Origin of the sequence: Synechococcus sp. JA-2-3B'a(2-13), assembly GCF_000013225.1 — a bacterium.
Lineage (GTDB): Bacteria > Cyanobacteriota > Cyanobacteriia > Thermostichales > Thermostichaceae > Thermostichus.
In genome coordinates this window covers 680,768-738,438 of sequence record NC_007776.1, presented here as the reverse complement: position 1 = coordinate 738,438, position 57,671 = coordinate 680,768, and the positions used below count along the sequence as shown (strand labels likewise).

Annotated in this window: 47 protein-coding genes and 1 tRNA gene (2 of these 48 running past the window's edge); 27 read left to right on the top strand and 21 right to left on the bottom strand. The window is 60.3% G+C overall.

The annotated features are described in order from the left end of the window. A protein-coding gene (locus CYB_RS03400) for an efflux RND transporter permease subunit (RefSeq protein ID WP_011432360.1) crosses the window boundary here: on the bottom strand, positions 1-2,197 show its 5' portion. Its footprint begins 1,013 nt before the window's first position; only the first 2,197 of its 3,210 coding nucleotides appear in the window; it begins with the start codon at positions 2,195-2,197; its stop codon lies off the left edge, out of view. 61 nt (positions 2,198-2,258) lie between these two features. Continuing rightward, a complete protein-coding gene (locus CYB_RS03395; RefSeq protein WP_011432359.1) occupies positions 2,259-3,557 on the bottom strand; it encodes an efflux RND transporter periplasmic adaptor subunit in 1,299 nt (432 codons plus the stop codon). A gap of 891 nt (positions 3,558-4,448) precedes the next feature. Here CYB_RS03395 and CYB_RS03390 point away from each other — a divergent pair. From CYB_RS03390 to gatB, 7 genes are all read left to right on the top strand, one after another. After that, the gene (locus CYB_RS03390) at positions 4,449-5,891 is read left to right on the top strand and encodes a gamma-aminobutyraldehyde dehydrogenase (RefSeq protein ID WP_011432357.1); all 1,443 of its coding nucleotides are present in this window, start codon (positions 4,449-4,451) and stop codon (positions 5,889-5,891) included. Between the two features lie 279 nt (positions 5,892-6,170). After that, positions 6,171-8,189: a magnesium chelatase ATPase subunit D gene (gene bchD, locus CYB_RS03385; RefSeq protein WP_011432356.1), complete on the top strand. Its 2,019-nt coding sequence runs from the start codon at positions 6,171-6,173 to the stop codon at positions 8,187-8,189. 125 nt (positions 8,190-8,314) lie between these two features. After that, positions 8,315-9,043 carry an LmeA family phospholipid-binding protein gene (locus CYB_RS03380; protein ID WP_011432355.1) on the top strand — a complete coding sequence of 243 codons (729 nt, stop codon included), beginning with the start codon at positions 8,315-8,317 and terminating at the stop codon, positions 9,041-9,043. 566 nt (positions 9,044-9,609) lie between these two features. Beyond that, complete coding sequence (locus CYB_RS03375; protein WP_011432354.1) at positions 9,610-10,671, top strand: sensor histidine kinase; 1,062 nt, start codon at positions 9,610-9,612, stop codon at positions 10,669-10,671. A 939-nt stretch (positions 10,672-11,610) separates the two neighbouring features. After that, the gene (locus CYB_RS03370; RefSeq protein ID WP_041436250.1) at positions 11,611-11,793 is read left to right on the top strand and encodes a hypothetical protein; all 183 of its coding nucleotides are present in this window, start codon (positions 11,611-11,613) and stop codon (positions 11,791-11,793) included. After that, positions 11,790-12,074, top strand: coding sequence for an acylphosphatase (locus CYB_RS03365; RefSeq protein ID WP_011432352.1), 285 nt, complete (start codon positions 11,790-11,792; stop codon positions 12,072-12,074). Before CYB_RS03370 ends, CYB_RS03365 begins: the two co-directional genes overlap by 4 nt. Positions 12,075-12,221: 147 nt before the next feature. Further along, the gene (gene gatB / locus CYB_RS03360; protein WP_011432351.1) at positions 12,222-13,694 is read left to right on the top strand and encodes an Asp-tRNA(Asn)/Glu-tRNA(Gln) amidotransferase subunit GatB; all 1,473 of its coding nucleotides are present in this window, start codon (positions 12,222-12,224) and stop codon (positions 13,692-13,694) included. On the opposite strand, the gene CYB_RS03355 is transcribed toward gatB, so the two are convergent. Further along, positions 13,691-14,284, bottom strand: coding sequence for a Maf family protein (locus tag CYB_RS03355; RefSeq protein WP_011432350.1), 594 nt, complete (start codon positions 14,282-14,284; stop codon positions 13,691-13,693). The genes gatB and CYB_RS03355 overlap by 4 nt on opposite strands. Before the next feature lie 148 nt (positions 14,285-14,432). Here CYB_RS03355 and CYB_RS03350 point away from each other — a divergent pair, with 148 nt between their 5' ends. From CYB_RS03350 to CYB_RS03335, 4 genes are all read left to right on the top strand, one after another. Beyond that, positions 14,433-15,248 carry an ion transporter gene (locus CYB_RS03350; protein ID WP_011432349.1) on the top strand — a complete coding sequence of 272 codons (816 nt, stop codon included), beginning with the start codon at positions 14,433-14,435 and terminating at the stop codon, positions 15,246-15,248. A gap of 62 nt (positions 15,249-15,310) precedes the next feature. Continuing rightward, on the top strand, positions 15,311-15,817 hold the full coding sequence (locus CYB_RS03345) for a hypothetical protein (protein ID WP_011432348.1): 507 nt from the start codon (positions 15,311-15,313) through the stop codon (positions 15,815-15,817). Between the two features lie 75 nt (positions 15,818-15,892). Beyond that, complete coding sequence (locus tag CYB_RS03340; RefSeq protein WP_011432347.1) at positions 15,893-16,306, top strand: PH domain-containing protein; 414 nt, start codon at positions 15,893-15,895, stop codon at positions 16,304-16,306. A gap of 29 nt (positions 16,307-16,335) precedes the next feature. After that, positions 16,336-17,544 carry a glycosyltransferase gene (locus tag CYB_RS03335; RefSeq protein WP_011432346.1) on the top strand — a complete coding sequence of 403 codons (1,209 nt, stop codon included), beginning with the start codon at positions 16,336-16,338 and terminating at the stop codon, positions 17,542-17,544. Here the strand turns inward: CYB_RS03335 and CYB_RS03330 are convergent. Beyond that, on the bottom strand, positions 17,538-19,214 hold the full coding sequence (locus CYB_RS03330) for a hypothetical protein (protein ID WP_238376883.1): 1,677 nt from the start codon (positions 19,212-19,214) through the stop codon (positions 17,538-17,540). The genes CYB_RS03335 and CYB_RS03330 overlap by 7 nt on opposite strands. Positions 19,215-19,301: 87 nt before the next feature. Between CYB_RS03330 and CYB_RS03325 the strand changes: the two genes are divergently transcribed. Further along, positions 19,302-19,730, top strand: coding sequence for a hypothetical protein (locus tag CYB_RS03325; RefSeq protein WP_011432344.1), 429 nt, complete (start codon positions 19,302-19,304; stop codon positions 19,728-19,730). Between the two features lie 440 nt (positions 19,731-20,170). Here CYB_RS03325 and panB read toward each other — a convergent pair whose 3' ends face one another. After that, positions 20,171-20,956, bottom strand: a complete 786-nt coding sequence (gene panB, locus CYB_RS03320; RefSeq protein ID WP_011432343.1) for a 3-methyl-2-oxobutanoate hydroxymethyltransferase — start codon at positions 20,954-20,956, stop codon at positions 20,171-20,173. A gap of 151 nt (positions 20,957-21,107) precedes the next feature. Between panB and CYB_RS14695 the strand changes: the two genes are divergently transcribed. Together CYB_RS14695 and CYB_RS03315 are read left to right on the top strand one after the other, a co-directional pair. Next, positions 21,108-21,194 (top strand) — tRNA-Ser (locus CYB_RS14695). 165 nt (positions 21,195-21,359) lie between these two features. Further along, positions 21,360-22,109: a phycocyanobilin:ferredoxin oxidoreductase gene (locus tag CYB_RS03315; RefSeq protein ID WP_011432342.1), complete on the top strand. Its 750-nt coding sequence runs from the start codon at positions 21,360-21,362 to the stop codon at positions 22,107-22,109. On the opposite strand, the gene CYB_RS03310 is transcribed toward CYB_RS03315, so the two are convergent. Next, positions 22,106-22,966 carry a hypothetical protein gene (locus CYB_RS03310; protein WP_011432341.1) on the bottom strand — a complete coding sequence of 287 codons (861 nt, stop codon included), beginning with the start codon at positions 22,964-22,966 and terminating at the stop codon, positions 22,106-22,108. The genes CYB_RS03315 and CYB_RS03310 overlap by 4 nt on opposite strands. A gap of 532 nt (positions 22,967-23,498) precedes the next feature. Here CYB_RS03310 and prmA point away from each other — a divergent pair. The 4 genes from prmA (at position 23,499) to CYB_RS03290 (ending at position 28,045) form a co-directional block, all read left to right on the top strand. After that, on the top strand, positions 23,499-24,332 hold the full coding sequence (gene prmA / locus CYB_RS03305; RefSeq protein WP_238376966.1) for a 50S ribosomal protein L11 methyltransferase: 834 nt from the start codon (positions 23,499-23,501) through the stop codon (positions 24,330-24,332). Beyond that, complete coding sequence (locus tag CYB_RS03300) at positions 24,302-25,138, top strand: 16S rRNA (uracil(1498)-N(3))-methyltransferase (protein ID WP_071818141.1); 837 nt, start codon at positions 24,302-24,304, stop codon at positions 25,136-25,138. The genes prmA and CYB_RS03300 overlap by 31 nt, the downstream gene beginning before the upstream one ends. Before the next feature lie 94 nt (positions 25,139-25,232). Beyond that, the gene (gene hisS / locus CYB_RS03295) at positions 25,233-26,531 is read left to right on the top strand and encodes a histidine--tRNA ligase (RefSeq protein ID WP_011432337.1); all 1,299 of its coding nucleotides are present in this window, start codon (positions 25,233-25,235) and stop codon (positions 26,529-26,531) included. Beyond that, entirely contained in the window at positions 26,525-28,045 is a 1,521-nt protein-coding gene (locus CYB_RS03290) for a hypothetical protein (RefSeq protein WP_011432336.1), read from the top strand. Before hisS ends, CYB_RS03290 begins: the two co-directional genes overlap by 7 nt. Positions 28,046-28,053: 8 nt before the next feature. On the opposite strand, the gene CYB_RS03285 is transcribed toward CYB_RS03290, so the two are convergent. From CYB_RS03285 to CYB_RS03270, 4 genes are all read right to left on the bottom strand, one after another. Continuing rightward, entirely contained in the window at positions 28,054-28,896 is an 843-nt protein-coding gene (locus tag CYB_RS03285; RefSeq protein WP_011432335.1) for a universal stress protein, read from the bottom strand. Between the two features lie 101 nt (positions 28,897-28,997). Continuing rightward, complete coding sequence (locus CYB_RS03280) at positions 28,998-29,810, bottom strand: hypothetical protein (protein ID WP_187147262.1); 813 nt, start codon at positions 29,808-29,810, stop codon at positions 28,998-29,000. A 139-nt stretch (positions 29,811-29,949) separates the two neighbouring features. Continuing rightward, a complete protein-coding gene (locus CYB_RS03275; protein ID WP_011432333.1) occupies positions 29,950-31,080 on the bottom strand; it encodes a hypothetical protein in 1,131 nt (376 codons plus the stop codon). Continuing rightward, positions 31,077-32,717 (bottom strand): hypothetical protein, encoded by a 1,641-nt coding sequence (locus CYB_RS03270; protein ID WP_083757631.1) that lies wholly within the window; start codon positions 32,715-32,717, stop codon positions 31,077-31,079. Before CYB_RS03270 ends, CYB_RS03275 begins: the two co-directional genes overlap by 4 nt. Before the next feature lie 294 nt (positions 32,718-33,011). Here CYB_RS03270 and CYB_RS03265 point away from each other — a divergent pair, with 294 nt between their 5' ends. The 3 genes from CYB_RS03265 to CYB_RS03255 all read left to right on the top strand — a co-directional run bounded on the left by CYB_RS03265 (position 33,012) and on the right by CYB_RS03255 (position 37,878). Continuing rightward, positions 33,012-33,413, top strand: coding sequence for a cupin domain-containing protein (locus tag CYB_RS03265; RefSeq protein WP_148202691.1), 402 nt, complete (start codon positions 33,012-33,014; stop codon positions 33,411-33,413). Positions 33,414-33,561: 148 nt separating this feature from the next. After that, positions 33,562-35,499 carry a cellulose biosynthesis cyclic di-GMP-binding regulatory protein BcsB gene (locus tag CYB_RS03260; protein ID WP_011432330.1) on the top strand — a complete coding sequence of 646 codons (1,938 nt, stop codon included), beginning with the start codon at positions 33,562-33,564 and terminating at the stop codon, positions 35,497-35,499. 84 nt (positions 35,500-35,583) lie between these two features. Further along, the gene (locus tag CYB_RS03255) at positions 35,584-37,878 is read left to right on the top strand and encodes a glycosyltransferase (protein WP_011432329.1); all 2,295 of its coding nucleotides are present in this window, start codon (positions 35,584-35,586) and stop codon (positions 37,876-37,878) included. 56 nt (positions 37,879-37,934) lie between these two features. Here the strand turns inward: CYB_RS03255 and CYB_RS03250 are convergent, their stop codons facing one another. Both CYB_RS03250 and CYB_RS03245 read right to left on the bottom strand, forming a co-directional pair. Then, positions 37,935-38,294 (bottom strand): hypothetical protein, encoded by a 360-nt coding sequence (locus tag CYB_RS03250; protein ID WP_011432328.1) that lies wholly within the window; start codon positions 38,292-38,294, stop codon positions 37,935-37,937. A 240-nt stretch (positions 38,295-38,534) separates the two neighbouring features. After that, complete coding sequence (locus CYB_RS03245) at positions 38,535-40,262, bottom strand: alkaline phosphatase D family protein (RefSeq protein ID WP_011432327.1); 1,728 nt, start codon at positions 40,260-40,262, stop codon at positions 38,535-38,537. A gap of 284 nt (positions 40,263-40,546) precedes the next feature. Here CYB_RS03245 and clpS point away from each other — a divergent pair, with 284 nt between their 5' ends. Continuing rightward, entirely contained in the window at positions 40,547-40,828 is a 282-nt protein-coding gene (gene clpS / locus CYB_RS03240; RefSeq protein ID WP_011432326.1) for an ATP-dependent Clp protease adapter ClpS, read from the top strand. 15 nt (positions 40,829-40,843) lie between these two features. Further along, complete coding sequence (locus tag CYB_RS03235; RefSeq protein ID WP_011432325.1) at positions 40,844-41,668, top strand: CPBP family intramembrane glutamic endopeptidase; 825 nt, start codon at positions 40,844-40,846, stop codon at positions 41,666-41,668. A 24-nt stretch (positions 41,669-41,692) separates the two neighbouring features. On the opposite strand, the gene CYB_RS03230 is transcribed toward CYB_RS03235, so the two are convergent. Continuing rightward, positions 41,693-43,147, bottom strand: coding sequence for a sodium:solute symporter family protein (locus tag CYB_RS03230; RefSeq protein WP_011432324.1), 1,455 nt, complete (start codon positions 43,145-43,147; stop codon positions 41,693-41,695). Beyond that, a complete protein-coding gene (locus tag CYB_RS03225) occupies positions 43,140-43,331 on the bottom strand; it encodes a hypothetical protein (protein ID WP_238376882.1) in 192 nt (63 codons plus the stop codon). The genes CYB_RS03230 and CYB_RS03225 overlap by 8 nt, the downstream gene beginning before the upstream one ends. Before the next feature lie 243 nt (positions 43,332-43,574). Between CYB_RS03225 and dprA the strand changes: the two genes are divergently transcribed. Then, complete coding sequence (gene dprA, locus CYB_RS03220) at positions 43,575-44,627, top strand: DNA-processing protein DprA (RefSeq protein WP_369791769.1); 1,053 nt, start codon at positions 43,575-43,577, stop codon at positions 44,625-44,627. Here the strand turns inward: dprA and CYB_RS03215 are convergent. The 7 genes from CYB_RS03215 to hisB all read right to left on the bottom strand — a co-directional run bounded on the left by CYB_RS03215 (position 44,566) and on the right by hisB (position 53,576). Next, positions 44,566-45,324: an SOS response-associated peptidase gene (locus CYB_RS03215; protein WP_011432321.1), complete on the bottom strand. Its 759-nt coding sequence runs from the start codon at positions 45,322-45,324 to the stop codon at positions 44,566-44,568. The genes dprA and CYB_RS03215 overlap by 62 nt on opposite strands. 47 nt (positions 45,325-45,371) lie before the next feature. Next, entirely contained in the window at positions 45,372-48,821 is a 3,450-nt protein-coding gene (treS, locus tag CYB_RS03210) for a maltose alpha-D-glucosyltransferase (protein WP_238376881.1), read from the bottom strand. Between the two features lie 110 nt (positions 48,822-48,931). Continuing rightward, the gene (locus tag CYB_RS03205; protein ID WP_011432319.1) at positions 48,932-50,248 is read right to left on the bottom strand and encodes a DNA double-strand break repair nuclease NurA; all 1,317 of its coding nucleotides are present in this window, start codon (positions 50,246-50,248) and stop codon (positions 48,932-48,934) included. A 10-nt stretch (positions 50,249-50,258) separates the two neighbouring features. Next, on the bottom strand, positions 50,259-51,164 hold the full coding sequence (locus tag CYB_RS03200) for a 6-carboxytetrahydropterin synthase (protein WP_011432318.1): 906 nt from the start codon (positions 51,162-51,164) through the stop codon (positions 50,259-50,261). A 177-nt stretch (positions 51,165-51,341) separates the two neighbouring features. After that, positions 51,342-52,442: an NAD(P)/FAD-dependent oxidoreductase gene (locus tag CYB_RS03195; protein ID WP_011432317.1), complete on the bottom strand. Its 1,101-nt coding sequence runs from the start codon at positions 52,440-52,442 to the stop codon at positions 51,342-51,344. A gap of 34 nt (positions 52,443-52,476) precedes the next feature. Continuing rightward, positions 52,477-52,629, bottom strand: coding sequence for a photosystem II protein Y (locus CYB_RS03190; protein WP_011432316.1), 153 nt, complete (start codon positions 52,627-52,629; stop codon positions 52,477-52,479). A gap of 326 nt (positions 52,630-52,955) precedes the next feature. Continuing rightward, a complete protein-coding gene (gene hisB, locus CYB_RS03185; protein ID WP_011432314.1) occupies positions 52,956-53,576 on the bottom strand; it encodes an imidazoleglycerol-phosphate dehydratase HisB in 621 nt (206 codons plus the stop codon). Between the two features lie 374 nt (positions 53,577-53,950). Between hisB and CYB_RS03180 the strand changes: the two genes are divergently transcribed. From CYB_RS03180 to CYB_RS03170, 3 genes are all read left to right on the top strand, one after another. Further along, positions 53,951-55,366 (top strand): RecQ family ATP-dependent DNA helicase, encoded by a 1,416-nt coding sequence (locus CYB_RS03180; RefSeq protein ID WP_011432312.1) that lies wholly within the window; start codon positions 53,951-53,953, stop codon positions 55,364-55,366. A gap of 147 nt (positions 55,367-55,513) precedes the next feature. After that, complete coding sequence (locus CYB_RS03175) at positions 55,514-57,349, top strand: glycoside hydrolase family 3 N-terminal domain-containing protein (protein WP_011432311.1); 1,836 nt, start codon at positions 55,514-55,516, stop codon at positions 57,347-57,349. Positions 57,350-57,648: 299 nt separating this feature from the next. After that, on the top strand, positions 57,649-57,671 hold the start of the coding sequence (locus tag CYB_RS03170; RefSeq protein ID WP_369791762.1) for a c-type cytochrome. It continues 271 nt past the right edge of the window; the window shows 23 of its 294 coding nt (coding positions 1-23); its start codon is at positions 57,649-57,651; its stop codon lies off the right edge, out of view.

Sequence of the window (57,671 nt, the reverse complement as noted above, 5' to 3'; positions counted from 1 at the left end):
GTACTTCTAGCTGCGGCGAATTGGCGTTGAAGGTGGGCGGGTTAATCTGCAAGCCCAAGGGGGGTTGGCCCGGCGGGGGCGGCGAGTTGCCCACAAAAAACAGGGTGTTGGCCGTCTGCTCCAAGAGGTTGAAATCGTTCACCCCCCGATCCTGAAGCTGGAAAGTAAACCCGCCCGCAACCCCCAAATTGGGAATGGCCGGCGGCAGGATCGGGATCACCAATGCGCGGCTGATCCCGCCCAAAAAAGGCCCAAATAGCCGGTTGACAATCGCTTGCGCCGATTGCTCCGGTTGCCGCCGCTCTTCCCAGGGCTTGAGGGTGGCAAAGATCAGCCCATTCCCCGGCGAGGGCCCGGTAAAGCTGAACCCCCCCACGATCACCCGATTTTCGATCTCAGGGATCCCCTCCAAAACGGCTGTGGCTTGCCGAATCACCCCGTCGGTGTAGTGAAGGGAGACCCCCGGCGGCCCCTGAACAATGGTGATGAAAAAGCCCTGATCCTCATCCGGCACAAACCCCGTCGGCACAACCTGGAACAGCCAGTAGGTGAGGCCCAAACAGGCAATAAACCCCGTCACCACCAGCAGCCGCAGCTTCACCACCAGCTCCAGCAGGCGGCAGTAGGCCGCTCGGATCCCTTCCACGGCGCGGTCAAACCAGCGCAGCAGCCAAAACATCTGCTCTGAGCGGGGGCGAATTAGCAGCGCCGACAAAGCCGGAGCCAAGGTAATGGCATTAAACGTGGACAGCGAAACCGACACGGCAATGGTGACGGCAAACTGCTGGTAGATGCGACCGCTGGTGCCAGGAAAGAAAGCAACAGGCACAAATAGCCCCAGCAGCACCAGCGTCGTGGCGATCACCGCCCCCAACACCTCGTTCATCCCCGCCGAGGCCCCCTGCAGAGGCCGCATGCCGCGGTCGCGGATGTAGCGGGAGATATTCTCCACCACCACAATGGTGTCGTCCACCACCAAGCCAGTGGCCAGGGTGAGGCCGAACAGAGTCAAAGTGTTGATGGAAAAGCCAAACAGGCGCACAAAGGCGAAGGTCCCCAGCAGCGCCACCGGAATTGTAACGGTGGGAATGAGGGTGACGCGCCAATCTTGCAAAAAGATGAACAGTACCAACACCACCAGGCCAATCGCCTGCAACAGAGTGAAAATCACCTCCTGCACCGACTCGGTAATGAACAGGGTGGCGTCGAAAGGGATCTCGTAGATCAAGCCGGGCGGAAAACTCTCCGCCAGCTGCGCCAACGTCTGCCGCACCTGCCGCGACACCTCTAGGGCGTTGGCATCCGGTTGTTGGGTGATGGCGATCCCCACCGCCTCCTGCCCCCCGATGCGGAAGAACGTATCGTAGCTTTGGGCCCCCAGCTCTACCCGGCCCACATCGGCAATGCGCACCAAGCTGCCATCGGCGTTGGCCTTGAGAACGATCTGGGCGAACTCCTCCGGCTGCGACAGCCGCCCCGTGGCCTGGACGCTGATCTGAAACTCCTGATCCGGGGGGCTGGGCTGGCCGCCAATTTGGCCGGCGGGCACCTGGATATTCTGCTGGCGCACTGCGTTTACCACATCCAGAGCTGTCAGACCATAGCTGGCCAGCCGCGTCGGATCCAGCCAGATGCGCATGGCATAGGTGCGCTCCCCGAAAATGATGACATCGCTGACGCCGCGGATGCGCCGCAAAGCATCCCGCACAAACAGCTCCGCGTAGTTGCTCAAAAACAGCTCGTCGTATTCCCCCGCCTCTGAGCGCAGCGCCAACACCAGCACAAAGGCGCTGTCGCCGGCCTTTTCCACGCTGATGCCGTTTTGGATCACCTCCGCCGGCAGCCGGCCCTGGGCCCGCGCCACCCGGTTCTGCACATCCACAGCCGCCGTGTCCAGATCCCGATCCGGGCTGAAGGTAACGGTGATCTGGCTGGTGCCGTTGCTGCTGCTCACCGAGGCGATAGACCGTATACCCTCGACGCCGTTGATCTCCTGCTCCAGCACATTGGTTACCGCCGTCTCCACCGTCTCGGCGTTGGCCCCAGGATAAACAGCAGTCACCCTCACCGCTGGCGGCGCCACCTGTGGGTAGTAGTCCACCGGCAGTAGGGGAATGCTCACCGCCCCCACCAGCACGATCAGGATGGAGCAGACGCTGGCAAAAACAGGGCGGCGAATGAAAAAGTCAACAAACATAGTCCAGCGCAGTGAGGAGTGAAAGGGGATAGCTGAGTTGGGAAACCGCCGGAGAGAGGACCTAGGGCGGGGATCCAGGAGGTCTCCCTCCCCCTTGTGGCTGCATCCTCTGCTGAAAAAGCACCTCATCGACAATCGGGGCGCCATCGCGGATTTTCTGCAGGCCGCTCAGCACAATTGGCTCATTGGCCTCCAAACCCTCCAGCACCTCATAGCTGTTTCCGTAGATGGATCCCAGCTGCACCGGCCTTTGCACCGCCACCGCCCCCGGGGGCATGCCCTCTGCTGGCGGCTCCGTTGTCTGCACCGTGTAGACAAAGGTTTGCGCCCCCAAGCGGGCCACCGCCGTCACCGGCACCAGCAAGGCCGGCCGCTCCTCCCAGATGACCCGAGTCCGCACAAACTGGGCCGAGCGCAACTGGCCGGCAGGGTTCTCCAGAAGAGCCTTGGCCAGCACCGATTGCGTGGCGGCGTTGGCTTCGGGAGCAATGAAAGAGATTTGGCTGCTGCCGATCACCTCGCCGCGGCTATCCAGGATCTGCACCGGCGTGCCAATGCGCAGCTGGGGGGCCCGCTGCAACGGGATGTTGAGGTTGAGCTCCAGCGCCTGGGTTTGGGTCAAGGTGGTCAAAACCGTCTGAGGCGTCACGTAGTCCCCTTGCCGCACCAAAACATCCCCCACAATGCCGGCAAAGGGAGCTGTAACCTGGAAAAACTGCAGTTGCACCTGTTGCCGCTCCGCCTCGGCCTGGGCTCGCTGCACCTCCCGCTCTGCCCGCAAGATCGCGGCCTCCTGAGCGCGGATCTGCTCCTGTTGCGCCGCCAAAGCCGCCTCCGCCTGGCGCAGGTCGCGGCTGGATTGATCCGCTTGCGCCTGGCTGATGGCCCCCTCGGCCAAGAGGCGCAGGTTGCGCTCGTGCTGCTCCCGGGCAAACTCCGCCGCTGCCTCCAGCCGCAGCCGATCCGCCCGCAACTGGCTGAGCACGGCCCGGCCGCTCTCCAGGTTGGCTTGGGCTGCGGCAATCCCCGCCGTTTGGCCGGCCACCGCCGCCTGTTGCTGCCGGCTGTCGATCTCAAAGAGAGGGGCTCCGGCAGCCACCTGGGATCCCAGCTGCACGAACACCTGGGTCACCTGTCCACTGACCTGAGGGCGGATACTGGCCACCTGCTGGGATCCGAGGCTGGCCATGAACTCTGAAGTCTCTTCGATTTGCTGTTCCTCTACCCTGCCGACGGCCACTGGTGTGGGTTGGCCTTCTCCGCCCCCTTCACCCCCCATGCTGCGAGGTGGCCCGCCGGGCCGGCAAGCAGCTACCAAGAGAGAAAGGCACAACAGCGGCAGAGCTGTTCGCAGTTGCATCGTGAACCTGCCTCCCTAACGGCTATCCCAACAGAGGGATCCCACCTCTGCATTGACTCAATCAACCAGGGTACTGAGACTGTGCCCTGCTGCGCCTGTGCAAAAGCGCTGGCCATCCTTCCCAATCCAGAGCTAGGGTGGATGCGTGACATCCTCCCGGCGCTCGTCCTGTGGATAGAGCGCGGGCCACCCTTCCCGTCAGCAGGACGGAGTCCTTACCTCGCGGTCGGGCATTCCTGCCCCACGCCACTTGTCTGGGTCTACAACCCCCGACAGACCGACTGAACAGGCAGTTTCCCTTCCCCAGCCTCCCTGGCTACTGCCAGCTTGCAAAACAAGTCTAATCCACAGGGAACGGTGCATCGGCAGGCAGGATGGACTCCTGCACCCAGGAACCCCTGTCCACCGGCCAAGAGCAAGATGCTATCCACTCGTTGATTTCCGGCAAAGTGTAGTTGTATACGTCCTGGCCAATCTCCAGCCACGCCAACAGCAAGGCCTCCGTCCCGCTGACGCGAGCGGCTTGTTGGCAGGCATCTGGATCAATCCGGTGCTTGTAGGTTACACCAGCATAAGTAGGTTTTGCTACAGATTTCGCTCAGAGGTATGGCGGGGATCCCTGTATCCCGGTGCTCACCCTGCGGGTAGAGTGCAGGACTGATTGCCCCTGCACCTCCGTTAGTTAGCAGATGCGGGATCCTCACCAGTGCGCCGTTGGCCACAGTCTACGGCCCGCTTTGCGAATAGCCGTTTGGGCCATCCCAATCCCAAAGGATCCCATCTCTGCACCCCAAAGTTGCCAAAGTTGAATGAAGCTTATGATTCAAGCCGAGCCAAAAAGATTCGGCACAATGGGGAGAGCCATTTCACCAAGCTGTTGAGGACATCGCTATGGCCTACAAACTCTGGATCGACGGCCAATGGGTCGATAGCCAAGGGGGGGGCCTGATGACCATCGAGAACCCGGCCACCGGCGAGAAACTGGCAGAGGCGGTGGATGCCAGCCCTGCCGATGTGGATCGGGCGGTGCAGGCCGCCCAAACAGCCTTCTACGATGGCCGTTGGTCGAAACTCACCCCCGGCGAGCGATCCCTGGCCCTCTGGAAATTGGCAGATCTGATCGAGGCTCGTGCCCCAGAACTGGCTCGTGTGGAATCGGAAAACACCGGCAAGCCCTACGAGTTCCTCAGCTTAGGGGGAGATTTGCCGTTTGCGGTGGATAATCTGCGTTTCTTCGCCGCTGCCGCCCGCGACATCCATGGCTTTAGCGCCGGGGAATATGCCAAGGGCTACACCTCCCTCTTTCGCAAAGAGCCGGTGGGGGTGTGCGCTCAAATTACCCCCTGGAACTATCCGCTGATGATGGCCGTCTGGAAGATCGGCCCCGCCCTGGCCGCCGGCTGTACGGTGGTGCTCAAGCCCGCTCCTGCCACCCCCCTGACCACCCTGATGCTGGGGGAACTGATCGCCGAGGCTGGGATCCCGCCCGGGGTAGTCAATATCGTTACCGGAGGCAATGCTACCGGCCAAGCCCTGGTGGAGCACCCCCAGGTGCGCATGGTCAGCCTTACCGGCTCTACCGCCACCGGCAAGCAGGTGATGCGGACAGCGGCAGATACCCTGAAGCGGGTGCATTTGGAACTGGGGGGCAAAGCGCCGTTTATCGTCTTCGAGGATGCGGACGTAGAGACCGTTGCTGCCAAGGCCACATTTGCTGCCACCGTCAATACCGGCCAAGACTGTACGGCAGCCACCCGCGTCTATGTGCACGAGAGCAAGCTGGCGCAGGCGCAAGAGGCCATTGTAGAAGCCATGCGCAAAGTAACGGTGGGATCCCCTTTCGAGGCGGGAGTGGAGATGGGGCCTTTGGTCTCAGCAGCCCAGCGGGAGCGGGTGATGGGATTTGTGGAGCGGGCCAAAGCAGAGGGAGCCAAGGTGCTGACCGGCGGTCGGATCCCTTCCCAGCTTGCCCAGGGCTACTACTATGAACCCACGGTGATTGCCAATGTCGATCAAAAAGCGGAGATCGTACAGAGTGAGGTTTTTGGGCCGGTTCTCACGCTCGGCTCGTTTCGCGAAGAAGCGGAAGCGCTACGCTTGGGCAATGACGTCCTATACGGGCTGGCGGCTTCTGTGTGGACTCAAGACATCGGACGAGCGATGAGGTTGGCCGCCGATCTGGAGTTCGGCACCGTCTGGATCAACGACCATATTCCCATTGCCTCTGAGGCCCCCCATGGCGGCTTTAAGCAATCGGGATTTGGCAAAGATCTCTCGGCAGAAGCGGTGCGCGACTACCAAATCACCAAACACGTGATGATTGCAACCCGCTGAAGTGATGCCCATTTTGAACAGAAGATGACCACCAAACAGCGGCGGCTCACCAGGGGTATTCCCAGTCGCCGTAGGCCATTGGTGGCCTTGATTCCGACCTACCCCTTCCCCTTGGGAGAGGGCTTGGGGAACTGTCTGGAGCCGGTTTGGAACCTCCCCAGAAAATCTCAGTTGCAAAGGCGGTGCGGAGCACTCAAGCGATAGACTGGGGTGTACAGCTCCCGCTCCGCTGCGAATCTGCTCGATTGAACCGTTGCTCGCCAAGCCTACCCGCCAACCATGGGATCCGCAACTCTATCCGCTCCTTGTACCTTTCCCCTCACCGCTGTAGTGGGGCAACAGGCGGCCAAGCTGGCTCTGCTGCTGGCAGCAGTGGATCCCAGCCTAAGGGGTGTGGTGCTGGTGGGGCCTCGCGGCACCGCCAAGTCGGTTTTGGCCAGAGGGATCCACGCCTTGCTACCGCCCATCGAGGTGATTGCGGGATCCTATTGCAACGACGATCCAGCGCAGCCGGATACCTGGTCCGACTGGGCCAAGGCTCGCTACCCAGCCGGAGAGGTGCCGCCCACCCAAGTGATATCGCCCCCCTTTGTCCAGGTTCCCCTGGGCGTCACCGAAGATCGGCTGCTGGGATCCGTCGATGTGGAGGCCTCCATCAGGCAGGGGGAAACGGTCTTCCAGCCAGGGCTCTTGGCTGCTGCCCACCGGGGCGTGCTCTATATGGATGACATCAACCTCTTGGACGACGCCATCGTCAACTTGTTGCTGACGGTGGTGGGGGATGGGGTCAACCGCCTGGAACGAGAGGGGCTGAGTCTGCAACACCCCTGCCGGCCTCTCTTGGTGGCCACCTACAACCCCGAAGAGGGATCCCTGCGCCCCCACCTGCTGGATCGCCTGGCACTGGTGGTGCCGGTGGGGCAGGAGCTGAGCCTAGAAGAGCGAGGGGAAATTGTCCAACGGGCAACGCAATTTGTCGATGCTCCCGAGCCCTTCCTGGCCGAGCACCAGGCGGAACTGGAGGAAATCCGCACCCGCATCCTCCTGGCGCGGGAGTGGCTGCCCCAGGTCAAGCCGCAGCGGGAACAGCTCCTCTACCTGGTGCAGGAGGCCATCCGCGGCAACGTCCAAGGGCACCGGGGAGAACAATTTGCCCTGCGAGCCGCCTGTGCCCTGGCAGCTCTGGAAGGACGGGATCGCCTGTTGGCCGAGGATCTGCAGCAGGCTGTGCAACTGGTGCTGCTGCCCCGCGCCCAATACGACCCCGACCAGCCCCCCCCTCCCCCCCCGCCACCATCCCAACAGTCGGATCCCCCGCCGCCGGATCCCGACAAGGATGGGGAAGATAGAGAGGAAACGGATCCCCAGCCGGAAAACCTGAGTCTGCCGGAAGAGTTTTTCTTCGAGCCGGAGCGCATTGCCCTCGACCCGCGCCTGCTGGCCTTCGCCCAGTCCCTCAACCAGCAGGGAAAAACGGGATCCCGCAGCCTGGTGTTCAGCGCCGACCGAGGCCGCTACGTCAAGCCCATCCTGCCCCAGGGATCCAACCCCCGCGTTGCCGTCGATGCCACCTTGCGAGCTGCTGCCCCCTATCAGAAAAGCCGCCGCCAGCGGCAACCGGGACGTAGCGTGATTGTGGAGCCGAGCGATATCCGCGCCAAAAAGCTGGTTCGCAAGGCCGGAGCCCTGGTGATCTTTGTGGTGGACGCCTCCGGCTCCATGGCCCTCAACCGCATGCAAGCGGCCAAAGGTGCCGCCCTGCGCCTGCTCACCGAGGCTTACCAAAACCGTGACAAGGTGGCCCTCATCGCCTTTCGTGGGGAAACTGCCGAAGTGTTGCTCCCCCCCACCCGCTCCATTGAGCTGGCCCGCCGCCGTTTGGAATCTCTGCCCTGCGGCGGGGGATCCCCTCTTGCCCATGCCCTCACCCAAGCCGTGCGGATGGGAGTCAATGCCCGTGCTGCCGGCGACGTGGGCCAGGTGATGCTGGTGGCTCTCACCGATGGCCGGGCCAACATTCCCCTCAGCCGCTCCTTGGGACGGAGCGACAGCAAAAGCCAGTTGGGAGCGGCTCCCATCGACCTCAAGCAAGAGCTGCGGGAGATCGCCCTGCGCATCCGCGCCCTGGGGTTGAAGCTGCTCTTGATCGACTCCCAAAGCCGCTTTGTAACCACCGGCTTCAGCGCCGAGCTGGCGGAATTGGCGGGCGGACGGTACTTTCATCTGCCCCGTGCCACCGACCAGGGGATCGCAGCCGTGGCCCGCTCGGCTATGCAGGAGGGACGCACCTACCCCTGAGAGAACAGCCTCTCCGTTGGCAAAGGTTGTAACTTTTCTTAATGGTTGGTTATGATCCCTGTAGGCGCTCTTTACCTTTTCCCATGGCTACAGGACTCCTGCCCCAACTTTCCCTGCAGAATCCCATGGCTGTCGATTGGGTTAGCCGAGGGGTAGGCGCAGCCATTCGTGCCCTCTTTAAGCATGCAGAGCGGCTGGAGGCGCGCGTGCGAGTGGAGCCTGTTGCCAAATTGTTGCAGGGTCGTATCGACAGCTTTGAACTGTTGGGCCAGCATCTGCAGATGTACAACGGCCTGAGGCTTTCGGCCCTAGAGCTGTTTTGCAACGCGGTGGCCATCGATTTCAGCCAAATTTGGCAGGGGAAGATCAAGCTGCGCCAGCCAGTACAGGCCACAATGCGCGTGGTGCTGAGCGAAGACGATCTGGCGCAATCGTTTAACACACCTTTTGTGCTGAATAGGCTGGCCTTAGGAAAGCAGGATGATAGCCCCCTATCCTTCCATCACGTCCATATCAGCATCACCCCGGCGCGACGACTGCAATTCCAGGCAAATGTACAGCAGGGAGAAGCCAGGGCTTTCTGCGTCGGTTTTTCCGCCCAGGTTGAGGTGCTGGAGCGGCGTCGCATCCGCTTTACAGATCCAGTGTTTGAAAGCGGTACAGAAGAGGAGCTAGCCTTGAGCCAAGCTTTGGTACGCTGCCTGAATGAGCTTCTGGATTTGGATCGGCTCGCCTTGCGAGGCACTGAGCTGCGGGTAGACCGGGTGAACTTGCAGCCCCAGCAGATGATCCTGTACGGCAGTGCCACCCTAGCGCAATTTCCCACACGCCAACCCCAATGGGAAAGTGCTTGACAGCCTTTGGAAGGGCGGCTACGCTCAATAGTGGTGAGGAGTGAAGAGAAGAAGCCTCTGGGGTCGAAACACGGACAGACGCCCAGGGGTTTTTTCATGTCCTAGGAGCTTAAGTGCTCCGCATTATAGTCATCTTGAATAGGAATAAAACATTTTCGTTCATTGCTCTCTAACTCCCCTCTCCCAAAAAGAGAGGGGCTTGGGGTGGTCGCGGAAGCGGCGCAGAGCGCTTGGGGAGTGTCTCAATCTAGTTTGAAATGGCTATAAGATGGCCATAATTGCTCGACGTTGGTCATGCCCGGGGATCAAGCTGCCTTTGCCGTGATGTCCACAGCTTTGCCAACCGGAATACGGCGCGGCTTCTCTAAAGAATGGGGTAGCTGGGTATCCTAAAAGCTGGGGTTACGGCATCCTTCTTTATTCATGGGGATGAAGTGGCTCAAGACATAACGGTCATTCTAAGACCTAGGAAAGAACTCTTCAGCCTTGACCGTGAGGGGATGTTCATTCTTCCGTACCATTGGTTCATTATTTAAGCAGGTCTTGTCAAAGCGAGCGCACCGAGTTTGAAACAGCAACCACTCCGCGTACTTGAGTTTTGGCGCCGCCGCTTTCCCCACAGCTTGCGCACCCAGGTGGCATTGGTCATTGCCAGCCTTTCGTTCGTCCCCAACTTGGTTTTCATCCTGTCGGTGCAGTGGATCTGGCCCGACACGCAGTTCAGCACTGAAGGGATCCTCCTGCTGCTGCTGTGGATCCCGTTGCTGGCGGTGCTGTCGGCGGTGGTGGGCTATGCTCTGTCCTCCATGATTTTGCGCCCCCTCACCCTGCTGGCCCGCGAGTTGGCTCATTTGGAAACCTTGATTAACCAGCCCGCCCGTTGGAATCTGCTGCTCCGCCCCGGGGATCCCCAGGAAGCCCTGATCTTGCGGCAGGCTTTTGCCCAGTTGCTGCGCCAGATCCAGATCGATCAAATGCGGCGAGAAGCCTTTACCGCTACCCTCGTTCACGACCTCAAAACCCCCCTCATCGCCTTTGGGCACCTGCTGAGCGCCTTTAAACAGGATCAACAGCTCGAGCCGGAGCAACGTCGCGCTCTGCTGGATCGCATCCTGCAGGAAAATCAACACAATCTCTCTCTGGTGCAGAAAATGGTGGAGGCTCACCGCCTGGAGCGGGGAGAGATCGAGTTGCATCCTCGGCCTTGTGATCTGGGATCCCTGGCCAGAAAGGTGGCCGAGCGCATGGGATCCCTGGCCCAGGAGCGGGGGATCGATCTGCGAGTCGAAGGAGAAGGGTGGGGCAACGCCGATGAGGCAGAGCTGGAGCGGGCGCTGGTGAATCTGGTGGACAACGCCTTGCGCTACGCACGCCATGCGGTGGTGTTAATCGTCAGCCCCCACCAGATCCAGGTGCAGGATGATGGCCCCGGCTTGCCGGCTCCCCTAGAAGAGTTGGCCCAACCCTACGTGACCCAGCCCATTCACATTGCCGGCCACCACTACCCAACCGGCTCAGGAGGTCTGGGGCTATATATCGCCAGGCGCATCCTGCAGGCCCACGGGGGGGACTTGCGGTTGGTCGAGACGGGATCCCAAGGGACTGCTCTAGCCCTGGTGTTGCGCTAACCCAATAGATTGGTGCTGAACAAGACTGGTGTAGTCATTTTAAGTGACATACTCCCGCACTCATGTTGATGCAAAGCGCTCCGCGCCGCTAAAGCGAGAGAGTGCGGGCTTCAAGGACTCCGTCCCGCTGACGCGAACAGTGACTCCGGTTAGCGCTCCGCGCCGCTAGCGCGAAAAGGACATTTCCTGGGCTTAAGGACTACGTCCCGCTAACGCGAAAAGGACGGGATGCCCCGCCCCTGTACTTGATGTCTATAGCGGCAGTGTATAAAACCCCGCTACTTTTTATGGCACCAGTAAGGACAAAACATCATGTCCCCGCCTTTCATCCCGACCCTCACCCTGGATAGTGAATAGTGGATAGTGGTTAGTGGATAGTGACTATTCACTATTCACTAGCCACTAACTAATAGAGGGCGGGGCTTCCCGGCGGTGTAGCTAGCGGTAACTAACGGGGGTGCAGGGGCAATCAGTCCTGCACTCTACCCGCAGGGTAAGCACCGGGATACAGGGATCCCCGCCATACCTCTGAGCGAAATCTGTTGAGCGAAATCTGTAGTAAAACCTACTTATGCTGGCGGTAACCTACAAGTACCGGATTGATCCAGATGCCTCTTGCTCTTGTCCGGTGGACAGGGGTTCCTGGGTGCAGGAGTCCATCCTGCCTGCCGATGCACCGTTCCCTGTGGATTAGACTTGTTTTGCAAGCTGGCAGTAGCCAGGGAGGCTGGGGAAGGGGAACCACCTGTCCAGTCGTTTTGTCGGGGGTTGTAGACCCAGACAAGTGGCGTGGGGCAGGAATGCCCAGCCGCGAGGTAAGGACTCCGTCCTGCTGACGGGAAGGGTGGCCCGCGCTCTGTCCGTAGGACGAGCGCCGGGAGGATGTCACGGTGCATGAAGGGTGGGATCCTCTGCACAAGCGTTCGTGAGGTTGGGTTCATGTCTTCCGTGCTGTGGCAAGCGATTGGGTATGCCTGTGGGATCTCGCTGGGGCTCCTAGGCTTGGTTGCCCTGGTCAACGTTCTTGTGGGGTGGCTGGATCGGCAGACCTCAGAGACTCCGGAGGAGCCGACCGAGTCGCCAGAACCCTGCAGCACAACGGAGGGATCCCCGTCGGCATGAGTGACAGGGTTCGCGTTCACGTCTGGATACGGGGGCGGGTTCAGGGCGTGGGGTTTCGCGCCCACACCGAAGCGATGGCTCTCCATGCGGGTGTTCAAGGGTGGGTGCGCAATTTGCGGGATGGTCGTGTAGAGGCTGTTTTTGAAGGATCCCCTGCCGCAGTGGAGGCGATGCTGCGCTGGTGCCAACAGGGCAGCCCCGGTTCGGTTGTGGAGGCCATTGAGCAACGTTCCGAGCCGCCGGAAGGTCTACCCACTTTTGAGATTCGCCCTACCGTTTGAGGAAGTTTCGCTGTTCTGAGGATCTGCTTCAAGCTGGGCTGCTCCGGCCTCGTCCTGGGTTCTGGGCTGCCGTCCCCAGAAACTGTCTGTGAGCTGGGATCCCCAAGGTCGCACTAGAATGGTTACACCGCCAGTTTTTCCCATCCCATGACTGTTGCTGCCCCTGCCAAAGTGCAATATGAAGCTGTGATCGGGTTGGAAGTTCACTGCCAGCTCAGCACCCGCTCCAAGATCTTCTCCAGCAGCGCGACAGCCTTTGGCGCTCCCCCCAACACCCAGATTGACCCCATCTGCATGGGCCTGCCCGGCACCCTGCCGGTGCTCAACGAAAAGGTGCTGGAGTACGCGGTCAAAGCGGGTTTGGCCTTGAATTGCACCATTGCCCCCTACAGCAAGTTCGACCGCAAGCAGTACTTTTACCCCGACTTGCCCAAAAACTACCAAATCTCCCAATACGACCTGCCGATTGCTACCCACGGCTGGATTGAGATCCAGCTCAGCGACGGTCGTACCAAGCGCATCGGCATCACCCGTCTGCACATGGAAGAAGATGCGGGCAAGCTGGTCCACGCTGGCAGCGACCGCCTATCGGGATCCAGCTACTCTTTGGTGGATTTCAACCGGGCGGGGGTTCCCCTCATCGAGATCGTCAGCGAGCCGGACATCCGCAGCGGGGAAGAAGCGGCAGAGTACGTGCAAGAGCTGCGCCGCATCCTGCGCTATGCCGGGCTGTGCGATGGCAACCTGCAGGAGGGATCCCTGCGCTGTGATGTGAACATCTCGGTGCGTCCGCTGGGATCCCAGACCTTTGGCACGAAGGTGGAAATTAAAAACATGAACTCCTTCAACGCCATCCAACGGGCCATCGAGTACGAGTTCAACCGCCAAGTCAAGGCTGTGGAGGCAGGCGAGCGGATCGTGCAAGAGACCCGCCTTTGGGAAGAAAACAGCCAGCGCACCATCAGCATGCGCAAGAAAGAGGGATCCAGCGACTATCGCTATTTCCCCGAGCCCGATCTGCCGCCCATTCGCGTTACCGAAGCGCAGAAAACCCGCTGGCAGGCAGAGCTGCCGGAATTGCCCGGTGTGAAGCGGCGACGTTACCAGGAGGTGTACGGTCTCTCGGTGTACGATGCCCGCTACCTCAGCGATGAACGCAACACCGCCGAATACTTTGAAGCCGTGATCGCCGCCGGGGCCGATCCGAAGGCAGCCGCCAACTGGATGATGAGCGACATCGCCAGCTACCTCAACACCCACAAGCTGGACTATCCCGACATTGCCCTGAAGCCGGAAACCCTGGCCGAGCTGATTGGCCTCATCGAGCAGGGCACCATCTCCAGCAAAATCGCCAAGGAGATCCTGCCGGAACTGCTGGAAAAAGGGGGATCGGCCCGCGCCCTGGTGGAAGCTAAGGGCATGACCCAAATCTCGGATAGCGCTCTGCTGGGGCAGATGATCGCCGAGGTGCTGGCAGAAAACCCCGAGCAACTGCAGCAGTATCGGGGGGGCAAAACCAAGCTCTTCGGCTACTTTGTCGGGCAATTGATGAAAAAAACTCAGGGACGGGCAGATCCAAAGCTGGCCAACGACCTGCTCAAGCAACACCTCGACGGCTAGCTCCAAGCATCGGTGAGGGAATAGCCCAACTCCTGCATCATGCGCCGCAGCAGGGGCAAGCTCAGCCCGATAACATTGCCGGGGCACCCCTCGATCCGCTCCACAAACAGGCTGCCACGACCATCGATGGCAAAACAGCCAGCACAATTGAGCGGCTCACCGGTGGCCACGTAGGCGCGGATTTCCTCGTCGCTGGGCTTGGCAAAAAACACCCGCGTCACCGCATAGTGGGTGAGGCGGCGGTTCTGCTTCGTGTCAATCAAGGCATGGCCTGTGTAGAGCTCTCCCACTTCGCCCCGCATTTGCCGCAGGCGCCGTTCCGCCTCTAGGGCATTGGGCGGCTTGCCCAGGATCTCGCCATCTAGGTAGAGCACGGAGTCGGCCCCCACGACCAAGACGGGCTCCCGTTGCTGGGCCGCCACCACTTCGGCTTTCGCCGAGGCCAGCTTCTGCACCAGCTCCACGGGATCTGAGCTTTTGATTTGGCTTTCGTCAAAATAGCTGGGCTGAACGCGAAAAGGGATCCCGGCAGCCTTTAACAATTGGCGGCGGGCAGGGGATTGCGAGGCCAGTACGATAGGAGGCAACATCGACTCAACACCTAATTAACACCCAAAGCCTGGACGTTTGCTTAGGGGAAGTTCGCTCTGTGAGCTAGTTTCCATTAGCTTAGTTAGTATGCGCCTGATGGGCGTTGAAAGGAAACTCTCTCGATATCTTCCCAGCTGGATCCCGTTTGTGACCACTCTCCCCACCCAAGCTGATCTCGATCTTGCCCATTCTGGGATCCTCCAGCGCTATTGGGGGGATCAAGACACTCCGGAAAGCCGCTGGGTGAACTTGCTGGTGGCGGTGTTGGTTTTCTGTTCATCCACCTTCTTTGTGGTGGAAACCTATCCCATTCCCCCTGAGGTACGTCTTGGGCTGGAGCGGGTGGATCGCCTCATTCTCGGCTTGTTTGTGGTGGAATATCTGCTCCGACTGGCAGCGGCCCCGCAGAAGTTGCGCTATGTCGTGAGCTTGTATTCGCTCATCGATTTGCTCGCCATTTTGCCTTTTTTTGCCGGGCTAACCGATATTCGCTTCATTCGCATCTTCCGTTGGTTTCGCATTTTGCGGCTGCTGCGCCTGGTAGAGGGCAAAACCCTGTTTGGGCAAGTGATCTCCGCCGATAGCCGCATTTTGCTGCGCATTTTCTTCACCCTCTTTGCCATTGTTTTCGTCTACTCTGGGCTGATCTACCAGGTAGAACATCCAGTGAATCCTGGCGCTTTTGCCACCTTTTTGGATGCTTTCTACTTTTCCGTCGTTACCATGACCACGGTGGGGTTTGGGGATCTCACCCCCAGTTCTGAGCTGGGTCGGTTGCTGACGGTGCTGATGATCCTGACGGGGATCGCTCTAATTCCCTGGCAAGTGGGGGAGCTGATCAAACAATTGGTGAAAAGCGGCAACTCGGTGCAATGGGCCTGCCCAGGGTGCGGTTTGTCCCAACACGATGGGGATGCCCAATTCTGCAAACGCTGTGGCACACTGCTCTATCCAAGGGATTGAGGCTGTTGGCCAATTTGGGGCAAAGACAGGATAGGCTAGGACGGGTTGCAGGAGGATCTGCGATGTTGGCCCACCCCGAGCTAACCATCCCCGGCAAGCTGAACGTGAAGGCGGGCGTGGCGATGCTGGTTGCCGCCATTGTCCTCGGCTGGATCCTCAGCCAAGTTCAGCCGTTGCCGCTCGCCCCCCAGGAGGCTTCGGGGATCCCTGCCGAGCCCCTCCTCTGGCAGGAGGTGCCCAAACAAAAGTACGCCTGGCACATTTGCTACGCCTTTTTGGGCAACATGGGGTTGATCAACATCGGCGGCGGACTGGCCCTGGTGGTGCTGGGATCCCGCTTTACGGCTGGGCAAATGCTCTCGCAAATTCTCCTGTTGGGGGGAATGCTGCACCCGGCTTCTTGGGCTTTGGTGGCCCTGACGGGGCTGGAAGGGTGGGGCTGGCTGGGTAATGCCGGAGCCGCAGCGGTGGCGGTGGTGGTGATGGTGTTGTTTGTTTACCTGGTCTTGGCCACCTGCCGTTCCCTACAAGCCGTCCGAAGGCTGACCCAATCCCGAACCTGCCGTTAGCCCCAGTTGGGGAAAGCTGAGAAATCGTTTAAGATCGTTAACGGCAACACTCTAAACAACCGGACGGTGCTCTGCATGGCGGTGCAAGAGGAGGTTTTTTTTGAGGGCGGCCCCCACAGTGGCGATTTGGTGTTGAACTCCTTCATTGGGGCTACACTTGTCGGCTTGCCTCTGTTTGTGGGGGCACTGGTGCGTAAGCTGTGGGTACACTATCGGATTACCAATCGTCGCATCACCGTGATTGGGGGATGGGGCGGCAAGGAGCGCTCAGATGTAATCTACGGCGAGATCGCCAAGGTGGTCATGGTGCCACGGGGCTTGGGCGTGTGGGGAGATATGGTGCTCACCCTCAAGGACGGCAGTCGCCTGGAGATGCGGGCCTTGCCTCGCTTCCGCGAGATCTACAACTACATCAATGAGCGGATCGACGAGAAAGCCAAGCAGGTGAGCGGCCCAATTGGCAAAAAGCGCCGCTCTGCCAAGTCCTGACCGTGCCTGAGCCTTGGGGATCCCTTCCTGTGGCTGTCCCCACTCTTCCCAGCCGGGATCCCGCTTGGCCTGAGCGCCTGGCCCTGGTGCACGAGTACCTGATCTGGCCGGGGGGATCGGAAAAGGTTTTGCAGGAGCTGGTGGCTTTTGCCCCACAGGCCCCCCTTTACGTCAGTCTCTTCTCCGCTCACACCCTGCCGCCGAGCTGGCAGGAGCTGACAATTCACACCTCCTTTTTGCAAGGCTGGGCCAAGTGGCTGGGGGTGCTGCGCCCTGACTACCATGCCCGCCTCAAGTATCTGCTGCCCTGGATGCCGTTGGCCTATGAGAGCTTCGACCTCTCCGGCTATGACTGTGTGATCTCCAGCAGCCACGCCTTTGCCAAAGGGATCCTGACGGGAGCCTCTACCCTGCACCTGAGCTACATCCACAGCCCCACCCGTTACCTCTGGGAGAACCGGGAGCTGTATCTGCAGCGAGAAGGGCTGGGGAGAAGCGGGCCTGTTGGCGCAATTGGCCAATGGCTGCTGCACCGCTTGCGCCAATGGGATTTTCTGGCAGCTCAACGTCCAGATCTGTTGATCGCCAACTCCCAGCACATTCGCCGCCGCATTGCCAAGCTCTATCGCCGCGAGGCTGTGGTCATTTATCCGCCCGTTCCGCTGCAGGGGTTGGAGCCGGTGGCGGATCCCAGCGCCGATTATGACCTGGTGGCAGGCCGACTGGTGCCCTACAAACGGGTGGATCTGGCGATTGCCGCCTGTGAACGGCTGGGTCGTCGGCTGCTGGTTGTGGGCGAAGGGCCGGAGCTGGCTCGGCTCAAGCGACTGGCGGGGCCGCAGGTGGAGTTTTTGCCCCATCAGCCCCCCGATCGTTTCCGGGAACTGCTAGCCAATTGCCGGCTGCTGCTGTTCCCCTGGGAGGAGGATTTTGGCCTAGTGGCAGTGGAGGCCCAGGCCTGCGGCCGCCCCGTGGTTGCCCTCAACCGGGGAGGTGCCCAAGAGACGGTCATCCACGGCCAAACCGGCATCCTCATTCCCGAGGCCAGTGTGGAAGCGCTGGTGGAAGGGCTGCGGCAGGCGGATCGACAGGAATGGGATCCGCAGCGGATTCGGGCCCATGCTCTGCAATTTGCCCCGGAGCGATTTCACGCCCAATTGGGATCCCTGCTGCGCTGGGCTTGGCCTCGTTTTCAAGCCGGAGAACGGTTGGATCCCCGAGAATGGAGCGCTCAGTAGGGCCGCCGCTGCACAAAAGTCGGCAACTCAATCCGGTTGCGACTGCCCGTTTCCCCTCCTGCCCGTGAAGCGGCCAAAGCGGAGCGTTTCAGGAGCCTTTCTGTCCGTTGGCGCCAGCCGAGCGGGGCACTTTCTTCCCGCTCGTCCAGGGTGAGCGGCGGGATCCCTGGGGTGGGTGTTCTCCAGGTGGTGGCCGGGGAAGGAGCAGACTCGTCAGCCGCGGCAGGAATCCGTTCCTGGGCCCGATGATTCGACCTGGCCTCGACAACCGCTGGCTGAGGGGAAGCGGAGGCCGACTGACGCAGTGTGGCCAGTTGCTCTTCCAGTTCTTGATTGCGCTGCTGCAGCAGGGCCACTTCCTTTTCTTGGGTTTGCGCGTAGGCGTGGGCCTGCACACACTCGGTTTTCAAAGCCATCACCTGCTGCTGCAACTTCTCGATTTGCTTTTGGCTGACCAGATGATGGGCCTCGGCCAGTTCTCGCCCCCGCCGGGCTGCTTCCAGGCTTTCTCGGGTGTCCTGCACCTGCTGCTGAACTTCCTGCCACTGGGCAAGGGTGGGACGCTGGGCCAACTCTTGCATGAGCTGATCCCGCTCGGCTCGCAAAGCACCAAGCTCGCGGGTCAAAGCCTGCACCTGCTCCTCCAGGGCAAGGATTCGCTGCGCCTGTGAGGACTCTGTTTCCCTGAGGTGGGCGGCCTGGGCTGCTTCCGCTTCCAGCTTGGCAATCTGTTGGGCTTGCTCGGCCTGCTGCCGCTGACTCTGCTGCAGCTCTTCCAGCAAGGTGGCCCGCTCGGCCTTGGCAAAAGAGGCCTGTTGGCGCAGATGATCCAGCTCCGCCTGCAAGCGTGCCCATTGCTCTGGGGTAGGACGCTCTTCCAGTTCGCGAATACGTTGCCGGGCGGTGTTCAGGTCAGCTTCCATGTGTGCCTTTTCGGTTTCCAGATGGGTCTTCAAACGCTGCCATTCGGCTTCCGCTTGGCGGTGGGCAGCCTCTAGCTCCGCCCGTAGGGTTTCCAGTTCTTGTGCAGAAGGTCGAGCAGCCAACTCTTGGATTTGCGCTTGCAATTGTGCTTTTTCCTCCTCTAGCTGCTGTACACGGAGCTGCAGTTGGGCTTGCAAAAGCTGCACCTGCGGCAACTTGACGGCGTATTCTCCCAATTGGTTGGCCTGCTGTTTCAGCTCCAGGAGCTCCTGCTGCAGTTGGTAAAATCGGGCCGGATCGACGCGCCGCTGCAATTCCGCCTTGAGGGTTTCAATTTCCGTCTGACTGGTTTGCAACTGCTGCTGCAGAATGTGGTAGTGCTCCAGCGTTGGACGGCGCTCCATTTCCCACAGGAGATTCTGCAGTTCTTCGATGTGCTGTTGCTGAAGCTGAAAAGCCTCTGGGGTAGGGCGCTGGGCCAGCCGTGCTTTCTCCTCTTGACACGCTTGCAAAGCTTGATCCCGCTCTTGAATCTGGGCCTGTGCTTCCAGCAGTTGATGTTCCAGGCGATGGATGCACTCAATCTGCTGCAATGACAGCGCTTCCGATTCGGCGAGGGATCGCTCTAGGTTGCGCACCCGCGCCCGCAAGGCTTTTAGCTCCTCTTCCCCTTCCATATCCAGGCTGCTCGACAGGTTATGGGCCTTACTGTAGCAGATGGTCTGGATGAAAATCCAGCTCGCCACTATCTGTAGTGTAAATTTTTAGCTTTTCCCAGAACCAACACTAACTCTGTTGCCCCCACCCTCTATACTGAGAAGGTGAGTTTTCAGATGAACCCTGTGATGAAGCTGGGATCCAAATCCTGGGGATGGGCGCTGGGCCTGCTGGGCGTGGCCTTGGTCGGTTGTGGTGCCGATGCGCTGACGGCCAGTACTCCGCCGCCGCCTTTGATCACCAGCAGCGATATCCCTTCTGTGGTACATCGGAACGGCTTTTTGGAGCTGGGGGTTTCGGTATCGGTGCCGGGCCGGATCCCGGCGGAGCTGGCGTTTCAGGTGTCGTGGTCGGGGATTGAGGTTCAGACGCTATCGGCAGCCCAGGTGAATTGTGTGTCGGGAGAGGTGTTCTGTACAACCCGCTTCCGCATTCGCCCTCCCCTGAGCTTGGTGCCTGGCTCCTACCTGCTCAGCTTGCGGGTCTTCGACCGGTTGGGTCAAAGTGCTGCGGTGACCGGGACGGTGCTGCTCAGGGATCCCTGAGGTCGCCCTATCCTTGCCCAGCCTTGAGAAAGCGGTGCGGTTCCCGTTCCCATAAGCATTGCGTAGCAGTAGGTAGCAGTATGAGGTGCCGTAGGCATAGCACCTGATACATTTACGCTGAACACTGCTGAACATCACTGTTCAACTATGCAGCGATAGCATTCTGTTTGTTTCCATTCGCGTTAGCGGGACGGAGTCCAAACAGAATGGCGGTATCCCGCAAAGCTTTGAGTAGAATACCCAAAGCGCAGTTTCCGTGTCGTCTTACTACCAATTTTCTGCTTTGCTTTGGCTACCATGTTGGCAGACTCGAAAGTAAACAGAAAGATCAACTGGTAGTAATCCGTACTGAACATATTATACATTATTTTCAGTATAGTTGAGCTTATTATTGACTAGAGTCATGCTCTGCCCAAGCTTTGAATGGGTAAGGGATCCCTTCAGCGGGGGGGAAATACTTTTTGGCGAACATCGTCGGCGAAAGCTTCCACTGCTTCTCGGATCGCCTGTCTCAAATTGGTATAGGCCTTGGCAAAAGGGGGGAGCCGCTCGCTCAGCCCCAGCAGGTCGTGGGTGACCAAAATCTGCCCATCGCAGGCCGGCCCGGCTCCAATGCCCAGGGTTGGGATCCCCACTTGGGCCGAGATTTGGGCAGCCAATTCCGCCGGCATGTGCTCCAGAACCAGGGCAAATGCCCCTGCTTGTTCCAGGCTGAGGGCCTCTTGTCGCAGACGCTCCGCCTCCGGAGTGGTTTTTCCCTGCTGGCGATAGCCTCCCAGTTGATGTTTGGCCTGCGGAGTGAGGCCGATATGACCCAAAACCGGGATCCCCCGCTGCACCAGAAAGGCCACCGTTTCCACCATGTCGGGGTAGCCCCCCTCCAGCTTGACCCCGTTGACTCCTGCCTCCTTCATCAACCGCCCTGCTGAGAGGAGAGCTTGTTCTTTGTGGACTTGATAAGTCAAGAAGGGCAAGTCGGCCACCAAAAAGGCCCGTTCTACCCCGCGGCGCACCGCCTGGGCGTGATGGAGCATCTGTTCCAGCGTCAGGGGCAGGGTGCTGGTATACCCCAAGTGGGTCATGGCCAAGCTGTCGCCCACCAGGATCAAGTCGATCCCAGCCTGATCCAAAATCTGAGCGGTGGCGTAGTCGGCAGCCGTGAGGGCCACCAAAGGTTGACCCGCCTGTTTGGCCTGGCGAAAGTGGTGAATGGATAGAGCAGCCATATCCCTATGATCTCATCTGGGCGTTCCCGCCAGCGGTGCGGAGCACTTTCCCATCAACCGCACCCCGTGGGGGAAGCAAGCTTGGCTTTGAGGCTGGGAAGAAGCAGGAGACTCGGTTTGCCGTTAAGATGGTAAAGCCCCACAGCTGACTGGAAGGGTGACAGAGTGGTTGATTGTGACGCTCTCGAAAAGCGTTGTGACTGCAAGGTCACCGTGGGTTCGAATCCCACCCCTTCCGTCTTCAGGCATACAGTTTTAGAACGCCTTGCCCAGCTAGGGCCTCTGGGATTTTTGGGGATCCCACCCAAGCCCTTCGCATCAGCGGTGCGGTTCCCCCATAACACTTTGGCATGGAGCCAAGGTCAAGGTTGGATGGGGTTCTTGGCCTTTCTTCTAGAGTCTTATGTTCACCGCTCCTGCTCTCTCTGCCCAACTGCATCCGCTCATTCAGGGCTTATCTGAGGCAATCCTGAACGTTTGGGGATCTACCCTCACCCTAGCCCCCTATCCTCTGCCTGAAGATCTGGGCTACGTGGAAGGCCGCCTAGAGGGTGAGAAATTGCAAATTGAAAACCGCTGCTACCAAGGGGATCCCTTTCGCAAACTGCACCTGGAGCTGGCCCAGGCCGGGCAGAGCCTGGATATTCTCCATTGCGTTATGTTTCCGCAGCCGCAGTACCCGCTGCCGCTGTTCGGTTGCGACATTGTGGTCGGTCGCGGACAGGTGAGCGCCGCCATTGTCGATCTCTCGCCGGTGACCCCCAGCTTGCCCGATCTCTATATCCAGGAGCTGGAAGCGTTGGGATCCCATCTCGTCCCTTTCCAACACCGGCGCCGGTTGCCGGAGTGGGGCACGATTTTTTCTCCCTACTGTCTGTTCGTGCGTCCTGCCGACGAAGCAGAGGCCGACCGCTTTTTGCACTTTGCCCGCCGTTTCCTGGAAATTCACTGCCGGCTGGCGCAGCAGATCCCCCCACAGACGGATCCCGGCCAGATTTTGGCCCACTACCAGGGGCAGCAGCGCTATTGCAGCCAGCAACAGCAGAACGACCGCACCCGCCGCGTTTTGGAAAAAGCCTTCGGTCCCGCCTGGGCAGAGCGCTACATGAACACCGTCCTTTTCGATTTGCCTCCCAGTCCCGTGCAGATCTAGGCGGGATCCCCTTGCAGCCGCTGCTGGATGCTCAAGGCCAATTTTTGCCCCAGGAACTCCGGCATGGTTGGAGTTGAATCCGGCCCCAGCAAGTAGAAAATAAAGCGCGTCTGCTTGCGGCGGAGCATCAAGTTGAGGTTAACAACGGTCAAATCCTCCTGCGCGAGGGCCGTCATCACCCGGTAAAACGCGCCCGGCTGGTTGTCCACATCCACCAAAAGTGTGGGCAAATGAAACACTGGGTCAAAGTAAAAAGAAACCTGCGCCTCTTTCAGGCCGGCCTTGAGATCAAACTCCAGCGCCAAGGTTTCATGAACGCGAAACACACCCGCCAGGCATTCGTGAATGGCCCGTTCTAGGCTGAGCTTGGTTTGGGAAGAAAGGCTGTGGCCATCGCGGGAGACAATGGTGCGGATAAACACCAGGTGTGGTGAGTAGATCTGCCCATAGAGATGAATGCCATGCACCGAGAGATTAAAAGCGGTGAACACCCCAAACAGATCGCTGAGCAGAGAAGGTCGGTTGCGGTAGGCCAGACAGACCACCGTCTTGCGACCTTCGTCCTGCACCTGTACCACCGCCTTGCGGGTCTGGTAGAGGGTGTAAGCCAAGCGCAGATTTTGGGCCTGTACCTCGCTGCTGACAAACTGGCTGTAAAAAGGCGGAAAGCTCTGGTTAAAACGCCGCATCAGAGCGGATCGCGTCAGCGGCACGGAGTCCTTGCGGGTGCTGACTTTGAGCGGCTGAAGATCTTCATGGGCAGCCCTCTTCCGCGCTTCCCGATCCCCGGCAACTCCTAGAGAAGCCACCTTGGGCTGGGGAGTGCCCTGCTGTGCTGATTGCTCATCAGTTGACATCGACCTCGCCACCTGCGTTGCTCCTTCTCCATCGTTGCTCAGTACGCCCCAGCCAAACCCCATCTATCCGCAAAATCACTGAGGCTCGGAACGAATGTCAACGCTGCATCCAATTCTTGTTCAATGCTTTTGGACTTAATCTATCTCACAGGGCTGAGCTGGTCATCCAAAGAGCCGCTGAGGGTCATCCCCCAATTGGGGGGCTCCCCCCCTTTTTTCGCTGCTGAACCGACGGCGTAAGCCTTCAAATCCTAGGATAGCCGGGATAGCTGGAGTAGGCTCTTAAAGCCTAAACTATGGATTGAGTAGAGTGCTGCAATTTTTGATATAAAGTACCGCATTGTGTGTAGCTGGCTTGGCGACTTGGAGCGCCATCTTGTTAGCCATCACTTTGGTTTTCCTTTAGGTTTGTGAAGGGATCCCTGTGAGCAGAACTGTTGCCAATCCCACTCCGTTTTCGCCCGCACAAGCGCCGGATCCCGGTGGAGCCTGGTGGGATATCAGTCTCATCGCCTCCCCTGCCCAAGAAGACCTGATCTTTTGGCGGCTGGAGAATTTTGGCTGTCGGGGCATGACCAGCCAAGCCTATGGCGAAGATCAGATTTGCATTCACGCCTATCTGCCTTGGCCTCACGTCAGCCTCTTGGATTTGGCAGCCCTCTCCCTGCGCCTGCAGCAGGATGCCCTCATTGCCGGTCAGCGGGTTCCCAAGCTGCGCTGGGAACGCATAGAGGCGGAAGATTGGAGCAGCAGTTGGAAGCAGCACTGGCAGCCCCAACCCATCGGGGATAAGTTGCTCATTTGTCCGGCCTGGCTGGATCCGCCCCCTCACCCCGGTCGGCACCTGTTGCGGCTGGATCCCGGTATGGCCTTCGGCACGGGCACTCACCCCACCACGCAGCTCTGTCTGGAGTCGCTGGAGATGCGCCTGGAGAGCTGGGGAGGGGATCCCCCGGCGGCGACGCTGGCGGATGTGGGCTGTGGATCCGGCATTTTGTCGTTGGCGGCGGCCCTGTTGGGGGTGAAGCGGGTGTTTGCGGTGGACATCGACCCCCTGGCGGTGCAAGCCACGATGCACAACCGCGATCTCAACGGCCTGACGGATCGCATTGTGGTCGCTCAGGGCAGCCTGGAGCAGATTCCCGAAATGGTGGATGGGCTGGTGTGCAACATCCTGGCAGATGTGATCCTGGATATGATCCCGGAGTTTCGGCTGGTGGTGAAGGAGGGGGGATGGCTGATCCTCAGCGGCATCCTCATCGAGCAGGCCAAGTTGGTGGCGGAGATGCTGGAGGCCAACGAATGGGTGGTGGCAGCCCTCTGGCGACGGGGGGAATGGTGTTGTCTGAACGCACGCATGACCTGAGCGCTTTGCCCCGGTTGGCGATTGACCCGGCGCAGCGGGATCCGAGTGGTGTTCTCCGTTTAACCGGCCCGCAACAGCACTACTTGCAGCGGGTGCGCCGCCTCAGGCCAGGGGATCTCTTTTTGGTTTTGGACGGCTCAGGCAAGCTGTGGGCGGCCCGTTGGCAAGCTCAGGGATCCCAAATTGTGGGCGAGGTGGAGACGCTGCCGCGGGAATTGCCCGTTTTTTTGCATCTGGGCTTGGCGGTGGTCAAAGGGCAGGGGTTTGACGAGGTGCTCCGCCAGGTTACCGAGCTGGGGGTGGCGCGAATTACCCCCCTGCTGACAGAGCGCACCGTGTTGGAACCGGGATCTGGGCGGCAGGAACGCTGGCAAAAAATTGTGCGGGAGGCCGCAGAACAATGTGAGCGGTTGCGCTGGCCTCAGGTCGATCCCCCCACCCCTTGGACAAGTTGGCTGGCGGAGCTGCAAGCCGTTCGCGCTACTCGGACGGAGTCCTTCTGGTGGGGTATAGCCGTGGCGCGCGAGAACGCCCCCCTGCTGGTGCAGGCCCTGCCAAAGCTGCAGATCCCGGCCTTGGCCATAGCCATTGGCCCAGAAGGGGGCTGGACGGTTGCCGAACGTCGGCAGGCTGAGGAATATGGGGGAGTGTCCGTCTCCCTTGGCCCTACCATCTTGCGAGCCACCACCGCCGCTGTTGTTGCCACCAGCCAAATTGCCGCCACCTACTCCTGGTTGGACTCGAGCTTGGATCGGGGTCATTTGGCTCCGCTAGCGACGGGGAGTGTTGTCGCCGATAATCAATAACTAGGCCGTTTGCGTCAGCGGGACGGAGTCCTTTGACGAGAACAGCCATTGGCATAGCAGGCGGCCAGGCCCACCCCAGGGAGGGAGAACGAGAATGGAGATGATCCAGGCGGTGCGGGGCACCCGAGATATTCTGCCGCAGGAGGTGCGGCTCTGGCAGCAGGTGGAAGCCAGCGCCCGAGAGATCCTGGGACGGGCCAACTACCAAGAAATTCGCACCCCCATCCTGGAGTTGACGGAGCTCTTTGCCCGCAGCATTGGCAGTGCCACTGACGTGGTGGGCAAGGAGATGTACTCCTTCAGCACCCGTGGCGAGCAAGAGGTGAGCCTGCGCCCAGAGAACACAGCAGGTGTGGTGCGGGCCTACATCCAGCACGGGCTGCAAACGGCTGGAGATGTGCAACGCCTCTGGTATTGTGGGCCGATGTTTCGCTATGAGCGTCCCCAGGCGGGGCGGCAACGCCAGTTCCACCAGTTGGGGGTAGAGCTGCTGGGCAGCCGGGATCCCCGCGCCGATGCGGAAGTCATCGCCTTGGCCTGGGAGCTGTTGCAAGCGGTGGGGGCGGAGAACCTGAGCTTGCGGCTCAATTCCCTGGGGGATCTGCAGGATCGGCGGGCCTATCGCCAGGCCCTGGTGGACTACCTCACTCCCTTGCGGGAGAAGCTGGATCCTGACTCCCAAGAGCGTCTCACCCGCAACCCGCTGCGCATTCTGGATAGCAAGGATCCCCGCACCCGCGAGATTGCCGAGGGGGCCCCCAAGCTGCCGGATTACCTCGGCCCAGAATCGCGGGCTTTCTTCGAGCAGGTGCAAGCTCACCTGCAGATGTTGGATATTCCCTACCAGTTGGATCCCTACTTGGTGCGGGGCCTGGACTACTACACCGACACCGCCTTTGAGATCGTCTCACCTGACTTGGGATCCCAGAGTACCGTCTGTGGGGGTGGTCGCTACGACGGCTTGGTGGAAGAGCTGGGCGGACCTTCTACCCCAGCGGTGGGCTGGGCCGTCGGCATGGAGCGGCTGGTGCTGCTGTTGCAAAAGAAACAAGGGGAGGCTCCGCCAGCACCGGTCGAGGTTTACGTGATCTCCCGTGGGGCGAAGGCTGAGGCCCAATCCCTCCGGATCGCTCAAGCGCTGCGCCGAGCCGGTTTCTGCACCGAGCTGGATCTGAGCGGCAGCGCCTTTGGCAAGCAGTTCAAACGGGCCAGCCGCAGCGGCGCAACTTGGGCTGTTGTGCTAGGGGATGCGGAAGCTGCAGCCGGAGAGGTACAGCTTAAGCACCTGCCTACAGGGCAACAGCAAACCCTTTTGCAAGCCGATCTGGTTAAGTATCTGGCATCCCATTCGGGTCAGCAGTGCGGAGCACCTAAGGTGATGGAGCTATGTTAAATTTCTGGGTTCGGCGGGACGGCCAGGAAGACTGGCAGCCAGTACCAGCCGAGGGAGCAGTTCTGGAAGAAGATACCTACACCATTGTTGCCCGTTCGCCCCAGCCCCACTTCACCATCACGGTGGAAGTCCGGCAGCGTCCTCTAGGGCCACAGAATCAGGGCCCCAACACCGGCACGACTCCTCCACAGGTCCAAACCCGTTCTGTGCGCACCAACGATGAAGGGATCGGCATTATTTTGCCTGCCAGCCGCCTCACCCCTGGGTTTTGGGAATTGCACTGCCGAGATGCCGACTTGATCGCAGAACTGTTCGGTGAAACCGAGTTGGACAATTGTCTCCGTTTTCAGGTTGTGCCTGCCCCTCTGGAGCCGGAACGAGGGATCCCTGCCCCGGTGGCTGAAGAGGCCGGGTTTGAGCCCCCCCAGAAAAAAGAGGTCGCCATCCCGCCAGAGCTGTTTTCCCTAATGCACAGTGAATTGGAGGGATCCCCGGAGGAGGTGCTGGTGTTGACGGGGCGGATCGGCTGCAGCGGCGAGCTGCGGGTACAGGTTTGGCCAGAAGGGGAGGAGAGGCCGCTTTTCCAGGGACAACGGCAAATTCAACTCCCGGCGGGGGCGCGGACGGCGGTGTTCAGCATCCCCATCACCCTGCCCAGCCAAGTGTGGGCCCGTCCTTTACGGGGAGAACTGGCCCTTACTCCCTCCTCCTGGTGGGATCCAGAGCCGTCGCCTCAGACCCTGACCATCCCCTTTTCCATTCGCTGTCGCAGCCAAGAGGCAGGACTTCTTGGCGCAGGGATCCCCCTCCCGCAGCAGCAAGAGGAAGAGAGGCTGGCCGATGCTGCCAGTCCTGCCTCGACCGCAACCCTGCTCTCTCCCGAACGAACCTTGCAAAAGCTGCTGCGCATCTGGCAGCACAGTGCTCCTGCTGGAGGGGATCCCGGCTCGACTCAGCCGGCAGAGCCCTCTGCTAAGGCCGCACCCGAACCTAACCCCCAGCCTGCGGCGCCGATTTCCCCTCTTCCCTCACCCCCCCAAGCTGAGCCAATGGGCGAGGATGCCGCCCTGCCAGCCCCAGCAGGGAGCCCGGCCACCCCACCTCCGCCTGCATTCGCCCTGCCTGCCACCAGCAAGGACACCAAAAACTCGCCCCCGCCGCCAGAAGTGTGCCCGGCGCCACAACTGCTGGTGCCTGAGCAATTGCGAGCGGGCGACAATTTCGATGTGGTGCTGCGTTTGCCGGCCTTGGCCCCTGCCTCCGCCGCCGGCGCCGCCTCCCAGCCACCTTATTGGATCAAGTTTTGGGTCAAGCATGGCCGCACTCGCTCTTTGGTGGATGGCCCCCGTTGGTTGCTGGACTTCTCCCGTGACGAGCAGGGGCAGTGGCAAGCCCTCACCCGCATGACCATCCCTCCCGGAGTCCCTGAGCTGATCTTTGAAGCTTGGGCCGTCAGCCCGGATCGTCAGCAGCAGAGTGACCGAGTTACAGAGCGCCGCTCCATACTGCCTTGAAGCCTGGCTCAGTCGCTGTCTTGGACGGAACGCACCATCAGCACGGGGCAGCCGATGTGAACCCGCACATAGTCAGAGATGGAACGCCCCAACAGCCGATCCAAATCGGGAATGCTGCGGGCAATGGTAGGTCGGCGGTCAGGGGATCCCATCACCAGCAGATCGGCCTTGCTTTCTTCAGCCAGGCGGACAATCTCCGTAGCCGGATCCCCGACGGCAGTTAACACTTGGTGGCCGATTTGCCGGTTTTTGAGGATGTCGATTGCCCGATCTAGAGCCTCATCTCTACCTGGGTTGTCGGCATCCAACTGCACAGAGGCCAGGAAGATCTGGGCCCCTTGAATGCCGGAGATCAAGTCAAGGGCCGTGGCAAAGGCGGCCTGGGCAGCGGGGGAGTTGTTGAGGGCCACCATGACATGGCTGGGGTATTTGACGTAGGCGTCGTCTTTGACCAGCAGCATTGGGCAGGAGGCGAGCTGGAACACATATTGGCTCACCGAGTTCTGCAAAATGGCCATGATGCGGTTGCGCCCCCGGGATCCCATCACAATCAGCGGATTGGGCAGGGACTCGGCCACCTGCAGCACCACCACCTTGGGATCCCCTTCCACCAGTTGCGTGCTGATCTTTAGCCCTGGGCGGGGGGGGAAAGTCTGCAGGGTTTGGGCCAGCAGTTCCTGCCCCTTTTGCCAGGCAGCCCGCATCTCCTCGGCAGAGGTCTGGGAAGGCACCGCATGCAGCAATGTCACGTGGCACTGGGCAAAGGCCGGCAGAGACAGAAGGGTATGCACCATTTGCTCAGTGGGGCCGCTGCCGTCGATAGCGGCAATGAGGTTCTCAAATCGAGGCATGGGATCCGTTCTCCGGGCCGTAGTTTGCCAAGACTCATCCTAGATCTGCCCCTGCGGATCCCTGTTACCGTAGGGGATGTCCTGCAACATTTTGTTGGGTTTCAGTAACTTAGCCACACATAGCCGGTGAAGCCGCCGCCGGCATTGGTGTTGCGACCGGCCAGGAACTGAAACCCTCCCAAGCCCAGCGTTAACCCTCCCTCCAACCGCCAGTTGAGCTGGCCCGAAAGCTTGAGGTTGTCGTAGTCGGGATCCTGAACCGCCAAATCTCCAAACAGCAAAGGTGCACCGTTGCCCAAGGTAAAATCTCCATCCAAAGCCAGGATGGCCTGCAGCTCAGGAGTCAGGTCTGCCCCGAAGGTCAGGTTGGCCTTGACCCGATCCCCGGGATAGCCCAAGTAATCTCGGAACGTGAGGCAGGAGTCGAAAAAGGCAGGCAGGGATCCCAACTGGGTATTGGCCGCCACCCCAACTTTGAGATCGTAGCCGAAAACACCGTACCCCAAGGGCAGGGGAATGTCTTGGGTGGCATATCCGGGCGGGATCAAGGCCGTTAGCTGAGCCGAGAAGAAGGGATCCCCGTTCCCCCAAGTATGGCGCAGGCCCAGTTCCAGATCCCGCAGGCCCTGGTTGCGCTGGGTAACGGTGTCAGCCCCGCTGGCAAAGCGATTTTCGATGAAAACGTAGCTGGTGTTGAGGTTGAGAGTGAGCTGATCGCTAAGGCCAGTCTCGGCGAAAAGGTTGAGGCGGGTTTCTCCGTACTCCGAAAGGGCCGGCTGCAGGCGTCCCCCCTGATCAAAGCGGGTGCGAGGCCGATAGACCTCCGGCTGCAGCGAAAAAAAAGTCTTGCCGGCACCGCGGGGAAAACCGCATCCTGCCCAGGCCGGCAGCTCCGGCGGCATTGCACTAACCACTAGACTCGCCAGCAGGCTTGCCCTTAGAAATCTCAGCTTCTCCATGGCAGGGATCCCGGCAGCTTCAGGGGGATTGTATCCCTAGGATCAAGATTTGGGCCAAGATCCGGGACAAAACCGGCTTTGGAACGACTGCTAACTATGAGGTGGCAGCCGGTAGGCCCACCTGTGCCCGGAATTGGCGAGCGGCGGTCAGCGCTCCGAAGGGATCCCCCTTATACAGGCCGTAGTGCATGAGAGAAAAGCGCCGCAGCCCCAGTTGAGACACTTCCTGCAGCCACTCCGGCTGGCTCATGAGCTGAAAGTCTGTATGGACGGTGTCGGCCCGTCCGCCGCTGGGGTGCTTGTCCTTAATCGATGGCTCGTAGTGGGCCAACATCAGGTTGGAGTGGATGGGGGAAAACAGGCGGCAACAGAGGCGGATCTGCTCCGGGTTACCGGGATCCGGGCCGTTCAACTCTGGATTAAACTCTCCGGGCCGCCGCTGGCGCATCGACTGGAAGGCGATCCCGTCCATTTGGCTCATAGTCTCGGCAAAGGGCTCCACCATGCTGCGGCCTGCCCCCTGGGAAGGGTCGTCAAAGGTGGCAATCCAGCCCCCCCAGCACAGGGCCACTTCGGCCTCTGGCAGCCGCTCTTTGATGGCCTGTCGGGCTTTGAGGACATTGCGCATCAGGGCTTGGTAGTAGAAAGCAGTGTCGGCGTTGTAGGTATCTGCTGGGATCCGCCAATAGGAAAACTCCGTGGCCAGGCTCCAATAGGTAGGGCGGCCCTGAGGATTGGCTTGGGCAATATAGCCCGCCAGCTCGGCCACGTCCTCCACAAATTGCGGGGAGATGTGATAGTCGCCGCAGGGGCGGTGGGTGTCGTCTTCCCAGGTGATGACATGCAGGGTATAGCCCCGCTCAAACCACTGCCGCAAGAGCCCAGCCTGGTGCCAGTTGCGCCAAAAGGAGAGATCTCCCTGGCGGTGATCAAAGCTGTTCAGCCAACCGCTCAGGAAATGGGGATCCCACCCCTGCGCCACTGCCGCCACCTGCGGATCCGACTCGATTTCCCAGAGGAAGCGACCGGGATCCTCGCCAATGCCCACCTGCCAGCGGGCCAGCAGCTCTGACAAGTTCATGCTTCCCGTCTCGGCATTTTCCGGGCTGCGACTCCCCTGCTGACTCAAAAACTCCTGGCCACAGCCGGCAACCCCATAGGCAGCCAGCAGCGCTCCGCCCGCTTGCAGCACCTGTCGCCGCTGCCAGGATCGTCTCCTTTTCATCTCCTCTCCTCCTGCGGTTCCTCTTGGTGTTGGCGAGCCCACAGCCGCACTTGGGGGGAGCTATAAACCTCCCTGAAGCCCGGCAGCCCCTCAAAATTGAGCTCAGGCCAAAATTGCAGGATGCGATCGGCGCTCCGCAAGGGATCCGCCAGCCCCGCTACCAAGAGGTAGTCCACCCTTTCCTGGGGATGCTGAAGGGCCAGGGCAAACTCGTACTGGTGAGGAGTAAGGAAAGAGCGGGGATCCCTTGCCCAAAAGATAGCCTCAAAGTGGATGTCGTCGTCCACCAGCACTTTTTGTCCGGGCAACAGGTGGCGATAGAGATACTGCCCAACCTGGCGCTTTTCCTGCCGCAGCCTCCGCCAGTCTTCTAGGGCTTGCCCAGCAGAGGTTACTTCATACAGGTTTTGGGCAGCTTCCAACTCGCCACTAAGGGGCACTAACCCTGCCACCAGCCGCTCCCAGAGATCCCGCTCCTCGGCCACCAGGGGCATGAAGAAACCCGGCTCTTGGCTCACCCCATAACCGGCAGTGAGGCAGTTCAACCCCAAGAGGGCAGTGATCAACAGGCGCTTAGCCCAGCCGGGGCCGGCTCCGCGACACAAGTAGGCGCCCATCAGCAAAGGCAGCGGCACCCAGAAAAGGCCAAAGCGGCTCAGCTCCCGCAAAAACAGCCCCTGCCCTAGAGAAGCCAGCAGGATGACCAGCGGCATCCCCCAGACCAGAGCCCATACCCAGCGACCCGGGCCTCGGCCCAGCAGGGATCCCAGCCCCAACAGCAGATAGGCAGGGGCCAGCACCGCCAGCCATTTCCCAGCCTCCAGCACCCCCCGCCAGCCACCCGCCTGCTGCAAGTCTTCCCGCAATTGCGGCAGCCGCAGACCGCTGCCCACCTGGTAGGTGAAAGCCCAGGGATCCCCTACCGACAGCCAATTCACATACAGCCAGCTCAGGATCAAGGCTAGGCTGACAAAGCCGGCCACCAACAGCGAGGCCCAGCGAAACCCCCAGACTTCTCGGCGAAAGGCCACCAGCAGCAGCATCCCCGCCCAGGGCAGCAGCCATCCGCTTTCCCAGCGCAGCACCATCAGGGGCCCCAGCGCCAGCCCAACGAGCAGCAGCCTCAGGGTAATAGGCAGCTCATCCCCTGCCGCCACTGACTTCCCCGCTGCTCGTTTCTCGTCAGCCAGGGGAAACAACAAGGCCATGTTTACCCCCAGCAAAAGCGAGGTGGCCGTCCAAGCGGGGCTGCGCAGCAGCATCAAGATCAAAGTCGGCTGCACCACCATCAACAAACCCCACAGCCAGCACCATCCCACCTCCACCGGCAAACGGCGTAACTGCCGCCACACCCAGCCCAGCAGCAAAGAGCCCAAGATGGTCTGCAGCAACAGCGGGGATCGTCCCAGAATGGCCGTAGCCAGCACCAGCAAGGGAGGAAAGGTGGTGCCCACAATGGGCAGGCGCGGATCCGGCCCCAAAACCGCCACGGATCCCTTGTAGCCGAGAAACTGCATCTCCAAGCTCACCCAGCCCCAGCCCTCCTTCAAACCCCACAGAAGGCTAGCCAGCAGCAGAAACAGGATCCCGGTAGACCCGAAGAGCTGCAAGAAAGCCCTGAGCCTGTTGAGAAACATGGGTTACTTCAGTAGCTTCAAGAATTTAGAATTAATTGGAGATTAATTGGAGGGTAACTGGTTAAATCGCCAATCGAGCCTCAAGAGCTATTTAGTGTTAATGAGAACATGTCTCAAGTAGGGCGTGGGGATGGGCTGACGTGTCTAGGCACTGGACACAGGGATAGACTAGCATTCCCTGTCTTGAGAGTCTTTTTCTACGAGTTTTGGCGTAGGCCAATTCAGCCATATTGTCGATGAGGAGGTCTCGGACGCTGAGAGAGAATGAGGGTGACTTTGCGAGGACATGATCTTATGTTGCAGGCTGTGCGGGACGTGAATGAAGCAGCAGTTCCAGCGCTTGAGCTGGTGCCCTCTCAAGCAGAGACCCGTCCCTGGGGATCCTTCTGGGTTTTGGATGAAGGCCCGATGTACAAGATCAAGCGCATCGAGGTGAAGCCTGGCCATCGGCTCAGCCTGCAGATGCACTACCACCGCAGCGAGCACTGGATCGTGGTCAGGGGCACAGCGAAGGTTACCCGTGGAGAAGAGGTGATGCTGCTGAGCTCCAACGAGTCCACCTACATTCCCCCCTGCACCAAGCACCGCCTGGAAAACCCCGGCACCCTTCCCTTGGTGTTGATCGAGGTGCAAAACGGGGAATATCTCGGGGAGGACGACATTGTGCGCTTTGAGGATGACTACGCCCGCCAGTAAAGGGATCCCCTGGGCATCCGAATCTACGGTTTGTGCGTAAAGACCCCCGAAAGCTTACAGATTTCTGCATGTTGGGCAAACTTGGGTCAGGTGGGCCAAGGGGCTTGCCTGCCTCAAACAAGTTGGGGATCAACAAGAGGGGGTCAAGGTGACGCAGAAGGCAAGACAGTGGGCTTTGTGGGTTGCCGGTTTGCTTTGGTGTTGCGGGCCGACGGCTGTCCACGCAGCGGAAGTCATTTCTCTGCAAAGGCTGGGCTACGACCGCTCGGTGCTGCTGCAAGGAGCTAACCCGCGTCTAGATATCGGGATCCCTGCTCCCCTGAACGGTGTTGACCCTGAGGCCAGCTTTGTGCAGTTGCGCCTGGATCCCTCGCCGGTGCTCAAGCCCACGTCCACGGTGCGGGTGCTGATCAACGAGGAGCTAATGGGCCTTTTTCTGGTGCGGGACCTGCGGCAGGAGCCGGTGGTGCGAGTGCCCATCCCCAGCTTGGCGCGGAGCGAGCGCTTCATCACCTTGTCGGTGCAGCCTTTCCTGAGCATCAGCGACGATATTTGCGCCGACTTGAATACCGGCAATTTGCTGCTGACGGTAGGGCGGGATAGTTTCTTTGAGCTGGCGCCCCTCGTTCCTGATGCCACGGTGGCCGGTTTTCTGGGCCGGCTGTATCCTCAGGTTACTTTGGTAGTGCCGGCTGACCTCACTCCTGAAGCGGCGGAAGCAGCTCTGTGGCTGTACAGCCTCCTTTCTCACCTGTTTCCGCAAACGCCCATCCTGTGGAGCAACCGTCCGAAGCAGGGGGCACAGGTGATCTTAGAGCCGGCCAATTTCACCCCCCACTTGCAGCATCAAATTACCCCAGAGGGATCCCGCCTGCGAGTGGCCGCCCGCCGGGAAGCTATTCTTGCTCTCTATGAAGAATGGAAGCGGGCGGGGCTGGTCAGCCGCGGCATCCAGGTGACAAGGGTGGCGGATCTGGAGAGAGCGCTCAGGGCCAACCGCCTTAGCTTGCGGGAGTTGGGTATTGTGGATCCGCTGCTGCGGGGGTTTGGCAGCCAGTCTTTGGTCTTCAACTTCAACCTGTCCCAATTGGGGGGACGACCGCGGGATCTGGCGGCGCAACTGGATGTGATCATGAACCCGGTGGATGGCCGGGTGGGGGATCGTCTCACCGGCTACGTGTTCTTGAATGGCGTTCTGTTGCGCACCTACAACCTAACCGGGCGCACCCAGCTCAACGAAACTGTGACCCTGCCCACCCGCCTGCTGCGCCGCTTTAATCAACTGGAGCTCCGCTTTGACTATGGCGCCAGCCCCGGTAATTGCCAGGGATCCCTGACCCCGCTGACTTTGCAAGTGCGCTCGGATAGCTCTGGCTTTATCTGGAGCGGCTACCAAGCCCCCACTGGCGAGCTGCAGGAGATCCCGGCGGTGCTTCGAGGATCCGGCCAAGTGTGGGTAGGGGATCCCCAACTGCTGCCGGCTGCCGCCTACCTGGTCGGTGCCCTCAGCCGGCTGGCTGCCCGACCCCTGCTGCCCACCCTTGAGGTTTTGCCCAAAGAGGAAGCCAACCTGGAGACGGGGAACTTTGCCTGGCAGGTGATCGTGGCTGGGCCAGATCAGGTGGAGCTTAATAGCCCCATCCGGCTGGGATCCCAGTTTGAAATCATCAATCCCCTCAACCGGCAGGTGGCCTTGGCCGCTCAGCCTCAAGAAAACCTCGGCCTTTTGCAGTACTTTCTCCTGAAAGGTAAGCCGAACCTTTGGCTTTCCTGGTGGGGATCTGACCCGGCTTTGGCAGAGCGCCTCAGCCGCGGCCTTGCCGATCCGCGCACCCGCCTGGCCAACCAGCTACAGGGAAACGTGCTCACCGCCTATGCCGCTGCCCCCGATCTCACCCAAGTACAGAGCTGGGATCTCACGCCGGCAGGCTATCGAGTGCGCTACCCCGGTCGCTTCAGTTGGCAGCTTTTGTTGTGGCAATACCGCTATTGGTTAGTGCTGCTGCTGGCCCTTTTGCTGGCAGTAGGAGCCTGGAATACCTACCAACGCTTGGCCCGCCGCCCTGAGTCGCCCACCCTTTCCTAGGGGGGTTGGCAGAGGACTTCCGGTTAAACCAGACTTGAGCCAAGCAAGGACTCCGTCCCACTTGCGCGAATAGGGTTTCCAGCCATGCTCCAGTCCCTCAAATCCTCGCTTTTGCGCACGGGCTACCTTACCCGGCAGCAATTGGCTGAGGCTGAGGAGTATCGCGAAGCAGCTAGTTGCTCCTTGCCTAGGGCTCTTTGGAGCTTGCGAGTCATGCACCCGGGCAAGTTTGTCAACTTGTGTCGCCAGATTCTGGACCGGCCTAGGCTGAGAGACTGGCTGCTCAAGCACTCCCTAGATCCAGAGCTGCCTTGGCTGATTGAGCCTATTGATTTGGTGCCGGTGCGCTTTTTGCCCTGTGGCTGGCTCGACCCGCAAACTGTTGTGGTGGCCACAGAAGAGCCGGGCTTCCCCGCCATTTGGCAGTCTGTGAAACACCTGTGCCCGGAAGCAGAAAAACTCTGGGAGATCCCAGCCACTGAAAAGCAGATCCTGACGGTCATCCTTGAGCGCAAGCTGGCCGCCGAGCTGCTGGGCAGCCGTCTTACCTTAGAGCAGTGGCAGCAGGCTTTGGAGATCCGCCGCCGCACCGGCTCCAGCCTGGGGCAGGTGCTGACCCGGCTGAGCTACCTCTCCACCCCCGAGTATCTCAGCATCCTAGCCCATTTGCTGGGCTACCCCGCTGTCTCAGAACTAATGGGGACAGGGCTGCTCCACCGCGACGAGAGCCTGAGCCGGCAGTTTGATCCCGAGGTGATGATGCGCCACCTCTTCTACCCCTTGAGCTGGACGGATGAGCACACCCTTACAGTGATGGTCAATGACCCCCTGGACTGGGTGGTGGATGAGCTGCTCTACAGCTGGCGGCCAGGCTTGCGGATTGAAAAGGTGCTGGGCACCGAGCAGGATATCACGCAACTGCTCAGCCAAGACCAGGGATCCCGCTTCAGCCAAGAGGCGGTGTACAAGCTGATGGCCCGCCTGCCGGAGGAATCGGCCTCGCGGGTGTTTACTCCTTCTCAGATTGCAGTGGGCTACGGCCTGCTGCTGCTATTTCTATTGGGGTTGGCCACTGCTCCCTGGACGACTCTGACCATTTTGGTGCTGCTGATCAATCTTTTTTACGTCGCTTCGATCCTGTTCAAACTGCTGCTCAGCCTAGTGGGATCCGCCGATCGCTTCCACCAGATTACCGATGAGGAAGTAGCCGCTTTGGATGATCGCGACTTGCCTATCTACACCATCCTGGTGCCGGTCTACAAAGAGCCGGAAGTAATGCCGATTTTGATCAAGTCTCTCTCTAAGCTGGATTACCCCCACGAGCGGTTGGATGTGCTTATTCTGTTGGAGGAAAACGACCGAGACACCATTGAGGCAGCTCGAGCTGCCAAGCCCCCCCGCTACGTGCGCCTGCTGTTGGTGCCCGACAGCAAACCCAAGACCAAACCCAAAGCCTGCAACTACGGCCTGGCCTTTGCCCGTGGCGAATATCTCACCATCTACGACGCTGAAGACATTCCGGATCCAGACCAACTCAAAAAAGCAGTCATTGCCTTCCGAAAAGGGGATCCCAGCTTGGTCTGCGTCCAGGCTGCCCTCAACTACTTCAACCGCAGCGAGAACTTCCTCACCCGCATGTTCACCCTGGAGTATTCCTATTGGTTTGATTACCTTCTGCCGGGTTTGGAAACTCTCAGAATGCCGATCCCCTTGGGTGGCACCAGCAACCACTTTCGCACTGACCGCCTGCGGGAGCTGCAGGGATGGGATCCGTTCAACGTCACTGAAGACGCCGACTTGGGCATCCGCGCCAGCCAGCACGGCTATACGGTGGGGGTGATCAACTCCACCACTTATGAAGAGGCCAACTGTGCCGTTAAAAACTGGATCCGGCAGCGCTCCCGCTGGATCAAAGGCTACATGCAAACTTGGCTGGTCCACAACCGCAACCCCCTGCGCTCCTTGCGCAAGCTGGGCCTCAAAAACTGGCTATCCTACCAATTTTTTATCGGGGGCAGCTTCTTTACCTTTCTCACCAGCCCCATCATGTGGCTGCTGTTTATTTACTGGCTGCTCACCCGCGCCCATTGGCTGCAAAACCTATTTCCCAGTTGGCTGGTTTATCTGGGCTTGTTTAACCTCCTGGTGGGCAACGCCATTGGGATTTACCTGAACCTGGTCGCGGTCTTCCGCCGCGGTTACTACGATCTGGCTTTCTATGCTCTGCTCAACCCCATCTACTGGCAACTGCACTCTATGGCAGCTTACATGGCCCTGTGGCAGCTTTTCACCAAGCCCTTCTACTGGGAAAAGACCATCCACGGGCTGAGCAAGTTTACCCATGCCAAAGTCCAGGAAGCTGCTCATAAAGCAGCCTAGGCTACTGAATCGGTTTCCCAAGCAGTGGTGACGAAGTGAGGACAGCCAGCACCCTTCTAGAAGCTGTAGTCCGAGTCTACGATCACAGCACAACCACTGGGGTGGAGACAGCTAGCCATGATCACCTTGACGGAAAAGTTGCCCTCGTAGGGCGCCTGCACGATGGGGAAATCGTCCAACAGTTCATCTGCAGCCACCACCCGACCGCTGGCATCGTAAAGCACCAGATCCACATCGAAGCAATCCTGGTCGCACTGCGCCCAGATGTTTTCACCTCGGTAGAAGTAGCCTGTAACTACGGTCGATTGTCCATTAAGAAGCCACAAACTACGGCTCTGAGCCCAGGCGGCAGCGCCCCCGATAACTGTGGCCGCTCCTATTAAGCTTGCCACCAACCAGCCCCGCACCGAAGCCATAAGACTGCCCTCCCTACTGAAAAACGGAGATAGATTTTCTACAGGGATCCACCTCAACGCCCACACTCTAGCACCCAGATCCGTTTCTCCCGAATGATTCAGATCACGTTAAGGATCTTAAGAATCTCATGCTGAAAATCGCGAAAAAGAGTTACAAAAAAAGGGATCCCGAGTAGAGCAGGGATCCCTCAATTCTGACCAGAAATCCGGCGAAGCTCCCGCATCGGTCTGGCCGACTTCTCATTGCGGCAAATTCAGTTCCCCCCTTCGCCCTAAGGGATCCGTCAAAACACTGCCGGTAGGGCCTTTGATTTGAATGGTGCAGCGGCTGCCGGACACTTCAATAACGTTGTAGTTGGGCACCGCCAGCTCCAAAAAGCGCAAGTTGCCCGTCGTTACCCCTGGGATCCCGCTCACTTGCGGATTGGTCGGGTTCACCGGTGCCAAAAAGCCGTTCACAATCCGGTAATACAGGCGGCTGGCATTGGGGATCCCCAGTTGATTGCCCAGCTCGTCAATGCTCAGGGCCGTAACGCTCCGCCCGGTGGGGCCAGTCCACACTTCCCAGATGGGGTTGCTGCTGCCGGGGTTGACCTGTCCGATGAAGCCGGCATGGTTGTTGCCGGTCAAGAACACCACGTTGCGGATGTTGTTGCTCTCGATAAAGTCAATGACTTCCTGCCGCTCCAGCCAGTAGCCTTCCCAAACATCGTTGGAGCGGAAATAGGTCACCGTGATGGGAAACTCGCTGACGATGAACTTGTAGGTGGCGGTGGAGTTGCGCAGGCCGTTGAACAGCCACTGCTTCTGCGGATTGCCCAAGAGGGTACGGGGCGTGCGGCGCAGCAGGTTAAACAGGGCTTGTTCGGAGCCGGGTGGGCCGAAGAAAAGGGTTTCCTGTTCGGGCGTAAGACGAATGCCAGCCAGCTCCAAAAAGCGCTGCCGGGTCAGGCCGGGGGGCAAAATGGGCAAAATGGGGGTGACCGCCGCCAAATCCCGGTACTGGCGCAGATCCAGGATAAAGACTTCGGCATTGGCCCCGTAGCGGAAGCTGCGAAACAGCCGATCCCGGCTATCCACACCGGCCACATCTGTCAGGTTGGGGGTAATGGGGTTGTACTCAAAAAAAGCCTGGTAGCCCAGCACCTTGAGATCTTCCACATCGCGGGTTTGCCCGGTGGTGTCGTTCAGCTGAGTGGCCCGGCCACCGCGGGCCTTCTGGCCACTGTAGTTGTCAATCACCTCGTGATCGTCCCAGTTGACAACAAAGGAAGTCCGGCCAAACAGTTGCGCGAACTCCCGCCCGGCATAGTTGGGATCCCGCTGATCCCGATAGAGGCTGCGGTAGAACTCCAGATTGCCGATGGGATCTAACCCCAGCCAGAAGCGATCGGCGTAGACGGTATCGCCGTTAAAGGAAATGAAATCGATATCGCCGCGGCTGACTTCTGCCAGCATGGCTGCCCCAATAGGAAAGGGAGGCTCGTTGGCACAACTGATGTGTAAGAAGCGAATGGGTCGTCCATCCCCAGGAGCTGGCAGGGTGCGAAACTGGCCTACAGGGCTGGTAAACCCCTCGCTGACAAACCGGTAGAAGTAGCGCTGCGCTGGCCTCAAGCCGGTGACGACGGCGCGGGCAATGTAGTCGCCTGGCTCAGTGCGGTAGTTGCGGCCCGCCACACGGCGAGCAGTAAGCGAAACTTGTTGCGAAATGGGGTTGAACTCGGAATTCTCAGCCACCTGCAACGTCACCGCAACCGTATCTGTCGCGCTGGCCGGGATCACCCGCGTGGAAAGCACCGCCCCTTCCGAGGTGGGATCCCCGGCAAATACCCCTTGGGGAAATCCAGGCTCTCCCAGGGGGGGAATCGAGGAACTGGAGGTGCCTCCACAGGCAGCCAGGGCGGCTGCCCCACCTCCAAACATCAGCAACTGCAGGAAAAAGCGACGGGAACGCAGGGAACTCATAGGGCCCACCTCAGGGACACAGGCAAATGTAAAGGGATCCGCAACAAAGGCCAATCGCCTTTTTAGTCAAGCACTTTTGCCCCCAAGCTGAGGTTGTGGGCAGGTGAAGGTTGGGTTAGGGTTGGTTTAACGGCTCTGACCCCTGCGCCCAGGTTCCCCACGGCCTTTTCACAGAGCTTGCTGAGAAGGCTAAAATTTCATTACAGTTTTTCCTGCTTTTGCCCCATTTTTGCGGTTTTGCGTTCCTTAGACTTCTTGTTGACCCTGCCGAAGGAGGGATCGTCGTGGCTACGGAGACTCTGGTCAAGCCTTCTGTAACCCCAAAGCACATGCCCATGTACCGGGTGTTGCTGCACAACGACGATGTCAACACCATGGAGTACGTGGTGCAGGTGCTGGTGAAGGTGATCCCGGCGATGATGCCGCCGCAAGCCACTGAGATCATGCTGGAAGCCCACCACAACGGCGTTGCTGTGGTGATCGTGGTGCCGCGGGAGCACGCGGAGTTTTACTGTGAGCAGTTGCGTCAGCACGGCCTCACCAGCTCCATTGAGCCGGAACGCTAAGCAGGAGCGGTTGGGGTGGGCCTGCTGATTGCAAAACTCAAGGCTTTGCCCTTGCCGCTGCGGCTGTTGCTGTTTTTGGGGATCCCCCTCCTAGCCTGGCTGCCGTGGGTCGGGCTGGGGGGGTGGTTTTTTCCGGAAGCGCGAGCCTACCTGTGGCTGCCCCTGTATGCCTTGCTGCTGGTCTGGCTGGGGCTGTGGGGATCTGGATTTGCTGCCTATGGGCTAGATAGCAGTTGGGCCTGTCGGGGCGGGATCCTCTGGGGCCTGGGGATCGGGGTCGGGGGGCTTTTCTTGCTTTTGGGCCTGGAGGGATCCCTGGGTTGGCTGAGTTGGAGGGCGGTAGGAGGGGGATCCCTGCTGGTCTATGGGTTGCTGGGGTTGCTTTTGGGCTTGGGGGTGGCGCTGGCGGAGGAGCTGTTTTTTCGCGGCTGGCTGCTGCAGGAGATGCTGCTGGACTACGGTTGCAGCACTGCGGTGTGGGGATCCAGCTTCCTGTTTGCTATGGCCCATTTCCTGAAGCCTTTGCCTGAGATTCTCGCCACCTGGCCGCAATTTCCCGGACTGTGGCTGATGGGGCTGCTGCTGGTGCAGGCGAGGGTCTGGAACCAAAACAAGCTGGGCTTAAGCCTGGGGCTGCACGCGGGTTGGGTATGGGGCATGGTCTGGGTCAACAACTTGGCCTGGATAGACTACACCGGCAGGGTGCCCGAGTGGCTGACCGGGATCGGCGGCAACCCCTTGGCCGGGCTGATGGGCTTGCTTTTTCTAGGAGGGACTTTCGCATTTCTCAACGGCCTGGCTCAAGCTGGCTGGCTACCGGCAGACCTGGAAAAGCGTTGATTGAGCTGATCGATAAAGAATAACCTACTCTCCCCAAGGCCCTTCCTCGTAGTAGGCGGTCACCTGCTCCTTGGGCGGCTGGGTAAGCAAGCTTACGCCAATTAACACCCCACTGCCGATCACCACTGCCGGGATTACGGGTAACCAGCCCCCTGTCCAAGCCCGCGGCAACAGACCCGACAGCCAACCTAAAGTCAGGCCACTGGAGACGAGGGCCCCGGCTACAGCCCCAGCGCGGGTAGCCCGCTTCCAGTACAGACCGGCTATCAGGATTGGGAACAGCATGGCATTTCCCTGAAAGCTCCAGGTGGCGATCTCCACAATCAGCCCCGGCGGGTTAAGGGCAATGGCAAAAGAGGCCAAACCGATCCCCAGCACCACCCAGCGTCCCAATTGTTCTTCTTGGTGGGGGGAAAGCTGGCGTCTAAAGAGGGTCACTACCAGATCCCGCGTTACCAACGAGCTGGCCGTAAGGAGCTGTGAGTCTGCCGTGGACATGAGGGCGGCCAGAGCTGCTGTAATCACCACCGCTGCCACACCGCCGGGCAGAGTTTGCAACATCAGGGGCATGATCTGGTCCGCTTTCTCCAGGCCGGGAAAAGCCAGGCGGCCCCAAACCCCAAGAAGAGCTGCCGGGAAAAAGACCAGCAGAATCAGCAGCGGCCAGACTACCATCAGGGTCTTGAAGGGATGAGCACTCCTGGCCATGTAAAAGCGCTGGAAAAATTGTGGGAAAAGGGGAGTGGCCATGAAAAACAGCAGTTGATTGCCGAGTAACCCTTGCCAGCTCCAGCGTCCTTGGGGGCCGGGCAAGCTCAGCCAGGGATCCAGTTCGCTACCCGCTTCTCTCCCTAGGGAGAAAGCCACTGCAACAAAGGCCACCCCCATCCCCAGAATCAAGATGATCCCCTGCACCACGTCCGTCCAGACCACCGCCTGGGATCCGCCAAAGAGCACATACCCCAAGATCACCAGCGCCACCACCACCGCCAAGGGCCAGTAGGGGATCCCCTCCCCCAACACCGCCGCCAGGGTGCGGGCTCCGCCAATGATCTGGATGCTGATGTAGGGGGCGGTAAACATCAGGGCGCTAAGGCAGTAGAGTAGAGCCAAAAGAGGGCTGTTGAAGCGGTGGCCGAAAAACTCGGAAGGGGTGATGAAGCCAAAGTGTTGGGCTGCTAGCCATACCCGGTAGCCCACCCACAAAAACAGCCCCGAAATGAGGGCGGTGGTCACCCCCACCCCCAGGAAGATCCCTAGGCCGTGGGTATAGGCATCTGCCGGCACCCCAATGAAGGTAAAGGCACTGAGCAGCGTCGCCAGCGTCGTCAAGGTTAGAGCCAGGGATCCCAGACCCCGCCCCGCCAAAAAGTAGCTAACCGGATCCCGACCGCTGTGGCGATAGCTCCAGAAGCCGATGGCTGCCAGCAGCAGCAAGTACACCCCCACCACACCCAGACTCAAAACCGTGTTACTCATCTCCGCCTCTCGGCCAGCAAACGCGCACAATGTAGAAGTTAAGAGGTACCAACAGCAGGACAGCCAATCCCGCCAGCCAATACCAGGCCGGGATCCCCAAAAACTGGGGCTGGGCCGAGCGGGATCCCACCCAGGTCAACAGCCACAGCAGGGGATAGGCCCCCCACACCCAAGCTTGGCGCATCCGCCCAAACCGCAGCTGCCTTGATCCTTGAAGGTTACCGGCGGGATCCAACCCTGACATCTACCCATCTCCTGCTTTTTTGCCAAGCGTTCCTTTTGCCAATCATTTAAGATACAGCCACTACTGCGCAGAGCTAAATTGTCTTTTCCCCTTTCCCCTTCAGATCCTGTTGGCAAGAGGGAGCCTTCCCGTGGGCCAGGCCATGAAGAACGGGAGCGGCCCTACTGGCTAGCTTGGGCCCGCATCAAAGGGATTGGCCCCCACCGGCTCAAGCGGCTGGCGGAGTTTTTTGGATCCCTGGAGCGGGCTTGGCAAGCGGATGCCCCGGCCCTGCGGCAGGTGGAAGGCATTGGCCCCACCCTGGCCCAGGCTATTGTCTCTGCCCGTCCTGGCCTTGATCCCGAGCAGATCCTGGAGGAAACCCTCAAAGCGGGGATCCCCTTTCTCACGCCTGCAGATCCGGACTATCCGCCGCTGCTGTGGGAGGTGCCAGATCCCCCGCCCATTCTCTATGCCCTAGGAGAATGTCCCAATTGGCAACAGCCGGCTATTGCCATCGTCGGCACCCGCGCCCCTACGGCCTACGGTCGACAGTGGACCCAGAAAGTCAGCGCTGCCCTGGCGGAAGCTGGCTGTGTGGTGGTCTCGGGGCTGGCAACGGGGATCGACGGCATTGCCCACCAGGCCTGTCTGGATGCCGGCGGCAAGACGGTGGCCGTGGTGGGAACGGGGGTGGACAAAGTTTACCCAGCTCACCATCAAGCTCTCTACCGGCGCATCCTGGCCCAAGGGGCCATCCTCAGCGAATATCCCCCCGGCACGCCACCGGCCAAGGAGCATTTTCCCCAGCGCAACCGCATCATTGCCGGCCTCTGCCGCGCCACTTTGGTGATGGAGGCTCCGGAAACCTCGGGAGCGCTAATTACTGCTCACCTGGCCAACCACTACGGTCGGGAAGTGTATGCCCTGCCGGGGAACATCGACACGGCAGCAGCCCGCGGCTGCCTGCAGCTCATCCGCGACGGCGCCGGCATGATCCTGGGGATCGAGGAGCTGTTGAAAGACTTGGGCCTCCTCCAGGGATCCCCTGTGCTAAAGCAGCCCTCGTCCACTGGCCCCAGCGATCCCCAACAGCAACTGCTCTGGCAGCTGCTAGGGGAGGGCATCCTCAGCCTCGATGCCCTGGCCCAGGCTAGCCAGATGGATATTGCCACCCTTTCCAGTACCCTGCTGCTTATGGAATTGGAAGGCTGGCTGGTACAACTGCCGGGGATGCGCTACCAGCGGGCTCGCTGAGGCTGGATCCCTGCACTGCTTCTCCGATAGGAGCACGGCAAGCGGGATCCTCGTGGCGGGGGTTGTTCACATAGGTGCTGACCGGATAAGCCGCCATGGCTTCTGCTGGGTAGGGGCGGAGCAAGGGCAAAAGCAGCTTGGGATCCTGCACCTGGGGATCCAGCCAGAGGTCGTAGTCGTTTTCCGTCAAAATCACGGGCATCCGCTCGTGAAAAAGCTGCATCAGACGGTTGGCAGCGGTGTTGAGGATGGCACAGGTTTCCACCTCCACCCCCTCTGGACTGCGCCAGCGTTCCCAAATCCCGGCAAAGGCAAATACCGGTCGATCCAGCAGGTGAAACCAGTAGGGTTGTCTGCCCTTCTTGCCTGTACCCTGGTCGGCCCACTCGTAGAAGCCATCTGCCGGGATCAGGCAGCGACGACGGCGGAAAGCTTCGCGGAAAGAAGGCTTCTCGGCCACCGTTTCAGAACGAGCATTGATCAACCCGGCCTTGGCGGCTTGGCTCCAAGCGGGGATCAGGCCCCAGCGAAAATGGGTTGCCTTGCGCTGAAGGGATCCCGCCACCACCGCCAGCACCGGCTGAGAAGGAGCGATGTTATACCGGGGGACAGCTGCCCTTTCTTGGGCTGCCGCCGGCAAGCCGAAATGCTGCATCAGCACTTCTGGGGCCACTGCCAGGCTAAACCGTCCACACATGTTTGTCCCCCAGTCGCTCACCCCAAATGGCCTGCCGACAGGATCCCCTAAACCTTGGTGGAAATGCCCAGCAGTTGCAAGATCCCGCGCAGGGGAATCTCCACCCACTCGGGGCGGTGGTTCAACTCATAGCCCAGCTCGTAAATGGCTTTTTCCAGCAGATAGGCGTCCAACAACACCTCTATCTCTTGCAGGCTGCGGGGCAAAAAAGCCGCTTGGGAAGCCACCTGCAGATATTCGGCCAAAAAGCCCGCGCAGACCCAGCGGTGCCAAAACTGGGCCCACCGCATCATGTCGGGGCAGTGGTCGGCGCAGACCAAGCCGCTCTCCAGTTGCTGGCGCAAAGCTGTGTGGACAGCATAGTGGAAGGATCGCAGCATCCCCGCCACATCCCGTAAGGGGCAACGCTTGAGACGCCGTTCGCCCAAAGAGCGGGCCGGCTCCCCTTCAAAGTCGATGATGACAAAGTCTTTGCCGGTAAACAGCACCTGGCCCAGGTGGTAATCCCCGTGGCAGCGGGTACGCAGGGCGGTGATCTTCCGCTCCAGGATCAGGCGGAAGCGGCTCATGATTTCCCCTTCTTGGTCGCAAACAGCCCGAGCCAAGTTGGCCTCTGCTTCCGGCAGCTTGGGGAGCTGCTTATAAGGACTCCGTCCCGCTGACGCGAACAGCAGCGGAAACACCTGCCCCACCAAGTTGCGCATGGACTGGTAAACGGAGCGCTGGTACAGGCTGGAGAAAGGCTCTGGGGCAAAGTCTTTGTTCTCCGTATCGGCAGCCAGGGCGATGTGCAGCTCGGCGGTGCGCTTGGCCAAGATCCGCACCGATTCTAGGTAGCTGCCGATGGTGGCGTAGGCCAGCTCCGGCAAGGGCTGTTGGGAAAGCTCCAAGAAGGATCCCTGCGGCACGGGCACGGGATCCACCTCTTGGTAGTGAACCAGCACCGCCTCAAAAAATTGCCCCAGGCTGTCCAGGGTGTAGTGCCAGGCATCTCCCTCGTTGGGGATGTACTCCTGCAAAATGGCCAGGGTAATGGGCTGATCGGCGGGATCAAACCCACGGGCCCCGCGACGACGGCGATACTCCAGGGATCCCAGCAGCCGTGGCACCCGCACCTGGGGATGGTGCTCCAGCAGGTAGCGGCCTATCTCCAGCTCTGGGTTTACCCCCTCGGCCACCCGGTGGTAGAGCTTGAGGAGGTAGTGGTTGCCATAGACAACGGAGGCGTAGCTCTGCTCCGCCTTGAGGAGGCGGGGTTCCAGGTCATGCTCAAGGGCAGCAAAGCTAGTGGCCCAGAGCTCTCCCTGACGGTGACGCAGGCGGCCCTGCTGGGCAATTAGCTGCAGCAGCCGCAGCAAGAAGCTTTTGTCAGCCAGAGCGTTGAAAATTACTCCCGCCGGCCCTCCGGCCACTTGCACAGGGAGGATGACCGCCTGGGGCATCTCTAGGCGCAGGTGTACGGCTGCTTCTTGGGTGGCATAGCCCACAGGGAGAGAGTAGAGCTGCGTATCGCCCTCGATAAACTCGGCCTGGAGAAGCAAGATCTGGCTGCCCAGCAAGGACTCCTCTTCTCGGCGGCAGGGGATAGCCTGCAGGATATGGATCGCCTGGAGCTGGCGGTTTTGGGAGCCAAACCAACGACAGCGGTAGAGGTAGTCCGCCAAGACTGCCTCCAGCTGCTTTTGGCTTTCCCCTTGCAAGAGACTGTCCCAACTACCACTTTGAACAACCAGAGGACTACCACTTTGAACAACCAGAGGGACCAGGCGTTCCTGCTCCTCCGCTTTGCTGGGGCTGAGGTGGATGGTCTCCGTTTTGGGCTCAAGGGAAAACCAGTAAAAGGAATGGGGGCCTAGCGTTAGGAAATAGGGCAGTCGCCCAATAGGGGGAAACTCGGTGTGGCCAAAGATCTCCACCGGGATCAATCCTTCCCACGGCGATAGATCCAGCCCCACCCACTGGGCGTAGCGGGAGAGATTGGCCACCACCAAGATGCGCTCATCGCCAAAGGCCCGCATAAAGGCAAGCACCTTGCGATTTTCCGGGTGGAGCAGCTCAAAGGAGCCGCGGCCAAAAGCTTGGAATCGCTTGCGCACGGCGATGAGCCGCTTCATGGTCCACCACAGGGAATGGGGGTTGTTTCGCTGCGCCTCCACATTGACAGCTTCGTAGTGGTACTCGGCGTCGATGACGATGGGCAGGTAGAGCTTCTGAGGGTTGGCCCGCGAAAAGCCGGCGTTGCGGTCGGCGCTCCACTGCATGGGGGTGCGCACGCTATTGCGATCCCCCAGGTAGATGTTGTCCCCCATGCCGATCTCGTCCCCGTAGTAGATGACCGGCGTGCCGGGCAGAGAAAACAGCAGGCTGTTCATCAGCTCGATGCGGCGGCGGCTGTTGCCCAGCAGGGGGGCCAAGCGGCGGCGGATCCCCAGGTTCACCCGCGCGTTGGGATCCTTGGCGTACACCTGGTACATGTAGTCCCGCTCCTCGTCAGTGACCATCTCCAGGGTGAGCTCGTCGTGGTTGCGCAGGAAGAGGGCCCACTGGCAGGTTTCAGGAATGGGAGGGGTTTGTTGCAGGATGTCAATGATGGGGAAGCGATCCTCCATCTGGATGGCCATAAACAGCCGTGGCATGAGGGGAAAGTGGAACTCCATGTGGCACTCGTCCCCATCGCCGAAGTAGGCCACAGCATCTTCTGGCCACTGGTTGGCCTCCGCCAGCAGCATGCGGCCAGGATACCTTTGGTCAATGTGTCGGCGCAGAGCCTTGAGAAAGGCATGGGTCTCCGGTAGGCTCTCGCAGGTGGTGCCCTCCCGCTCGTAGAGATAAGGCACCGCGTCCAGCCGCATGCCATCTACCCCCAAGCTCAGCCAAAAGTCCACCACCTCGAACATGGCTTTTTGTACGGCGGGGTTGTCGTAGTTGAGATCTGGCTGGTGGGAGTAAAAGCGGTGCCAGTAGTAAGCCTTGGCCGCTGAATCCCAGGTCCAGTTGGAGGCTTCAAAGTCTTGAAAGATAATGCGGGCCTCTTTGTACTTTTCGGGGGTATCGCTCCAAACGTAAAAGTCCCGCTCGGGGGTGCCGGGGGCAGCTCGTCTGGCCCGCTGAAACCAGGGGTGCTGATCCGAAGTGTGGTTGAGGATGAGCTCAATGATGACGCGAATCCCCCGCTTATGGGCAGCCTCCAGAAAGATCTTGAAGTCTTCTAGGGTGCCCAAGTCAGGGTGAACACTGGTAAAGTCAGAAACGTCGTAGCCGTCATCTTTTAAAGGCGAGGGGAAAAACGGCAGCAGCCAGACGGCTGTAATCCCCAGTTCTTGCAAGTAGTCCAGCTTTTCGGTCAGGCCCTGGAAGTCGCCCACGCCATCGCCGTCGCTGTCGAAAAAGGCCCGTGCCGGCAGCTCGTAGATGATTGCATCTTTGTACCAAAGGGGGTCGTGGGTGAGGGGGGAGATGAGGCTGCGCAGAGGGGCTCGGATCATCATGTCGGTCATGTCGGCAACAGAGACAGGATTGGGACACCTTGGCAACCCTAGCCGTTGAATGGGGATCCCCTCAATAGGCTATAGCCTTCTCTTGGGTGCCAGGGATCCCCGGCGTCGGTTCAGGCAATGCCACTCCGCTTCTGGGCTTCCTTGCGGGAGACGGCCACGTGGCGCAGGCCGGCCCGGAGCAGCTCCTGCTCGATCAAGGCAAAAAACCGCTGCCGATCCCCGCTTCTCACCACCGCCAAATGATGGGCTTCCGCCAAGGCGATGGGGTAGCCAAAGCCCTTGTGCACTTGGCTCAGCACCCCTGCCAGAGCCCGCTGCAGCAACTCCGCATCCTGGACCACCCAAGCGGGAAACTCCAGGCGAGCAATTTCGGCTTGGCCCAGGGATCCCTCGCCAACATTGAGGTAACAACAGTGGACGTGGTGTTCCCCGAAGGCGTCCAACACGCTGGCGCCGCTGCGCCAAAGGGGGCTGCGCTCTCCCGGCTGCAGCAGGGATCCCCAAAAGACGCGGTCTGCCAGGGGGGCGAAGGGATGGCAGGGAGGAGACTTCTCGCCGGGACAGTAGCGGTAGCAGTCACAGCCCAGGTACGGGCACAGCCCCAAGCGCAGGTAGTTGAGGGTTTCGCTGCTGCGGGAGGCGCTGATGTAACCCACGAGAGGAATGCGGGCCGCCCGCAACTGCTCCAAGGTCGCCAGAATGGGATCCAACCAGGGGCGCCGGGCCGACTGGGGCAGAGGCTCCAGTCCCCAAGGGATTAGGGATCCATCCAGGAGCGCCAGCGTGGTGCGGCGACGGGGCACCGACAGGGCCAAACGAGCCAGCTCCTCCAGTTCCGCTTGGGAGCGTCGTAAGGCCAGTATCTCTTCCAGCCCCAACGAGGACTCCGTGCCGCTGGTAGGATTGCGTTCACCTGGAGCGCGCTGCGGGCGAGAGTCTCGCCGGTTAAGGGGGGCCCTCGGCAACCCTTCTGCCCGCGGTTCCGAGAGAGGGGAGTCTGAGCGGTTTTGCTGGGCAAGGGGCCCATCTCCATACAGCAGCAGGGGCTGGCTGTCCAGGAGCGGCCACTCCTGGGTGCCGTAGTGGAGAACCACGCGCCCAACATTGATCAGCGAGCAGTAGGCAATCTCGTGGTGACTGGGCAAAATCTGGGATCCATCCGTGGCCACCACCGTGTGTCGCCCCTGCAGAGGCTCGACCTTGGGCAGGGATCCCCAAGCTTCCGGCGGCTCGGCAGGGCTGGCGCAAACAAACGACAGATGGGATCCCCACTCCACCCAGCGGGACTGCCAAACCTGCGGCTCCTGCTGCCAGCGCTCGAAAACTTGCCAGGCTTGGCGGAGGCGTTCTTGGCTGGCTTTCGACTCCTGTTGCAGGTGCCGGGTGAACGCAGGAATTTGCCCGCTCAGCTTAACCAGATCCAACATGATGGCCGCATCAGCCCTGCATGGCAATACGGCTGCCAGAAGCGGAAGAAGCCACATCTTGTCCTTCTGAGGAGTTGAGCAGCTCTTCCAGCGGAAACTCCCCGTAGACCTCGCTGCTGTTGTTGGGACTCTCCTGCAGGCGAACCCGATGCAACTGCACCCCCAGCTCCCGCAGGGGCAGAGTCAGCAGCCGCTGGATGTAGAGGGCGATGTTTTCGGCAGTAGGCACCACCTGGGCAAAGTAGGGAATGTCTTTGTTCAAAAAGGTGTGATCCAGCGGCTTCACCACCTGCTCCTCGATCAGCCGCTGCAGGGCCGCCAAGTCCACGATCATCCCCGTGCGCGGGTCGATGGATCCCTTGACGGTGATCTCCAGGCCGTAGTTGTGGCCGTGGCCGTGGGGACGGGCACAGAGGCCGTAGATGGCGCTGTTTTCTTCAAAACTCAGGTGATCCAGAGCCAAGCGGTGGGCGGCGCTGAAATGGGTGGCAACAGTCAAGTAGGCTTGCATGGCTTCTCCTCGGTATTCGGCCCAAAGCTCAGGATCTTCGTACAGACGGACGCTGGTTAGGGGCAAGGCATCGGCCAGGCGTTGCCAAATCACGTAAGCGATAAACTCGGTAGTGGGCAAGGTTTGGGCAAACTCCGGCCAAGCTTGATTTAGATAAGCAAAGTTGAGATCTTGAATCACCCGCTGCCGGATCACCTGCTTCACCTCCGAGAGGTTGAGCACCATCCCATAGTCATCCACCTCACCACTCATGCCCACCTCCAGCACATAGTTGTGGCCATGGCCGGGAAAACGGGCATTTGGGCCAAAGCGGGCTAAGTTCTCGGCTTCTGAGAGTTCGGGCAACCAGTACCGATGGCTGGCGGCAAATTGCGCACGGCGGTAGATTGTACAGATTCTGGACATGAGTGGAGAGGAGAGCATCTGCCGGGGGATCCACCCTTTAGCTTGACACACTCCCCGGCCCAGAGGGTGGAAATTCTCAGCGGCCCTCAGCCTACCCTCCCAGTGGTCTTGCCGTCATCTCTGTCCTGCGCCAGGTCAGGCACTTGCCCTGCCGACCGGGTCGGCCTGTGCATACCCTCATTTCCCAGAAAGCATTTCGAGCAAGGTTTTGGCGGCATTGTGTCCTGAGAGCCAAGCCCCCTCTACGCGCCCTCCGGCGCACCAATCGCCGGCACAAACCAAAGGCAATCCCTCAGCAGCGGAAACCGGCACACGGGTGCTTAAGCTGGCCAATCCCGTGGTTTCCAAAGGCAATGCGTAGCGCCAACGGTGCACCTGCATCCATTGTGGCGAAGCCAACCAGGGATCCAGCCGTTGGGCTGCGTGGGCCAGCAATTCTCGACCGGCCTTTTCCAGCTCAGAGGGGCCGGCCTCCAAGTACAGAGATGACCACTCCGCCCCCCCATGCAAGACCACCACAGGCGGGAGCGGCTGCAGGCGCTTGCTGCTGTCCAGTCCCAGCCAGGCCAACATCGGATCCTCCAAGCACTTGATCCCCTTCCAAGGCGGCGTATGCTCAGAGTAGCCCGCCAAAACCGCAAGGCAGGGTTGATACTGGGCGGATTCCAGCAGAGGCAACAGGTTTTCAGCCGAAGGGATCCCTTCCCGGAGCAGGGGCAGCAACTGGGGGGCCGGAATTGTCGCCACCAGGGCAGCAGCCTCGTAGCATTGGCCGTTCTCCGCCCTCAATTGCCAGCTTGTTGCCAAAGGTTTGAGGCTGACCACACGAGTTTGGGTGTGTACCGACAGCGGGGCAGCCAAGTGTTTGGCCAGCATTGTCATGCCCTGGGGGCAGACATAGCGCGGTTTTTCATCATTGGGATCCTCTGGGCGCAGCCCTTCTCGATCCAGCACATGCAGCGAGCGCGTCCATTCCGCCAGCAGCCCCAGGCCCAGCAGCTCCTTCACCCAGCGATAAAAGCCATCCGAATCGGCAGTCAGGTATTGAGCCCCATGATCCACTGGCACCGTTTGCCCAGCGTGCTCAACTCGACGGGTGGCCATGCGCCCGCCCAAGCCTGCCGATTTTTCCAGCACCAGAACCTGGAGCCCTGCCCGCAGCAGTTGCCTTGCACACACCAAGCCGGCCACTCCCGCCCCGATGACAATCACATCGGCGGATGTTGAGCGGGCTCTCTCGGAAGGGGTTACCGCTGCCTGGGTCTCCTCACCTAGCATACTGAGCCTGCCAGCTGTGACCGGATCCGCACGTTCAGCTCCCGCCTTTGCCGAAGGGGTTGTTGCCCTTCTCTCCGAAGAGCTTGGCTTCTCCCTTGATGGCAGCCTTGATGATGTTGTAGGCAGCCCAGGCAACCACCAAAACAATGGGCGACAGAACGATCAGCGGACGGAGATCAATGTCCATAGTTTTCATCCCCCCCTAACATAGATTGATTTACCGACTGCTTGGAACAAGAGCCTCCAGGGCTGGCCACCGCCAGAATCCCGATGGGGTGAAACCGTTTTCGACTCCGGATCCCGCATAAGCTGAGGTGCAACTCTGGAAAGATGGCTAAGTCCAGAATAAACCTAAATGGGGATCCCTACCGGACAGACTTTGCCCCATCTGGACTGCTGAGGCGGGAGCCAACAGGCCCACACTGAGAATTGCACCCCCCATCTGGCCCAGACCGAAGAAAACTGTCCCCAATCCCAGAGCCAAGGCCAACAGTCTCCGTGGCCAGTTCATGCCTAGAGTACTCCCTTCGAACTGGGGATCCCTTCTTGTCGGCGGGGATCCCGTTCTACGGCCATGCGCAGGGCGCGGGCAAACGCCTTAAAACTGGCCTCGACAATATGGTGGGCATTGAGGCCGGCAGCCTGGCGAATGTGCAAAGTGAGCTGGGCGTGGTTGACCACCGCCTGATAAAACTCCCGCACCAACTGGGTTTCGTAGCGGCCAATGCGCTCCGTGGGCAGCTCCAGGCCATAGCTGAGGTGAGGACGCCCGGAGAAATCCAGCACCACCTGCACCAAAGCTTCATCCAAAGGTGCCCAAAAATGGCCGAAGCGATGAATGCCACGCCGATCCTGCAGAGCCTGCGCCAGGGCTTGTCCCAGCGTGATGCCCACATCTTCGTTGGTGTGGTGATCGTCGATGTGCAGATCCCCTATGGCCTTGATCTGCAGGTCGATCAGCCCGTGGGTGCTGAGCTGGGCCAGCATGTGATCCAAAAAGGGGATCCCAGTATCGATCTCATGGCGCCCGCTGCCATCCAGGTTCAGATGAATTTGGACATCCGTTTCTCCAGTGCGACGGTGAACAGAGGCCGTTCTGGGCTGGAGCAGGCGCGAGGAGTCGAGGGCAGTCATGGGAAAAGTATCGAAGCAGGCGGGAAGTCCCAGCTCTAGGATCGCACAAGCCCGCCGCCATCGACACCTTCACCCATGCAGCAGGTGAGAATCCCTTCTCTGCCGGGGATCCTGATCCCAGCCCCCTGGACACGGGGATAGGTGGGCGCCACCCGCGCCACCCGGGGGTCAGCTAGCGCCCCAGCCCCCTGGACACGGGGATAGGTGTGACAGGGATCCCCTACAGGCAAGCCGGTGGGGCCGATCCTCTGCGCCCTCACCCCTTGGGAGAGGGGAGCTAGCAGGTTCAGCGGGATTTGAAATAGCCTATAAGACAGCTTCTCCCGAAATCGCTGTAGATTGCTGAAGGAAATTGTTGAAAAGGGGGTTGCCGTTTGCAGGATTGGCAGCAAATCCAACAGGCCCTCAAGCAACACTGGGGTTACGAGACGCTGCGCCCACCCCAGGATCAGGTGATCCGCGCTCTGCTGGACAAGCGCGACGCGCTGGTGGTGTTGCCGACGGGGTTTGGCAAATCCCTGTGCTTTCAGCTAGCAGCTCTGCTGCAAAGGGGGGTGATGCTGGTGGTTTCACCCCTAATCGCCCTCATGGAAGACCAAGTTCAGGATCTTTGGAAACGCAAGCTGCCGGCAGCCTGTCTCCACAGCGAACTGGATCCGGCCCTGCGCAAGCGGGTGTTGAAGGCCCTTGAGGAAAACCGACTGCGCCTGCTCTATTTGGGGCCGGAGACCCTATTCAGCCCCCCCGTTTGGCAACGGCTGCAACAGCCTCAGGTGCACATCAACGGCCTGATCGTGGATGAGGCCCATACGTTGGTGCATTGGGGGGGATCCTTCCGGCCCGACTACCGCCGTCTGGGATTGCTGCGCCCGGCTCTGGCCCCGGTGAAGTCCTCCTTTCCCATTGCCGCTTTTACCGCCACGGCTGACCCCCAAACCTGCAGCCGCCTCAGCCAAATCCTAGAGCTGCGGGATCCGGAGCACATTCGCGCCGATCCCCTGCGGGCCAACCTCTCCCTCAATGTGGCGATAGCCTGGAGCCCGGCGGATCGCCGTCGTCGTCTGCTGCGATTCCTGGGCGAGAATCCCGGGTCGGGTCTGGTCTATGTGCGCACCCGACGGGATGGGGAAGAGCTGGCCGAGTGGCTGGGCCGACAGAACTTGAAAACCGCCACCTACCATGGGGGACTGGAAGCGGGATCCCGCCGTCGGCTGGAACGGGCCTGGCTGCAGGGGGAACTGCGCTTTCTGGTCTGCACCAACGCCTTTGGCATGGGCATCAACAAGCCGGACGTGCGTTGGGTACTGCACTTTCATCCCCCGCCCAGCTTGATGGATTATTTGCAAGAGGTGGGGCGAGGTGGTCGGGATGGTGGCCCTTGTCGGGCCCTGATGCTGGTCTCGGAGCCGACGGGCATGCTGGATCCCAGCGATCGCCGGCGCCAAGCCTATTTCTATTCCCAGCAGGAGCGCCTTCAGGCCCGAGCACGCCACCTGCTCCAAACCCTACCCCAGCAGGGATCCTACGCCGACCTGCCGCCTGGAGAGGTACGGGTGGCCCTGGGTCTATTGCAGGAGATGGGCTGCCTGCACTGGCCGGATCCCTTTCACTTTCAGGTGTTACACCGCCGTTGGCAGCCTTTAAGACGAGAGGATCCCTGGCAAGGGATGGAAGCCCTCATCCACGCCCGCGGCTGTCGGTGGCAGGCGATCTTGCCCTATTTTGGCTACCCTGGGGAGCAGCCCGGCCTGCCCTGTGGCACCTGTGACCGTTGTCGGCTTTCTCGTTAGCCCTCAACAGCCCGCTGCGAGCCGCAACCGGCAGGAGTGGCTATCATGATCTGCGTTTCTGCAAAGGGAGCAGTTCCCCTTGCTGACGAACTTTCGGCTGTGCCTATGAGTGTTTCCGGATCTCCGCTCGAGGAACTTGACCGACCCTTGTCCCTAGCCCGGCAGGTGGCGCAACTGTTGGTGGTGCCGGTCTCGGCCCGTCTGGGATCCCAGTCTCCTCCCCGAGAGATCCTCAAACGGCTTATCCAGGAGGTGGGGATCGGGGGCATCTGGCTCACGGATGGCCACGTGGCCGAGGCCCTGCTGCTGATCGAGGAGGCCCAGTCTTGGGCGGCTCTGCCCCTTTTGGTGGCAGCCGAGGTCGGGCGGGGGCTGGCCCTGCAGGGGGCGACCCCTTTCCCCCATCCTCTAGGGTTGAGCCGCCTGGGGGCGGAAGCCGAGCGCTGGGCCGAGCAGTGGGGGCGGATCACGGCGCGGGAGGCGGCAGCCATCGGCATCAATTGGCTGCTCAACCCGGTGGCAGAGCCACTGGGGGAGCTGGCTTTGGCGGAGGATCCCCTATCTGCTTTGCAACTGGCGCGAGCTTTCGTGCGCGGATGTGAGCAAGCGGTTCCAGAAGGGATCCTGACCACGGCCAGCTCCTTTCCGGGCAAAGGGGGATTCAAGTCGGTTCAGGCCGGAGCGGAGCGGGTTCCAGCCGCCTTGGCGGGCCGTAGGCCGAAGGCAGCAGATATCCCTTGGTGTCCCCGTCTGAGCCTAACCCCAGCGCAGCTTCAAGAGGGGCCTTGGCTGCCCTTTCGAGGTTTGGTGGAGCAGGTGGGGGCGATCTTGGTTTCTCATGTGGTGCTGCCGGAGTGGGATGAGCGCTGGCCTATCACCCTGCTGCCGGGGCGGCTGACCCAACTGCTGCGCCAGGAATGGGGGTTTGGTGGGCTTATCGTCGTGGATAGCCTCGATCAAGGCTTTCTGGCAGAGCTGGCCGTTCGCGTTAGCGGGACGGAGTCCTTTCCCAACTCATTGGCCGTGCGGGCTTTCCAGGCCGGTGCCGACCTAATTTTGGCCCCCCCCGATCCAACGGCATCCTTGGCAGCCGTTTTGGAAGCGGTGCAACAGGGATCCCTCAGCGCAGCCCAGCTTGCCCAGTCGGTGACGCGGGTGCTGCGGGCCAAACAGCGACTCCTACCCGCCGCCTCAGCTCTCCTCCAACAGGTGTGGCCGGCCCTGGCAGAAACCGACTTCAGCGCCCTTGGCGGATGGATGGGAGCCAAGGATCCCACGGATCCAGCCCTCAACCGTGGCTCTCCCGCCGAGCAACTGAAGCCTTTGCTGTTGGGGGATCCCATCTCCAAGGACAAGGACTCCGTTCCGCGGACGCGAACGGCGTTGGGAAAGTTGTTCAACAGGCGCTCCCACCTGACCTCTGCTCTGCACAGAGCCGCACAGCTGGGATCCCTCTTGGCCGAGAAGGATATCGCCCCCTGTCAAGCGGCTATGGCCCGCGGTGGCGTGGAAGGAGGCCGGCCCCTCAGCCCGCCCGCAGAGCCCGGATGGTTGAACTGGATCTGGCAGGATCCCCCCTTGGGTGCTGCCGATGTGCAGTTGCAATCTCCCGCCCTGCATGTTCCGGCTGCCTTAGGCATGCTTCCTGTGCTCAGCGATGCTCTTACCCCCCTACCTTGGCTGGAAGCTGCCCTAAACAACGCCCCAGGATTCATCTTCCAAGGTTTCCTTCGGGATCCCTTGCCCAACTATGTGCTGGATTGGCTGCAACAGCATCGGGAGCGGGTGGCAGCGGTCGTCATTTATGGTAATTTATCTCTCTACCGCCGCCTGCAGGCGCACTTTCCATGGGCCAATGCCATCCACAGCCTCAACCGGGATCCCTGGGCCCAAGCGGAGGTGATGGGGCGGCTCTTTCCCAACCGTTCCCCCTCAGAGGGATCAAAGTCTCACGTGGCCCAGCCAACCATTAAGAAAAAGTAAATACCTTTACAGATTATTGGCAGGGAAAGGCTCCTGAGTTATCGTGTTGGTTGAAATGTAAAAGATTGAAACGGTTTCTCTCAGCGTTGTCTGTGCCTCCCTCCCTCTCAGACACTCCTCAATCCTGCAGCAGCCAGTCGTCAACTGGCAGTTGGGTTGAGTTTGAGCAAAAGCGACTTCAACCTCCATCCCAACAGCGTTTACAACCCTTCCTCAAATCCTTGCAGCGATTCTTTACAAGTGTCTGGGCTCAGAAAACTCGGCTGGGTCTTGCCCTCCTCGGCCTAGGGCTGGCGATATTGACCTGGGCTTGGCTAAGTGC

Excerpts from the sequence above, each read along its gene's own strand:
- gatB (WP_011432351.1), top strand. The coding sequence starts at position 12,222 with ATGACTGTTGCTGCCCCTGCCAAAGTGCAATATGAAGCTGTGATCGGG.
- CYB_RS03285 (WP_011432335.1), bottom strand. The coding sequence starts at position 28,896 with ATGCCTCGATTTGAGAACCTCATTGCCGCTATCGACGGCAGCGGCCCC.
- CYB_RS03195 (WP_011432317.1), bottom strand. The coding sequence starts at position 52,442 with ATGCTAGGTGAGGAGACCCAGGCAGCGGTAACCCCTTCCGAGAGAGCC.
- treS (WP_238376881.1), bottom strand. The coding sequence starts at position 48,821 with ATGACCGACATGATGATCCGAGCCCCTCTGCGCAGCCTCATCTCCCCC.
- hisS (WP_011432337.1), top strand. The coding sequence starts at position 25,233 with ATGGAGATGATCCAGGCGGTGCGGGGCACCCGAGATATTCTGCCGCAG.
- CYB_RS03395 (WP_011432359.1), bottom strand. The coding sequence starts at position 3,557 with ATGCAACTGCGAACAGCTCTGCCGCTGTTGTGCCTTTCTCTCTTGGTA.
- CYB_RS03345 (WP_011432348.1), top strand. The coding sequence starts at position 15,311 with ATGTTGGCCCACCCCGAGCTAACCATCCCCGGCAAGCTGAACGTGAAG.
- CYB_RS03225 (WP_238376882.1), bottom strand. The coding sequence starts at position 43,331 with ATGCGCCAAGCTTGGGTGTGGGGGGCCTATCCCCTGCTGTGGCTGTTG.
- CYB_RS03365 (WP_011432352.1), top strand. The coding sequence starts at position 11,790 with ATGAGTGACAGGGTTCGCGTTCACGTCTGGATACGGGGGCGGGTTCAG.
- CYB_RS03370 (WP_041436250.1), top strand. The coding sequence starts at position 11,611 with ATGTCTTCCGTGCTGTGGCAAGCGATTGGGTATGCCTGTGGGATCTCG.
- CYB_RS03300 (WP_071818141.1), top strand. The coding sequence starts at position 24,302 with ATGGTGTTGTCTGAACGCACGCATGACCTGAGCGCTTTGCCCCGGTTG.
- CYB_RS03245 (WP_011432327.1), bottom strand. The coding sequence starts at position 40,262 with ATGAGTTCCCTGCGTTCCCGTCGCTTTTTCCTGCAGTTGCTGATGTTT.
- CYB_RS03325 (WP_011432344.1), top strand. The coding sequence starts at position 19,302 with ATGAACCCTGTGATGAAGCTGGGATCCAAATCCTGGGGATGGGCGCTG.
- CYB_RS03355 (WP_011432350.1), bottom strand. The coding sequence starts at position 14,284 with ATGTTGCCTCCTATCGTACTGGCCTCGCAATCCCCTGCCCGCCGCCAA.
- hisB (WP_011432314.1), bottom strand. The coding sequence starts at position 53,576 with ATGACTGCCCTCGACTCCTCGCGCCTGCTCCAGCCCAGAACGGCCTCT.
- CYB_RS03290 (WP_011432336.1), top strand. The coding sequence starts at position 26,525 with ATGTTAAATTTCTGGGTTCGGCGGGACGGCCAGGAAGACTGGCAGCCA.
- CYB_RS03200 (WP_011432318.1), bottom strand. The coding sequence starts at position 51,164 with ATGTCCAGAATCTGTACAATCTACCGCCGTGCGCAATTTGCCGCCAGC.
- CYB_RS03390 (WP_011432357.1), top strand. The coding sequence starts at position 4,449 with ATGGCCTACAAACTCTGGATCGACGGCCAATGGGTCGATAGCCAAGGG.
- CYB_RS03310 (WP_011432341.1), bottom strand. The coding sequence starts at position 22,966 with ATGTCAACTGATGAGCAATCAGCACAGCAGGGCACTCCCCAGCCCAAG.
- CYB_RS03190 (WP_011432316.1), bottom strand. The coding sequence starts at position 52,629 with ATGGACATTGATCTCCGTCCGCTGATCGTTCTGTCGCCCATTGTTTTG.
- CYB_RS03255 (WP_011432329.1), top strand. The coding sequence starts at position 35,584 with ATGCTCCAGTCCCTCAAATCCTCGCTTTTGCGCACGGGCTACCTTACC.
- CYB_RS03265 (WP_148202691.1), top strand. The coding sequence starts at position 33,012 with ATGTTGCAGGCTGTGCGGGACGTGAATGAAGCAGCAGTTCCAGCGCTT.
- CYB_RS03340 (WP_011432347.1), top strand. The coding sequence starts at position 15,893 with ATGGCGGTGCAAGAGGAGGTTTTTTTTGAGGGCGGCCCCCACAGTGGC.
- bchD (WP_011432356.1), top strand. The coding sequence starts at position 6,171 with ATGGGATCCGCAACTCTATCCGCTCCTTGTACCTTTCCCCTCACCGCT.
- panB (WP_011432343.1), bottom strand. The coding sequence starts at position 20,956 with ATGGCTGCTCTATCCATTCACCACTTTCGCCAGGCCAAACAGGCGGGT.
- CYB_RS03215 (WP_011432321.1), bottom strand. The coding sequence starts at position 45,324 with ATGTGTGGACGGTTTAGCCTGGCAGTGGCCCCAGAAGTGCTGATGCAG.
- CYB_RS03250 (WP_011432328.1), bottom strand. The coding sequence starts at position 38,294 with ATGGCTTCGGTGCGGGGCTGGTTGGTGGCAAGCTTAATAGGAGCGGCC.
- CYB_RS03270 (WP_083757631.1), bottom strand. The coding sequence starts at position 32,717 with ATGTTTCTCAACAGGCTCAGGGCTTTCTTGCAGCTCTTCGGGTCTACC.
- CYB_RS03275 (WP_011432333.1), bottom strand. The coding sequence starts at position 31,080 with ATGAAAAGGAGACGATCCTGGCAGCGGCGACAGGTGCTGCAAGCGGGC.
- CYB_RS03380 (WP_011432355.1), top strand. The coding sequence starts at position 8,315 with ATGGCTGTCGATTGGGTTAGCCGAGGGGTAGGCGCAGCCATTCGTGCC.
- CYB_RS03230 (WP_011432324.1), bottom strand. The coding sequence starts at position 43,147 with ATGAGTAACACGGTTTTGAGTCTGGGTGTGGTGGGGGTGTACTTGCTG.
- CYB_RS03205 (WP_011432319.1), bottom strand. The coding sequence starts at position 50,248 with ATGTTGGATCTGGTTAAGCTGAGCGGGCAAATTCCTGCGTTCACCCGG.
- CYB_RS03315 (WP_011432342.1), top strand. The coding sequence starts at position 21,360 with ATGTTCACCGCTCCTGCTCTCTCTGCCCAACTGCATCCGCTCATTCAG.